Annotated in this window: 43 protein-coding genes (1 of these 43 running past the window's edge); 27 read left to right on the forward strand and 16 right to left on the reverse strand. The window is 45.7% G+C overall.

Annotated elements, in window-relative coordinates; translation table 11 throughout:
* The first annotated feature begins 267 nt into the window (after positions 1–267).
* The 9 genes from QZW82_RS09435 (at position 268) to QZW82_RS09475 (ending at position 18,365) form a co-directional block, all read left to right on the forward strand.
* A complete protein-coding gene (locus tag QZW82_RS09435) occupies positions 268–1,230 on the forward strand; it encodes a glycosyltransferase (protein WP_293147378.1) in 963 nt (320 codons plus the stop codon).
* Positions 1,231–2,059: 829 nt separating this feature from the next.
* Positions 2,060–3,919, forward strand: a complete 1,860-nt coding sequence (locus QZW82_RS09440; RefSeq protein ID WP_293147380.1) for an NAD(P)H-quinone oxidoreductase subunit F — start codon at positions 2,060–2,062, stop codon at positions 3,917–3,919.
* Positions 3,920–4,024: 105 nt separating this feature from the next.
* Complete coding sequence (locus QZW82_RS09445) at positions 4,025–4,744, forward strand: carbonic anhydrase (protein WP_293147382.1); 720 nt, start codon at positions 4,025–4,027, stop codon at positions 4,742–4,744.
* A 106-nt stretch (positions 4,745–4,850) separates the two neighbouring features.
* Entirely contained in the window at positions 4,851–6,371 is a 1,521-nt protein-coding gene (locus QZW82_RS09450) for an NADH-quinone oxidoreductase subunit M (protein ID WP_293147384.1), read from the forward strand.
* 221 nt (positions 6,372–6,592) lie between these two features.
* Positions 6,593–7,084, forward strand: coding sequence for a CDP-alcohol phosphatidyltransferase family protein (locus QZW82_RS09455; RefSeq protein WP_366664994.1), 492 nt, complete (start codon positions 6,593–6,595; stop codon positions 7,082–7,084).
* A gap of 102 nt (positions 7,085–7,186) precedes the next feature.
* The gene (locus tag QZW82_RS09460; RefSeq protein WP_293147387.1) at positions 7,187–8,509 is read left to right on the forward strand and encodes a CO2 hydration protein; all 1,323 of its coding nucleotides are present in this window, start codon (positions 7,187–7,189) and stop codon (positions 8,507–8,509) included.
* A 228-nt stretch (positions 8,510–8,737) separates the two neighbouring features.
* Positions 8,738–8,950, forward strand: coding sequence for a hypothetical protein (locus QZW82_RS09465; protein ID WP_293147389.1), 213 nt, complete (start codon positions 8,738–8,740; stop codon positions 8,948–8,950).
* Between the two features lie 413 nt (positions 8,951–9,363).
* Positions 9,364–16,518 (forward strand): Ig-like domain-containing protein, encoded by a 7,155-nt coding sequence (locus QZW82_RS09470; RefSeq protein ID WP_293147391.1) that lies wholly within the window; start codon positions 9,364–9,366, stop codon positions 16,516–16,518.
* 272 nt (positions 16,519–16,790) lie between these two features.
* Positions 16,791–18,365, forward strand: coding sequence for an AAA-like domain-containing protein (locus tag QZW82_RS09475; protein ID WP_293147392.1), 1,575 nt, complete (start codon positions 16,791–16,793; stop codon positions 18,363–18,365).
* 538 nt (positions 18,366–18,903) lie between these two features.
* Here QZW82_RS09475 and QZW82_RS09480 read toward each other — a convergent pair.
* On the reverse strand, positions 18,904–21,408 hold the full coding sequence (locus QZW82_RS09480; RefSeq protein WP_293147393.1) for a GH116 family glycosyl hydrolase: 2,505 nt from the start codon (positions 21,406–21,408) through the stop codon (positions 18,904–18,906).
* A gap of 246 nt (positions 21,409–21,654) precedes the next feature.
* Between QZW82_RS09480 and QZW82_RS09485 the strand changes: the two genes are divergently transcribed.
* The 4 genes from QZW82_RS09485 (at position 21,655) to QZW82_RS09500 (ending at position 26,456) form a co-directional block, all read left to right on the forward strand.
* Positions 21,655–21,939: a type II toxin-antitoxin system Phd/YefM family antitoxin gene (locus tag QZW82_RS09485; RefSeq protein WP_293147394.1), complete on the forward strand. Its 285-nt coding sequence runs from the start codon at positions 21,655–21,657 to the stop codon at positions 21,937–21,939.
* Positions 21,940–21,941: 2 nt separating this feature from the next.
* Positions 21,942–22,280, forward strand: a complete 339-nt coding sequence (locus QZW82_RS09490; protein ID WP_293147396.1) for a type II toxin-antitoxin system RelE/ParE family toxin — start codon at positions 21,942–21,944, stop codon at positions 22,278–22,280.
* A 62-nt stretch (positions 22,281–22,342) separates the two neighbouring features.
* Positions 22,343–22,723 (forward strand): Imm30 family immunity protein, encoded by a 381-nt coding sequence (locus QZW82_RS09495; RefSeq protein WP_293147398.1) that lies wholly within the window; start codon positions 22,343–22,345, stop codon positions 22,721–22,723.
* Between the two features lie 157 nt (positions 22,724–22,880).
* Positions 22,881–26,456: a CHAT domain-containing tetratricopeptide repeat protein gene (locus QZW82_RS09500; RefSeq protein ID WP_293147400.1), complete on the forward strand. Its 3,576-nt coding sequence runs from the start codon at positions 22,881–22,883 to the stop codon at positions 26,454–26,456.
* Here QZW82_RS09500 and QZW82_RS09505 read toward each other — a convergent pair.
* The 3 genes from QZW82_RS09505 to QZW82_RS09515 form a co-directional block, all read right to left on the reverse strand.
* On the reverse strand, positions 26,453–26,821 hold the full coding sequence (locus tag QZW82_RS09505; RefSeq protein ID WP_293147402.1) for a hypothetical protein: 369 nt from the start codon (positions 26,819–26,821) through the stop codon (positions 26,453–26,455). The two genes, QZW82_RS09500 and QZW82_RS09505, sit on opposite strands and share 4 nt — an antisense overlap.
* A gap of 239 nt (positions 26,822–27,060) precedes the next feature.
* Positions 27,061–27,666, reverse strand: coding sequence for a Uma2 family endonuclease (locus tag QZW82_RS09510; protein WP_293147404.1), 606 nt, complete (start codon positions 27,664–27,666; stop codon positions 27,061–27,063).
* Between the two features lie 221 nt (positions 27,667–27,887).
* Entirely contained in the window at positions 27,888–28,445 is a 558-nt protein-coding gene (locus QZW82_RS09515; RefSeq protein ID WP_293147406.1) for a gamma carbonic anhydrase family protein, read from the reverse strand.
* 105 nt (positions 28,446–28,550) lie between these two features.
* Between QZW82_RS09515 and QZW82_RS09520 the strand changes: the two genes are divergently transcribed.
* The 3 genes from QZW82_RS09520 (at position 28,551) to QZW82_RS09530 (ending at position 29,738) form a co-directional block, all read left to right on the forward strand.
* Positions 28,551–29,060 carry a TIGR02652 family protein gene (locus QZW82_RS09520; protein ID WP_293147408.1) on the forward strand — a complete coding sequence of 170 codons (510 nt, stop codon included), beginning with the start codon at positions 28,551–28,553 and terminating at the stop codon, positions 29,058–29,060.
* A 113-nt stretch (positions 29,061–29,173) separates the two neighbouring features.
* Positions 29,174–29,314: a hypothetical protein gene (locus QZW82_RS09525; RefSeq protein ID WP_293147410.1), complete on the forward strand. Its 141-nt coding sequence runs from the start codon at positions 29,174–29,176 to the stop codon at positions 29,312–29,314.
* Positions 29,286–29,738 carry a VOC family protein gene (locus QZW82_RS09530; protein ID WP_293147412.1) on the forward strand — a complete coding sequence of 151 codons (453 nt, stop codon included), beginning with the start codon at positions 29,286–29,288 and terminating at the stop codon, positions 29,736–29,738. The genes QZW82_RS09525 and QZW82_RS09530 overlap by 29 nt, the downstream gene beginning before the upstream one ends.
* A 585-nt stretch (positions 29,739–30,323) precedes the next feature.
* On the opposite strand, the gene ctpB is transcribed toward QZW82_RS09530, so the two are convergent.
* Positions 30,324–31,640: a carboxyl-terminal processing protease CtpB gene (gene ctpB / locus QZW82_RS09535; RefSeq protein ID WP_293147414.1), complete on the reverse strand. Its 1,317-nt coding sequence runs from the start codon at positions 31,638–31,640 to the stop codon at positions 30,324–30,326.
* Positions 31,641–31,836: 196 nt separating this feature from the next.
* On the opposite strand from ctpB, the gene QZW82_RS09540 reads away from it, so the two are divergent.
* Positions 31,837–32,676 (forward strand): hypothetical protein, encoded by an 840-nt coding sequence (locus QZW82_RS09540; protein WP_293147416.1) that lies wholly within the window; start codon positions 31,837–31,839, stop codon positions 32,674–32,676.
* A 266-nt stretch (positions 32,677–32,942) separates the two neighbouring features.
* Positions 32,943–34,376, forward strand: a complete 1,434-nt coding sequence (locus QZW82_RS09545) for a transposase (protein ID WP_293147418.1) — start codon at positions 32,943–32,945, stop codon at positions 34,374–34,376.
* A 13-nt stretch (positions 34,377–34,389) separates the two neighbouring features.
* Here the strand turns inward: QZW82_RS09545 and QZW82_RS09550 are convergent, their stop codons facing one another.
* The gene (locus tag QZW82_RS09550) at positions 34,390–34,962 is read right to left on the reverse strand and encodes a pseudouridine synthase (protein WP_293147419.1); all 573 of its coding nucleotides are present in this window, start codon (positions 34,960–34,962) and stop codon (positions 34,390–34,392) included.
* A 203-nt stretch (positions 34,963–35,165) separates the two neighbouring features.
* On the opposite strand from QZW82_RS09550, the gene wecB reads away from it, so the two are divergent.
* The gene (gene wecB / locus QZW82_RS09555; protein WP_293147421.1) at positions 35,166–36,281 is read left to right on the forward strand and encodes a UDP-N-acetylglucosamine 2-epimerase (non-hydrolyzing); all 1,116 of its coding nucleotides are present in this window, start codon (positions 35,166–35,168) and stop codon (positions 36,279–36,281) included.
* Positions 36,282–36,617: 336 nt separating this feature from the next.
* Here wecB and QZW82_RS09560 read toward each other — a convergent pair whose 3' ends face one another.
* Both QZW82_RS09560 and QZW82_RS09565 read right to left on the reverse strand, forming a co-directional pair.
* Positions 36,618–37,148 (reverse strand): hypothetical protein, encoded by a 531-nt coding sequence (locus QZW82_RS09560; RefSeq protein ID WP_293147423.1) that lies wholly within the window; start codon positions 37,146–37,148, stop codon positions 36,618–36,620.
* An 8-nt stretch (positions 37,149–37,156) separates the two neighbouring features.
* Entirely contained in the window at positions 37,157–37,654 is a 498-nt protein-coding gene (locus QZW82_RS09565) for a TIGR00725 family protein (RefSeq protein ID WP_293147425.1), read from the reverse strand.
* A gap of 156 nt (positions 37,655–37,810) precedes the next feature.
* Here QZW82_RS09565 and QZW82_RS09570 point away from each other — a divergent pair, with 156 nt between their 5' ends.
* From QZW82_RS09570 to QZW82_RS09580, 3 genes are all read left to right on the forward strand, one after another.
* A complete protein-coding gene (locus QZW82_RS09570; protein WP_293147426.1) occupies positions 37,811–38,068 on the forward strand; it encodes a type II toxin-antitoxin system ParD family antitoxin in 258 nt (85 codons plus the stop codon).
* Positions 38,069–38,174: 106 nt separating this feature from the next.
* A complete protein-coding gene (locus QZW82_RS09575) occupies positions 38,175–38,384 on the forward strand; it encodes a toxin-antitoxin system, antitoxin component, Xre family protein (protein WP_293147427.1) in 210 nt (69 codons plus the stop codon).
* Positions 38,371–38,715, forward strand: a complete 345-nt coding sequence (locus QZW82_RS09580; protein WP_293147429.1) for a type II toxin-antitoxin system PemK/MazF family toxin — start codon at positions 38,371–38,373, stop codon at positions 38,713–38,715. The genes QZW82_RS09575 and QZW82_RS09580 overlap by 14 nt, the downstream gene beginning before the upstream one ends.
* A 92-nt stretch (positions 38,716–38,807) precedes the next feature.
* On the opposite strand, the gene QZW82_RS09585 is transcribed toward QZW82_RS09580, so the two are convergent.
* Together QZW82_RS09585 and QZW82_RS09590 are read right to left on the reverse strand one after the other, a co-directional pair.
* Positions 38,808–39,167: a DUF5615 family PIN-like protein gene (locus QZW82_RS09585; RefSeq protein WP_293147430.1), complete on the reverse strand. Its 360-nt coding sequence runs from the start codon at positions 39,165–39,167 to the stop codon at positions 38,808–38,810.
* A complete protein-coding gene (locus QZW82_RS09590; RefSeq protein ID WP_293147432.1) occupies positions 39,151–39,402 on the reverse strand; it encodes a DUF433 domain-containing protein in 252 nt (83 codons plus the stop codon). Before QZW82_RS09590 ends, QZW82_RS09585 begins: the two co-directional genes overlap by 17 nt.
* A 233-nt stretch (positions 39,403–39,635) precedes the next feature.
* On the opposite strand from QZW82_RS09590, the gene QZW82_RS09595 reads away from it, so the two are divergent.
* Together QZW82_RS09595 and QZW82_RS09600 are read left to right on the forward strand one after the other, a co-directional pair.
* A complete protein-coding gene (locus QZW82_RS09595; protein WP_293147434.1) occupies positions 39,636–39,959 on the forward strand; it encodes an addiction module toxin RelE in 324 nt (107 codons plus the stop codon).
* Positions 39,956–40,213, forward strand: coding sequence for a type II toxin-antitoxin system Phd/YefM family antitoxin (locus tag QZW82_RS09600; RefSeq protein WP_293147436.1), 258 nt, complete (start codon positions 39,956–39,958; stop codon positions 40,211–40,213). Before QZW82_RS09595 ends, QZW82_RS09600 begins: the two co-directional genes overlap by 4 nt.
* A gap of 361 nt (positions 40,214–40,574) precedes the next feature.
* Here the strand turns inward: QZW82_RS09600 and QZW82_RS09605 are convergent, their stop codons facing one another.
* The 3 genes from QZW82_RS09605 to QZW82_RS09615 all read right to left on the reverse strand — a co-directional run bounded on the left by QZW82_RS09605 (position 40,575) and on the right by QZW82_RS09615 (position 47,396).
* Positions 40,575–41,969: an Ig-like domain-containing protein gene (locus QZW82_RS09605; RefSeq protein ID WP_293147438.1), complete on the reverse strand. Its 1,395-nt coding sequence runs from the start codon at positions 41,967–41,969 to the stop codon at positions 40,575–40,577.
* Positions 41,896–45,885, reverse strand: a complete 3,990-nt coding sequence (locus tag QZW82_RS09610; protein ID WP_293147440.1) for a S8 family serine peptidase — start codon at positions 45,883–45,885, stop codon at positions 41,896–41,898. Before QZW82_RS09610 ends, QZW82_RS09605 begins: the two co-directional genes overlap by 74 nt.
* A gap of 626 nt (positions 45,886–46,511) precedes the next feature.
* The gene (locus QZW82_RS09615; RefSeq protein WP_293147442.1) at positions 46,512–47,396 is read right to left on the reverse strand and encodes a 4-hydroxybenzoate solanesyltransferase; all 885 of its coding nucleotides are present in this window, start codon (positions 47,394–47,396) and stop codon (positions 46,512–46,514) included.
* A 226-nt stretch (positions 47,397–47,622) separates the two neighbouring features.
* Between QZW82_RS09615 and QZW82_RS09620 the strand changes: the two genes are divergently transcribed.
* Together QZW82_RS09620 and QZW82_RS09625 are read left to right on the forward strand one after the other, a co-directional pair.
* The gene (locus QZW82_RS09620) at positions 47,623–49,239 is read left to right on the forward strand and encodes a Ppx/GppA phosphatase family protein (protein WP_293147444.1); all 1,617 of its coding nucleotides are present in this window, start codon (positions 47,623–47,625) and stop codon (positions 49,237–49,239) included.
* A 197-nt stretch (positions 49,240–49,436) separates the two neighbouring features.
* Positions 49,437–50,870 carry a YdiU family protein gene (locus tag QZW82_RS09625; protein ID WP_293147446.1) on the forward strand — a complete coding sequence of 478 codons (1,434 nt, stop codon included), beginning with the start codon at positions 49,437–49,439 and terminating at the stop codon, positions 50,868–50,870.
* A gap of 211 nt (positions 50,871–51,081) precedes the next feature.
* Here QZW82_RS09625 and QZW82_RS09630 read toward each other — a convergent pair whose 3' ends face one another.
* The 3 genes from QZW82_RS09630 to QZW82_RS09640 form a co-directional block, all read right to left on the reverse strand.
* Positions 51,082–53,412, reverse strand: a complete 2,331-nt coding sequence (locus QZW82_RS09630) for a serine/threonine-protein kinase (RefSeq protein WP_293147448.1) — start codon at positions 53,410–53,412, stop codon at positions 51,082–51,084.
* Between the two features lie 5 nt (positions 53,413–53,417).
* The gene (locus tag QZW82_RS09635; RefSeq protein ID WP_293147450.1) at positions 53,418–53,582 is read right to left on the reverse strand and encodes a hypothetical protein; all 165 of its coding nucleotides are present in this window, start codon (positions 53,580–53,582) and stop codon (positions 53,418–53,420) included.
* A 224-nt stretch (positions 53,583–53,806) separates the two neighbouring features.
* Positions 53,807–56,005 carry a tetratricopeptide repeat protein gene (locus QZW82_RS09640; protein WP_293147452.1) on the reverse strand — a complete coding sequence of 733 codons (2,199 nt, stop codon included), beginning with the start codon at positions 56,003–56,005 and terminating at the stop codon, positions 53,807–53,809.
* Positions 56,006–56,763: 758 nt separating this feature from the next.
* Between QZW82_RS09640 and mnmE the strand changes: the two genes are divergently transcribed.
* Positions 56,764–57,671: the 5' portion of a tRNA uridine-5-carboxymethylaminomethyl(34) synthesis GTPase MnmE gene (gene mnmE, locus QZW82_RS09645; protein WP_293147454.1), read on the forward strand. It continues 478 nt past the right edge of the window; 908 of the gene's 1,386 nt are visible here — the first part of the coding sequence; its start codon is at positions 56,764–56,766; the stop codon falls past the right edge of the window.

Consider the following 57,671-nt stretch of genomic DNA (forward strand, 5'->3'; position numbering starts at 1 on the left):
CCTGAACGTTCGGAGCCCAGAGTTTTGAAACTCCGACCGAAACCGTATCGTCGAATGCAGGAACCTCGCTCTGTCTTGAAAGCTAGACTACGAAGGTGATTAAGCCTTTTTCAGTGCCATTGGACTGAAGTCCGAACGATCAAACTGGTAAGAGAGGACTGAAGTCCTCACTACAAACTGGTAAGAGAGGACTGAAGTCCTCACTACAAACTGGTTCGTAGTAAGGACTTCAGTCCTGATTGACTCAACAACCAGCAGAGAGGATTAATGAACAGCGAGCAGTTTTCACCCCTTGTTTCGGTTGTGGTACCTGTTTACAACGGGGAGACGGATTTACCTGATTTAATTGAGTGTTTGCGATCGCAAACTTATCCCACAAACAGAGTAGAATATCTCTTAGTAGACAACAAAAGTCGCGATTGCACTTCAACTATCCTCCAAGCAGCAGCCAAATCCCCCAAGCAAGAGGGATTCAATCAAATCACCATTCGCAATCTCACCGAAAATACGATTCAAAGTTCCTACGCCGCCAGAAACAAAGGAATTCGCGCCTCCACAGGCGAAATCATCGCCTTTACCGACGCAGACTGTCGCCCCGAACCTCAATGGTTGCAAAATTTAGTCGAACCATTCGCTAACTTAGAAATAGGAATTGCCTGCGGGGAAATCCTCGCCCTCCCTGGTAACACTCTCTTAGAAAAACACGCCGCCCGCGAAAATACTTTATCTCAACAACATACTCTCGCTCACCCTTTTTGTCCCTACGGTCAAACGGCTAACTTAGCTGTGCGCCGCCAGATTTTAGCACAAGTGGGTTTGTTTCGCCCCTACCTTACGAGCGGTGGCGATGCGGATTTGTGCTGGCGGATTTTGCGGGAAACATCCTATAAAATGTATTTTGCCGAAAATGCGATCGCCCGACACCGCCACCGCAGTACAATAAAACAGTTACAAAGTCAATGGCATCGTTACGGCGAGTCGAATAAATATTTGCACGAACTCCACGGTGTCGATTTGATGCGAGAATTCACCTCCAGGGAATATTTGTACCGGCTGGCTAGATGGCTGTTAAAGGAATTGCCGGTTGCTACTGCTAAATGTGCGATCGCCCGTGCCGATCTGGTAGATTTGTTCAATACGCCGATCGGTCTAATAAATGTCAGGGCAAGGGCGATCGGACAGCGACAAGCCAAACTCCCAGAACTAGCTCGGGAAATTGAGCGACTTTAATCTTTTAGGTACGTTGTTGCGCTTGAGCGCTCTCTTGAATTTTAATCGGGTTTCTGCCAGCGCGATCGTAGCATCCGAACTTCTTTGATACACGAGCGTTGCTGAGTAATTTTCCCTCCGTTCAAGCCTATCTATATAAAAAGTAGGATTGACAAATCTTCCTTAGTATAATGTGACACCTCTAAATCTTCAATAACACTAATACTGATAATCCCAGCTTGACATCCGATAAGTACAATTTATCTGTATATTAAGTATGCTGAATTAGGAAATGTCAGGAACTCAGGGAATCAACGCCACTGAGCTTGCAAGAAATTGCAAGCTGTTCTGACCAGACCCCTTGATGGCGAGGAGACGTTATTTAGGTCATGACACCGGCGAATGCGACGCCAGTTTGCCGCTCTGTCACCTGCGATTAAACAGTTTTAAAGTCACTGAAACAGTGTCGTAGGTCTAACAAGCCTTCATAACCAGGTCGAGGCAAACATTACCCCGGAAGGGAGACTGAGGCAACTATGCCTCGAAAGGGAGGGGCAACCATACCCCTCCAACCCCGTAAGGGGATTGACGGGGACTCTCATTCCCCCGCGTCGTTTCCCTCTCAGGTCTAAAGACTCTGAGTTTCCCACTTACCGAGCTTTTTTATGAAAATTTCAGGCAATCCTTAATATAAAATTAATAAGTGTATTTTGCCACGGGCGGTTTCAGAACGACGAAAAACTCGCATTTACCGCCAAAATATCTTTACTTCTGGCGAATGAGCTCAGCCTTCTGGCGTCGAGATTATTCTCAGATTTTTAAATTTTTGTAACAATTACAGGTAGTGCCAATGGCTCAAATCCTACTCCAGACCGTTTGGTTTATACCTTGCTATCCACTTATCGGCGCATTTCTGTCGATATTGTGGTTTCCAGCAGTAACTCGCCGCACGGGGCCTAGACCCTCCGGTTACGTGAACGCCATCTTAACTCTCTTCGCTTTCGCCCACGGCGTCATCGCCCTGACAGCCATCTGGAACCAACCGGCACAACACCAGTTCATTCCCTGGCTGAATGTGGCAGGTTTAGACTTAACCATTCCCGTAGACATTTCTGCTGTCACCGTCGGGGCGACAGTTTTGATTACGGGACTGAATTTTCTGGCGCAGATTTATGCAGTCGGCTACATGGAAATGGACTGGGGCTGGGCTAGGTTCTTTTCCCTGATGGGGCTGTTTGAAGCGGGGATGTGCGGCTTGGTATTGTCCAACTCTCTGTTTTTCAGCTACATGATTCTGGAAGTCCTGACTCTGGGAACTTACCTGCTAATCGGGCTGTGGTTCAACCAGTCTTTGGTGGTGACGGGCGCCCGCGATGCTTTCTTGACTAAGCGGGTAGGAGACTTATTCCTGTTGATGGGAGTAGTCGCAATTCTGCCGCTGGCTGGAACTTGGAATTTTGACGAGTTGGCAGTTTGGGCTAAGACTGCAAACATTGACCCCACAGTGGCGACGCTGTTGAGTTTAACTTTGATTGCTGGGCCGATGGGCAAATGCGCTCAGTTTCCCCTGCACCTGTGGCTGGATGAGGCGATGGAAGGCCCTTTGCCGGCAACGATTTTGCGGAACACGGTGGTTGTGGAAACCGGCGCTTGGATTTTGATTAAATTGCAGCCCGTGATTGCTTTGTCGCCCGTGGGGCTGAAGACAACTATTATTGTGGGTGCTGCAACGGCGGTGGGTGCGTCTTTAATTGCGATCGCCCAAATCGACATCAAGCGCACGCTTTCCTATATAGTCAGCTCTTACATGGGCTTAGTCTTTATCGCCGTCGGTACCGGACAAACCCACACAGCTTTGACATTAATCTTTGCCTACACCTTAGCAATGGGTTTGTTGGTAATGAGCATCGGTTCAGTAGTTTGGAACAGCATCACTCAGGATGTCCGATATCTCGGCGGTTTGTGGGCGAAGCGGCCGATATCGGGAATATCGTTTCTTGTTGGCGCCGCTGGAGTGATGGGCCTGCCACCCTTCGGCTGCTTCTGGGCTTTATCAGAATTAGCAGGCGGGCTTGCTAAAACTCATCCTTCACTGTTAGTAGTAGTGCTGTTTGTGAACGGCGTAACTGCTTTTGGCTTAGTCCGCGTTTTCGGTTTAGTTTTCGGTGGCAAACCCAAGCAAATGACCGAACGTTCGCCCGAAGTTGCCTGGCCTTTTGTCTTGCCGATGACAGTGTTAATGGGATTTACCTTGCACGTCCCACACTTGCTCGCCGCCTGGAAATTGCTGCCTTTGGCAACTTTAAATTATACTGCGGCCGGGCTGTTAGCTTTGTCAAGTGCGATCGGCATTGGTGCCGGAGCATTTATTTACCTGAACGAAAAGTGGGAAAAACCAGTGCGAATTGGTTCTCAAGCCGTGCAAGACTTCTTTGCCTACGACTTTTACACCGCCCAACTTTACCGCGTGACAGTAATATTTGCAGTCGGTCTGGTTTCCCAAATCATATCCTGGTTCGATCGTAATATTGTTGACGGATTCGTTAACTTAATCGGTTTTGCCACAGTTTTCGGCGGGCAAAGCCTCAAATACAACGTTAGCGGTCAAACTCAGTTTTATGCCCTGACAATTCTGTTCGGAGTGGCACTTTTGGGATTGCTCGTAAGCTGGCCTCTGTTGGCTCGCCTGTCGCTGATTGTGGGCGGGTAAAGAGATATAAAGTTGAAGATTTTAGGTGACACTTTCACCCTAAAATCTTAAATTAATGAAGTCTTAAATCAAGATTTCAAACTCAATCCAACAAGGCAGAATATCATGAAAGACGATCGCAGACAAGTAAATCTTTCCCGGCGCAACTCCCTAAAATTTGTCGCAGGAGCAATCGGTACAGGAATACTGGCAGCACGAGTAGGAGCTGATGTCGCTGCACCCGAACCAGCAATTGCTCAAAATGAGATGACTCCCGATGCAGCTTTGGCAAAATTGATGGAGGGGAACAAGCGGTTTGTGAACAGAAAACGTCAAAGTCCGAACCAAGACTTACCTCGCCTTGCCGAAGTTGCCAAAGCTCAAAAACCATTTGCTGCTGTTCTCGGCTGTGCAGATTCCCGCTTTCCTTCTGAGATTATCTTCGATCAAGGATTGGGAGATTTATTTGTCTGTCGGGTAGCCGGAAATGTTACTACTCCAGAAGAAATTGGCAGCCTGGAATTTGGCACGCTGGTGTTGGGAGCCAAAGTGCTGGTAGTAATCGGCCACAAACGTTGCGGTGCGGTAGATGCAACCATCAAAGGCGCTCAAGTTCCCGGTCAAATTGGCAGTTTGCTCGAAGCAATTAAACCTGCTGTAGAAAGCTCAAAAGACCAAGCAGGCGATCGTCTAGAAAATGCCTCAAAAGCCAATGTGGTGCTGCAAACTAAAAGGTTGAAAGCATCTCCAGTTATCTCAAAGTTAATTGAAGAGAATAAGCTGAAGGTTGTTGGTGGATATTACGATTTAGACACGGGTGCAGTCAATATTTTGATTGAGTCCTGATGTAATTTGCGATCGATAATTAGGGTGAAAATTTACAGCTCATTCTCAACTTATTAAACGCAAAAGCGTACAAAATTGATTCTTTACTCTTCACTATTCACACATTATGCTTAGTGCATTGCTCTGGTTGCCTGCGTTGGGCGCTGCGGTAGTCGGGTTCCTGCCCGGAAAAATGAATGCGATGCGGGTGCGCTCCGTCGCTTCAGTCTTTGCTGCTGCCGTTTTCCTGTTGAATCTCTGGCTGCTTACTCAATTTGACACGACAAATTCAGGGCTACAATTTCAAGAATATTTGCCTTGGATTCCGCAATTGGGTTTGAGCTACAACTTGGGAATTGATGGCTTATCTTTGCCACTGCTAGTTTTAACCGGATTGCTGACGCTATTAGTGATTTACGGTACTGGTGAAGGCATTGCTCGCCCCCAGCTTTACTACGCTTTGATTTTGCTGATCAATGCGGGGGTGGCGGGAGCTTTGATGTCTCAAAATTTGCTGCTGTTCGTTTTATTTTACGAACTAGAATTACTTCCTTTTTACCTGTTGATTGCGATTTGGGGTGGCAAGCAGCGCGAATACGCTGCGATGAAGTTTCTGATTTACACGGCAGTTTCGGGACTTTTAGTTTTAGCAGGATTTTTGGGTGTAGCTTGGCTGAGTGGGTCTTTAAACTTCGATTACAGTGCAATTACTACTCAAGATTTGCCCTTAAACACGCAATTAATCTTGCTAACAATTGTCCTATTTGGGTTGGCAATTAAAATTCCTTTAGTGCCCCTGCACACTTGGCTACCGGATGCCTACGTCGAAGCTTCGCCAGCAACAGCAATTCTGTTGGGAGGAGTTTTGGCGAAATTGGGAACTTACGGCTTAGTGCGGTTTGGTTTGCAGATGTTCCCCGAAACTTGGTCGATTGTCGCTCCTGGTTTAGCGATAATCGGTACGGTGAGCGTGATGTACGGTGCTTTAAGCGCGATCGCCCAAAAAGATATCAAGCGCATGGTAGCCTATAGTTCGATCGGGCATATGGGCTACATCCTCGTCGCCTGCGCCGCCGGCACCAAACTCGCCTTAATCGGTGCTGTCGGGCAAATGGTAAGCCACGGCTTGATTTTAGCCTTGCTGTTTTATCTCGTAGGCATCATCGAAGCCAAAGCCGGTACCCGGGATTTGGACGTGCTCAACGGCTTAATGAATCCGATGCGCGGTTTACCCACAGCAAGTTCGCTGTTAGTTTTGGGCGGCATGGCAAGCGCCGGAATTCCCGGTTTAGTCGGTTTTATCGCCGAATTTTTAGTATTTCAAGGCAGTTTTTCAACATTTCCAATTCCGACTTTACTGTGCATTTTAGCCTCCGGGTTAACAGCAGTTTACTTTGTAATTCTGCTCAACCGCACTTGTTTTGGCAAGTTGGACAATGCCACGGCTTACTATCCTCCAGTGAAGTTTGCCGAAAATCTGCCAGCCCTAGTTTTAGCGGCGATCATTTTCTTCTTGGGAGTGCAACCGGTGTGGCTGCTGAAGTGGAGCGAATCCACTACAAATGCAATGGCAGTAACTCTATCAACGGGCAGATATTCTCAAGTAGCTGTCAAGTATCAGCAGCAGAAATCAGTTATTAGTCATTAGTCATTGGTCATTAGTCATTAGTGCTGTCCCCGCTCGCGAACAGCATTAGTGCTGTCCCCGCTCGCGAACAGCAGTCATCAGTCATTGGGCATTGGGCATTGGGCATTGGGCATTGGGCATTGGGCATTAGTCATTAATCATTAGTCATTAGTCATTAGTCATTAGTCATTGGTAATTTCAACCAACTGTCAACTGTCAACTGTCAACTGTCAACTGTCAACATCGGTTACTTAGTTGGGTTTTTCTCAGATATCTTCGATGGCATTATTGCCAGACGCATCGGCGTCAGTAATCAACAATTACGTCAAGCCGATAGTTGGGCTGATGTCTGCTTCTATATCTGCGTATTTGCCAGTGCGTGGCTGGTGCATAAAGATTTGGTAATAGCCTTTCGAGTACCGCTGCTGGCTGTAGTTTTTGTACAGTTGGTATGGTGGATTGTTAATTTGCTAAAATATGGTAAACCAGCCAGCTACCACACCTACTCCGCTAAATTTTGGGGAATAACCCTGTTCATTGCTACTATTGCTCTTTTCGGCTTTAACTACGCTGGAATTCCCCTGTGGCTAGCTATTATTTCTGGCATCATTCATACTGTAGAAGAGATTGCGATGACACTTGTATTGCCAGAGTGGAAGCATGATGTTTTGAGTATCTTTCATGCTCTGCGATTGCGTCAAAAATTGATTTCTGATCCCCTCAGTAACGACTAAAGTCGGGTTGAGAATAAAAGGCAGCTTTTAAGGGACAGAAAAATAAGAATTCAGGGTTCAAATTGTCCAAATAATATTGCTATTCATTAGGAGAAACTAAAAATGGTACAAACCCCTAGTAAACCAGCAACTAAACTGCCTCCTTCCAAGCACGAATTTGCCGAAATCATTCACAGACTGGAAGCTGGCGGCGCGATGATTCCAGATACGCCGGAAAATCTGATGCAAATCATCGCGATTTGGAAGGCCTACGCGGTACCGATGGATTTCTATTGGCGGGATTTACTTTACATCGCGGAACGGGTATTTTTAAACCCGCTTCCTTTCTTTAAATACTTCTTACCCCAGGAGTATTTAGACTTGCAAAATCACTATTCAGGTGACGGTGCAGATTTACGGATTTGGCGGGGGACTGGCAGCGCACACCCGGAACTTTTGGAGTTCATGGAAAATGGAGAAACTGGCAAAAAGCCACGTTTGTTTCACCATTTGTGGCACGATCGCATTAACATGGAATTTGCCGAAGAGTGCATGAGGTCAATGCTGTGGCACCGGGGGATGTACGTTCCTGTCAACCAGTTTGACCCCTATCTCGACAGCGACGAATACAAAGCAAATGCCGATCGCGCTATTAAAGCTTACTTCAAAAAAGACCCGTTCATGCTAGCCCTGCACAAAGCATTCCCCGAAATGTTTTTGGAACAGTGCCGCCAGATGTCTTATTACAGCAACCTCGGTTTATTCTGGGAAGTAATGGCACCCGTGTTTTTTGAAGTTTCCGACTTGTACGACGAAGGCAAAGTTACTACAGTCCCGCAGGCGATGGATTTCCTGGTAAATGGTATATTTGCGATCGCCGGTCGTCCGATTTACCACCACGTTCTCATCGACGGCGAAACCTACGAAATCATCCCGAAATCAAAAGGTTTCACTTGGCTGTACGAAGCAGCGCTACCCTACGTAGAATCGGTATTTTACCGCACTTCGCCGTTCCGGGGAACCAAATCTTACAACGCGCAAGCCAAGGAAGTTCCCGACGACCAAAAAGACTTCCACTACGGTATTTTGTATGCAGATAAATTCCCTGTAGGAACTGCGGGGATTCCGCCGACGCTGCTAGCCCAAGATATGCTGCACTTCCTGCCGCCTTATTTGATGGATTTCTACAAACACCGATGCCGCGGCGAAGATGATATCCTGAATCAGATTGGGGTGACGTTCCAGCGATCGATGTACTGCGTTACTTCGGCGGTAATTCAAGCTTTGCGGACGGCTCTGCTGTATCCTTTGGATGACCCGAATCCGAAACATTTGAAGGCAAATCGGGCGTTTTTCGAGTCTCAGATCGATCGCTTTTGCCGCCCGGAATACGGCATGAAATATGCAGCGAAGTTGAAAAACATTCAGACTTCTGATTACAGATAGTCCGCAAAAGCGGACTTTAGTTCGTTCTCATTCTGCGGACTAAAGTCCGCACTACAAACCTTATTGATGTCCGCAAAAGCGGACTTTAGTCCGTTCTCATGCTGCGGACTAAAGTCCGCACTACAAACCTTATTGATGTCCGCAAAAGCGGACTTTAGTCCGTTCTCATGCTGCGGACTAAAGTCCGCACTACAAACCTTATTGACTAATCACTAATCAATAATTACCATGAACAGCAAAGATCTAGCCAAATATATTGAAGCAACCGATGGCATTTCCAAACCGTGGCTGTTGGTGCAACTCCGGATGAAAAAATTGCAAGAAAGGCGATCGCAGATTTCTACTGAAGAATATCTTAGAGAACTTACCGATCTTCACCAAGATTTAATGAATTTGGGCGAATGGTGGGTGGGAATCGAAGATGAAGTGTTTAAAAGTTAAATCGGGATGGGTAAGGTCAGAAATTTGTCAATAGTCTAATTCGAGCGTTGAGTTGTCTCGGTTTAATAAACAAAGATAGCATCTCAGTTTTGTAAAAAGCATTTTTTTATTGTAGTCCTGTCCCCGCTCGCCTATTGTACAATAGGCGAGCGGGGACAGGACTGTAAATGTAAAACTGAGATGTCCCCTACTGCGTGAATCTCTTAATCATCTAATCCGGCATTCGGGTAGGGTGCGCTAGCTTTTCACATTTTTTGTGATGTGTCAAGCAAATAGTTTGACGCACCCTACGACTGAACTAAAAGGCAGGTTATCGGTAGAGAACAAAATACTCTCCTGCTTGAATTTTGGACGGAGTTGAATGTGCTTGCCACATTCGATTGGATTCTTATATTAAATATAGGCACATCGAAATGGGACAGATAATTATTAATGAATTCCGCCGTGACGGCAATTTTCAGGGCGACGAGTATGTGGAAATTTTACTAACTGAAGACTTAACAGTAGCTCAGCTTCAATCCTATTTTATTGGCGATTCGCAAGATCCGCCAGAATTTAAACTTTCTGCTTATCAATTTGTGAATATGGCGAATATTGCTTCTGTCTTCAAGGCAGGAACAATAATTGTGATAGGTGGCTCAAATGTGATTCCAGTCAATGATATTAGCTACAATCCAGTTCCTGGCGGGAATGATGCTGATTGGAACATTAAATTGTTGATAAATAACGGTGCAGGTGGTACATATCTAAATAATGTTTTAGTCGCCAATAACCGACTAGGAGGAGATTTTGCAGGGTCAGATACTGTTTGGGTAGATACTAGCAGTACGGGAATTACTTCTGTTGATTCGATCGCCTGGCCGACAACTGGTTTGCAAACATTTGGCAATGCAGCTAAGGTAAAAATTGCCGCTCCGAATAACGGTGGTAATAACGGTGGTAATGTCGAATTCATGAGTGCGATCGGCGGTTTGAACAAAACTGCTAATTATGCTGTCAATAGTGTAGGTTCGATCGGCGTACCCAATTTCGGCATTAACACTATTTATATTAACAGCCTCCGCAACCCGCAGATCAACAGCGCTCCAACTTTAACAAATTCTAACGCTAATAGTTTAACTGCAATTAATGAGGACATAGCAAATGTAGCTAACACGGGTTTTAGTATTTTCAATATCACTAGCCAGTTAGGCGCTGATGTTAATGGCGATCCGTTGGGTGTCGCAGTCACAGCAGCAGACAATACTAACGGCAATTGGCAATTTTCAACTAATGGCAATACTTGGACAAATTTCGGCCCATTGTCGCCAATTTCAGCAACAATACTCGGCCCGACGCCTCTTTATAATGGCTTGCTTGGCAGCACTCCCAATTCTCAAAATTGGCTGTCTTTGACAAACTCAAATATTATTGCTCCTACCACTATTGCTTCAGAAATATTAAGCGGTAATGGAGTTAATTTAAACAGTACGGCTGCCAATAATATCTATGCTGGCTATACAAATAATCCCTTAAGTTCGTTATTTCCGCCGCTCGATCGCACGCAGGGATTTAGCCTATCTTTTAATCTGCAAATTATCTCCGAAGCCCGTACTAATGCCAATCGGGCGGGTTTTAGCATTGTTGCCGTTACGAGCGATAAAAAAGCAATTGAAATCGGTTTCCAACAGCTATCTGCAACTACGGGCAATATCTTTGCTCAAGCAGACGGCATTACTCCCAATCCGGGCGGACAAACGAATAGCTTATTTGTGGCTGCTGAAAATGCTGCTTACAATACAAATCTTGCTACTAACTATACTCTGAAAGTTTTAGGCGACAATTACTTTCTTTCGGACGGCAGTAATAATGTTATACTAACGGGGCTGCTGCGAAATTATGCTGCATTTACTGGCGCGATCGACCCCTATGAAACTCCTAATTTTCTATTTCTCGGAGACTACACAAACTCAGCTCAATCTAACATCAACTTAACGCGGGTTTCTCTGCAAACGCCTGCGAAAGTCCGCTTTGTACCCAACCCAAATTATTACAGTATCGCTGGCAGCGAACCAACGATTACGGTGCGGGCGTGGGATGGAACGAATGGAGTTGGTAACGGTACTGTGGGTGTGAACGCTTCAGTTACTGGAGGAACAACGCCGTTTAGCACTAATTCGATCGCACCGACGATTGCAGTTAATCCCGTCAATGATGTACCTTCGTTTGTCAAAGGGGGCGATCGCACTCTCAAGAGTAACTCCAGCCCGCAAACAGTCCCCGGATGGGCGACGGCAATTTCTCCAGGCCCCGCCAACGAGTCGGGACAAACTGTGGCTTTTCAAGTAGTCGGGAATGACAATGCTGCTTTGTTTAGCGTACCGCCTGCGATCGACTCAGCGGGCACGCTAACATTTACACCGGCCGTGGGTGCGATCGGCAGTGCTAAGATCGCTATCAATCTCAAAGATAATGGCGGCGTTGCTAACGGCGGTGTCGATACATCCGCCAATCAAACTTTCGTCATCAACCTCACCAACCAGCCACCTGCCGGACAAACAGACAATTACACGATTCCCCACACCAAGGTATTCAACCAGCAAGCCCCCGGAGTATTAGGCAACGACAGCGACCCCGACGGCGATATTTTGACGGCGAAGCTATTGTCAAATCCAATCAACGGCAAAGTAAACTTCAACGCTGACGGTTCATTCAGCTATACTCCGAATGCGGGTTTTGCCGGGCCAGACAACTTTAGCTACAGCGTCAGCGACGGAGTATCGCCGTCTGGGGCTGTTGCGGTCAACCTCACTGTCACCAACTTGGCGCCTGCTGGACAAACAGACAAATACACAATTCCCCACACCAAGGTATTCAACCAGCAAGCCCCCGGAGTATTAGGCAACGACAGCGACCCCGACGGCGACCCCCTGACTGCCAAATTATTGTTAAGCCCAAACAACGGCCTGGTTAAATTCAACAGTGACGGTTCATTCAGCTATACTCCGAATGCGGGTTTTGCCGGGTCAGACAGCTTCACCTACAGCGCCAGCGACGGAGTATCGCCGTCTGGGGCTGTTGCGGTCAACCTCAATGTCAGCAACCAGCCACCTGTTGGACAAACAGACAATTACACGATTCCCCACACCAAGGTATTCAACCAGCAAGCCCCCGGAGTCTTAGGCAACGACAGCGACCTCGACGGCGACCCCCTGACTGCCAAATTATTGTTAAGCCCCAGCAATGGCAAGGTAAATTTCAACAGTGACGGTTCATTCAGCTATACTCCCAATCCAGGTTTTGCCGGCCCAGACAACTTCACCTACAGCGTCAGCGACGGAGTATCGCCGTCTGGGGCTGTTGCGGTTAACCTCAATGTCGCCAACTTGCCACCTGCGGGACAAACAGACAATTACACGATTCCCCACACCAAGGTATTCAACCAGCAAGCCCCCGGAGTTTTAGGCAACGACAGCGACCTCGACGGCGACATCCTGACAGCCAAGTTATTGTCAAATCCCAGCAACGGCAAGGTCGATTTTAAGGCGGACGGTTCCTTCAGCTATACTCCCAATCCGGGTTTTTCCGGGCCAGACAATTTCACCTACAGCGTCAGCGACGGAGTATCGCCGTCTGGGGCTATTGCGGTTAACCTCAATGTCACCAACCAGCCACCGACTGGACAAACAGACAATTACAGTACCTCACTTGATACCGCCCTCAACATTTCTGCGATCGCAGGCGTCTTAGGCAACGACAGCGACCTCGACGGCGACCCCCTGACGGCAACTTTATCAACTGGCCCCAAAAATGGCAAGGTCGATTTTAAGGCTGATGGTTCCTTCAGCTATACTCCCAATCCGGGTTTTGCCGGTACAGACATTTTCAGCTACAGCATCAGTGACGGCATATTGGCATCTCCTGCCATTTCGGTGAATATCAACGTCACCAAGTTGCTAACCAACCAGCCGCCAGTAGCAAATAGTGACAACTATACAACTCTCCACACCAAGGCACTGAATGTTCCAGCCCCCGGAGTCCTGGCCAATGACATTGACCCCGACGGCGACCCCTTGACTGCCACAGTGGAGTCACTTCCCAACAACGGCAAGGTCAATTTCAAGGCTGACGGTTCCTTCAGCTATATTGCCAATCCAGGTTTTATCGGTACAGACAACTTCAGCTACAGCGTCACTGACGGCATCAACCCACCTGTTTCGGTGCCGGTCAAGATCAATGTCACGAATCAGCAGCCTCAGGCAAATAGCGATCGCTACAACACTCCCCACAACAAGACACTCAATATTCCAGCCCCCGGAGTCTTGGGCAACGACAGCGACCCCAACAGCGACCCGTTAACTGCCAAACTGGTAACATTACCCAAAAACGGCAAGGTCAATTTCAACACTGATGGTTCCTTTAGCTATACTCCGAATCCGGGTTTTGTCGGCTTGGAGGAATTTAGCTACAACATCAGCGATGGGGCATCCACGACTGCGGAGACTCCGGTAAGTATCAATGTCACGAATCAGCAGCCTCAAGCAAATAGCGATCGCTACAACACTCCCCACAACAAGACACTGAATATTCCAGCCCCCGGAGTCTTGGGCAACGACAGCGACCCCAACAGCGACCCCTTGACAGCGAAACTCATAATATTACCCAAAAACGGCAAGGTCAATTTCAACGCTGACGGTTCCTTTAGCTATACTCCGAATCCGGGTTTTGTTGGCCTGGAGGAATTTAGCTACAACATCAGTGACGGGGCATCAACGACTGCGGAGACTCCGGTAAGTATCAATGTCACGAACCAGCAGCCTCAGGCAAATAGCGATCGCTACAACACTCCCCACAACAAGACACTCAATATTCCAGCCCCCGGAGTCTTGGGTAACGACAGCGACCCCGATCGCGACCCGTTAAGTGCCAAACTGATAACATCACCCAAAAACGGTAAGGTCAATTTCAACGCTGACGGTTCCTTTAGCTATACTCCGAATTCGGGTTTTGTCGGCTTGGACGAATTTAGCTACAACATCAGTGACGGAGTCTTAACGACTGCGGAGACTCCGGTAAGTATCAATGTCACGAACCAGCAGCCTCAGGCAAATAGCGACAGCTACACCATTCCCCGCGACAAGACACTGAATATTTTAGCCCCCGGACTTTTGGCTAATGACATAGACTCTGACGGCGACATTCTAACTGCCAAACTTGATGCGGCGCCCAACAACGGTAAAGTAAATTTTAAGGCTGACGGTTCTTTCAGCTATATTCCGAATCCCGGTTTTGTTGGTACAGACAAGTTCAGTTACAACATTTCTGACGGGGTATTAACGTCTGCTTCGGTACCCGTCAATATCACTATCATCAACCGATCGCCGATCGCCAATCCAGACAGTTACAGTACATTGGATAGCAGTGTTCTCAACGTAGATGCGATCGCGGGCGTCTTGGCCAATGACATCGATCCCGACGGCAACCCGCTGACAGCCGCCCCCGTTGCTTTGCCCAACAAAGGCAATCTCATATTAAATAAAAACGGCTCTTTTACCTATACTCCCAATACGGGCTTCTCGGGGACAGACAGCTTTACATACAAGCTTAATGACGGAATCCTTGAGTCTTCGCCGGTTGCAGTAAACATTAGCGTTAAGAGTGCAGGCGCGTTTAACTTCAGTACCGCTAACTACACTGCCAGGGAAAACGGTACTGTTGCCACAATTACTGTCATTCGCACAAATACTGATGTTGCTGCTGATGTGAGTTACAGTACCTCGAACGCCACTGCTAATGCTGGCAACGATTATACTGCTGCATCGGGTAGGCTGAATTTTGCGATCGGCGAAACTCAGAAAAGTTTTACTGTACCAATTCTTGATGACTCCTTATTAGAAGGCGATGAAACTGTTAATCTCAGCTTGAGTTTGCCTGGCAATGGTGCGATTTTGGGAAAGAATTCTACTGCTATTTTGACTATTTTAGACAATACTCCCACGCCAACTCCCATTCCCATTCCAACTCCAACTCCCACTCCCACGCCAAATCCGATCGCAATTCCCACTCCCACACCAGCGGAAACTCCCACTCCCACGCCAAATCCGATCGCAATTCCCACTCCCACTCCCACACCAACTCCAACTCCGATCGCAATTCCCACTCCCACGCCAACGGAAACTCCCACACCAACGCCAAATCCGATCGCAATTCCCACTCCCACGCCAACGGAAACTCCGATCGCAATTCCCACTCCCACGCCAACGGAAACTCCCACACCAACGCCAACTCCGATCGCAACACCCACTCCAACTCCGACGCCGATCGCACCCATTCGCACACCGATCGCAATTCCCACTCCGACGCCAGCGGAAACTCCCACGCCGACACCAACGCCTGGAGAAATGCCGATCGTTCCCATCGCACCTTTACCAACCGAAACCTCAATACCTGCGGTAATTCCTACTGCTGTTGAAGACTGTGCGTGCGATCGCATCAATTTACCCGATCGCACAGCCATTCCCGGCCCGAATATCGCTGCAAACACCCTCAACGGTACTGATGGTAAAGATACTCTCACCGGCAGCGATATTAATGACAGCATCAACGGTTTTAGTGGCAACGACTTGCTAATAGGCTTATTCGGCAGAGACAATATTTACGGCGGCCTTCTCAGCCCTGTTCCTGTAGGCGCGGATGCAGACAGCGACACAATATTTGGCAACGAAGATAACGACTACATTGTCGGGGACGCTGGGAATGATGTTATTTATGCGGGCAAAGATGACGATTTGGCGATCGCAGGCAAAGATGATGACATAGTGTGGGGAGACAAAGGCAACGATACCTTGTTTGGCGATCGAGGTAATGACAGTTTATTTGGTGGCACTTCTGACTCGTCTGATGGTGATTTAACAGGAAAAGATTTGCTGTTTGGGGATGATGGCAACGACCTTTTATACGGGCAAGAAAGCGAAGATACTCTTGTTGGTGGCGATGGCAATGACACCATCCACGGCGGCAAAGATAACGATCTAATTTGTGGCGAATCCGGCAATGATTTGCTGTTAGGAGATTTGGGAAGTGACACCATCTGCGGTGGCGACAGCGACGATACAATTTTCGGAGATATTAACAAGATTCCGACGGATGGTAGCAGTCAAAAAGATTATTTGTGTGGCGGTAGTGGCAACGATCTAATTTTTGGTGATGAAGATGCAGATAAATTGTGTGGCGGTGACGGTAACGATACTCTTTACGGTGGCAAGGGTAATGATACTTTGATGGGGGGAAGTGGTGACGACTGGTTGATTGGAGATTTAGGACAAGATACGCTGCAAGGGGGAAGCGGGCGCGATTACTTTTTGTTGACTGCGGGAGAAAGTGGCGATGTAATAGCTGATTTTAGGCAAGGTGAGGATTTATTGGTTTTGACGGGAGGCTTAAAGGTCGATCGACTCAGCATAGTTCAAAATGGCGGTGCGACTTTAATCAAAATTGCCAACACAGATAAAATCTTAGCTACTCTCAACGGCGTGCAAGCTAATTTCATCACCCAACAAGATTTTAGAGTAATTGAGTTGGGTTTGTAGATTGAAGATAGCGGTTGAAACCGCTTCGAGGGTGCAAAATCGCAATTGCTGGCGCTGGGGTGCGATCGTCCTTCTGACAACCGCAAGCTAAACTAAAAGTATCCCCTCCTTACCAGAAAGAATTGGTTGAAAGCCCAAATCGCGATCGGGATAAATTAAAATCAGACTATTCATTACTCCAATCCTCGGACTTAAACGTAGAGGTCGCTTTTAAACGGTCAACTGTCAACTATCAACTGTCAACTGTCAACTGTTGAAACCCCAATTTACCTATGCCTAGATGGTTCAATACCGCCGGCCCCTGCCGCGCTGACATCCACTATATGCTGTCTGCAACCAGTCGCATCCCCAACCTTGAACGACTGATAGCCCAGGAAAACTATTTCGTCATCCACGCACCCCGACAAATCGGCAAAACCACTGCCATGTTGTCTTTAGCCAAAAAACTCACCGAAAGCGGACAATATACCGCTGTCATGTTGTCAGTTGAAGTGGGCGCACCTTTCAGTCAAGACATTGCTGGTGCTGAAGATGCTATTCTGGGTGCTTGGCGGGATAATATTGCTTTTCGCCTTGCGAGTGAACTTCAACCTCCAGATTGGACAGGCATCAAGTCGGGACAAAAAATTAGGGCAGCTTTACAACTGTGGGCACAGTCTTCCCCCCGTCCTTTAGTTATTTTGATTGACGAAATTGACGCATTACAAGACCAAGCTTTAATTTCTATTCTACGTCAATTACGCGATGGTTATCCCAATCGTCCAAACGCTTTTCCTCAATCAGTTGGTTTAATTGGTTTGCGAGATGTCAGAGATTATAAAGTGGCCGCAGGTGGCAGTGACAGGCTTAATACTTCTAGTCCATTTAATATTAAAGTTCGTTCCCTCACTATGCGGAATTTCAATGCTGCGGAAGTGGTTGAACTCTACAATCAACATACAGAAGATACCGGACAAGTTTTTACTCCAGAAGCCGCAGCTTTAGCCTTTGAACTCACTCAGGGACAACCTTGGTTAGTCAATGCGTTAGCTAAAGAAATCGTCGAAGAGTTAGTCACTGATGAATCAATAGCAATTACAGCCGAGGATATTTTAACAGCTAAAGAGATTCTGATTAAACGACAAGATACGCATTTAGATAGCTTAGCAGAAAAACTCCGAGAAAACCGAGTCAAAGCCATTATCGAGCCGATTTTAGCCGGACGAGAATTGCCAGAGTCTTCCAATGACGATCGCCAATACTTGGTAGACTTGGGTTTACTCAGACGCGATCCGGCTGGGGGGCTAGTCATTGCCAATCCGATTTATCGAGAAGTGCTACCGCGAGTTTTAGCCCAAGGCCCCCAAGATAGTTTACCGATTATCAGTCCCAGTTGGTTGGGTGCCAACGGAGAATTAAACACAGATGCCCTTCTCAAGGCCTTTCTCGCTTTTTGGCTGCAACATGGCGAACCGTTGCTCAAAAGTGCATCTTATCCCGAAATCGCGCCACATTTGGTGTTGATGGCGTTTTTGCATCGGGTGATTAATGGTGGGGGAACCTTAGAGAGAGAATATGCCATTGGGCGCGATCGCATGGATCTGTGTTTGCGTTATGGTGAAGTCACATTGGGAATTGAATTGAAGGTTTGGCGGAATAGGAAAGTCGTTAGCGCAGCGACTCCGCAGGAGTATCCTTTGAGTAAAGGATTGGAACAGTTGGATGGATATTTAGCGAGATTGGGACAAGATGAGGGTTGGTTGGTGATTTTCGATCGCAGAGACAATGCACTAGAATTGGAAGAACGGCTGAAAACTGAAATTCATCTTAGTCCATTAGGCCGAGAGATTACAGTCATTCGGGCATGATGATTTATTCTGCAAGTTTAGATAGTTATAAAATGTTCAAAAAACTTTATGGTAACAGAAAATTGTCTAAGCTTGCGAAAGGTATGTTGTTGGGCTTTAGCCCTCTTAGAGTAGTGATTATAGTGATTATATAGCAATACAGTTGACTTAGGAATGAGAATTAAATAACTTACAATTTGATGGTTTTTGTGGGATGGGCGGGAGAACCCGTCCTTTATGAACGGGCTCTCCCGCCCATTCCACTTTGCTTGTATAAATTATTTAATTTGCGATCCTTAAGAAAAATCTGACTTGCCAAAAATGCCTGTATTGCCAGAAAATCGTCATATAAAATTATTCAAAAAGCGTTAAATAAACCGTATTAGATTATATAGTAAGCGAGGTCGCATCAAAAACTCCATTTACAATCATACCTCATGTTTATGATAAATGCTATAGCCTTTATCATAAAGGTGAGGCATGACTGATAGCTTATAGAACCTCTTAAATCCCGAGGGCTAAAGCCCAACAACGTACCTAATTTTATCGAACCAATGGCCTATTTAAAATTAGTCAACACCCCATAAATTGCCCAAATCGCCATCGCCCGCAAATAGTGACTCGCCCGAAAAGTCCCCCCCGCCGTAATCGCTTCCGGCGTGCGAAACTGCAACCCATTCTCATAAATCTGCTTCACCACCGCATCCGTCAACTTAAATGCCTTCTCCTCCATTCCCATCTGCACCAAAAAAGCCGCCAACCCAAAATTAATTCCTGTCCAAACTTCCAAGGGATGAGTCGCATTCGGATTTTCCGGCGAACCGTTCAGCATCACCCCATTCGCCGCACCGAACTCACCATCATTGAACTTTAAGAAACAAGATTCATACACAGTTTCTAAAGCGCTGACTGCACATTCAGACGGCACAATATCCGGCAATCCCAACAGTTTTGCGTAAAATTGACCGCACAATTGGTCGGCCATCACCACTTCCGAATTACTCTCGCTGTCCAAACGGTAATATTTACCGTTCCACAGTTTTTCTTGATAGCTAGGTCTTGCTTGTAAGAGCCAACTGTGATATAATGCAATCTTCTCTTGCGGATTCGGAAGTATATCAGGTGCTGCATCTTCTAAGATTTCCCCGATCGCGATCGCACTTTCCAACGCAGCCAACCACAAGCCCCCGCAATAGGCGCTAATTCCCCGCATTTGCCAATCATCAAACGTCTGATCCGGCGCACCCGAATTCTCAGGAATGCCGTCTCCATCCTCATCAAAGGTTTTCAGATAAGCCAAAGCCTCAACAATTGCCGGCCAACACTCTTGCAAAAACTCACAATCCTTGCTACCCGTCAAGAGGAAATCCCGATAAACTTGCAATACAAAATCGCAAGGTAAATCCTTCCACAAATTGCAATCTTGATAGCTAGTATAATTCGTTTTTTCCCAAGGATGTTCGTTGGGAGCACCCAAATCGTGCGGCGTCGCACCGATAGATTTTCTAATCGCCGCAGCTTGATTCCAGCCAATAACTCGCGGCGTATCGTCACCCGCCGAAATTGCCCTAGCAAAGGCAATCATGACCGACTTTTCTAATTCAGGCCACAGCATCAATAAAGCAAAAGAACCGTAAAGCCGCACGTCCAAACTTTCGTACCAGCGGTAATCAATACACTCCAAAACCCCAAATTGACCTTTCGGATCGCGTTCATCCGCTGCACTCCAGAGACTACCGCCCTGAGTTAAAATATACAACTCATTAAACAGCGCCATTTTAAAACTATCTGACAAATCAGTTCGTTCTAAAATCGGTTTTTGCCAAGCTTCAATATTTTCGCGCCAAGTATCCGAATGCTTCATCGCCGTGCGAATAATCGGCCAGACATTTTTGCCATTGCGCCCGAAGAAATCGGTATAACGGCGGTAGTAAGAAATTCCCGATGCAAATTCAGTAATTGGCAAATCCCAAGCTATGATAAAGGGGATTTTGCGAGTTTTCCCCGGTCGAATGGTAAACCGAACTGCGATCGCACAAGCTAACTGTTCCCCTGGGGCGGCGGCTGTCTCGTCTCTGTCATCCAACAAGAAGCCTTGTTGAGAAAAGTGCCGCCAAATATCCTCGCCGTTTCCCGCCGGGTTCCAGCGAGTTTGATAGAATACTTCTACCGCCGGATTGGTAATAGTTGCGATCGCCCATTGTCCATCTCCTTCTTGCGGCCTATCGTCAGCAGTCAACCGCGTCATCACGCAACCGAAACGGTGAAAATCTTCCACCAACAAATTCATATTTCCGCCACTTTCTCCCCACCGGGGTTTATAGTCATAAAAAGGACTGCCATCATCTCGCACCTTCACTTCTGGCGACTTGTTAGCATTGGTAAACCAGCCGACAATATTCTCCCAAGTTAGCATGATGCTGAGAGTAATCGGCGCATCTGTCGGATTGTGCGCTACCCATTCAAACATGGCAACTGGGTAACTGCTTTCTTGATAATTGTTTGGCAAAATTGGCGAAAATTGCTCGCAGCTTAATTGAGCCTCAAACACATTTTCGTAAACATACCAACTGCGCGGATACAAAGCATGATAAGTCCCCGAATTAGACTTTCCTCCTCTCCCTTCAGCCTGCTGTCTCCCATCCGTTACATCCGTTACATCCGTTACATCCCGTACATTGCTCGTTGCCGAACTTCCTTCTTCCTTCTTCCTTCTTCCTTCAGAAGGATACCATTGCCAACTAGATAAACTGCCATCTGTAGGCGGTTCGGTGGACAGTGCAAAGGCTTGTTTTTTGCCTTTTGTTTCTTCAAATATGCTGAATTGACAAGCTGGTAAACTGCGAAAAATGTGCTCGCCGCCGTCGATGTGCCAAAGGTTGAAGTCGCCTCTGGACGATCGCCCGATGCAGCCTGCACCGAACCCGCCTAGGGGCATTCCGTGCCATGGCCCGTCGTCGAGATTGCTTGCGTAGCGGACTGTATAGGGATTATCCCAACCGAGGCCGATGGGACGTTTCCAGGTGTGCGGGGGGATGTTTGGGTTAAATGTGCGATCGTTCATGGTTTAATTTTGGTGGCAAGGGCGATCGGGCAAATTCCGGCAGAGCCTTAATAGTATATAACAGTTAGTTCTGTAGATATCGTAGGGTGCGTCGCCATCAGTCATCTACTTGAGAACCTGAAAAATCTGATAGCGACGCACCCTACAAGGATTCTCGTTACCGACAATATATCACCCAAGCTTAGATTGACAAACTCCGCAGGTATCGTTTAACATTTAATTAGATGCTAATTTAATGTTATCATTATGATTAACCTTTCAAAAGACATACATTCTCTCACCGATTTTAAACGTAATACGACTGAGTTTGTGCAGCGGCTCAAGCAAACAAAACATCCTTTAGTTCTAACTGTCAATGGGAAAGCAGAGTTAGTGATTCAGGATGCTGAATCCTATCAAAAACTTTTAGATGCGGTTGAGTTATTAGAGACTTTAAAGGGAATTAAACTGGGTTTGGAACAAATGGATCGAGGGGAAGGGCAAAAAGCGGAGGTTTTTTTCAATCAACTGTTTGATAAGTTAGATAGTTAGGCATGAATCAGAAATATCAAGTCATTATCCAACCCGCAGCACAAAAAGGAATCGAGGAAGCCTATTTTTGGTTAAGTAATCATTCTTCTCTGAAGGCTAGAACTTGGTTAGAAGGATTATATAAAGCTACCTTATCGCTAGAAAATATGCCTTCTCGTTGTTCTTTCGCCTTTGAGAATAATTTTTTTGATGAAGAAATCAGACAACTGGTTTACGGCAAGGGACGAAATGCCTATCGGATTCTGTTTACGATTGTTGATGATATGGTTCATATAATTTTCGTGCGACACGCTTCTCAAAAACCGATGATAGGTGAATCAGATGAGGAAGGTAATAGCTGATGCAAGAAAATATCTGGATTAGCATTTTAAAAGCCAATAAATTGATGCGATAGCCTGATGAAGTGACAGCTTTTGAAAATGCTTTAGCCTCACTTGCCGATCGTCCTCAAGATGAAGATTTGCCAGATTTGCATCTAATTTTAGACGATCGCTGCGAACAACCAGAAGTCATGTTTGGTTTGATTCATTTTCTGGAATCTTTTGATGTGTCAGCCCAGATTCAAGCATTTGTTACAGTTGTACCGCAATTAATGCTCGTTGCTTCGGAATGGACGAGAATCCTCCACCATCGCATTTTAAATGATGGTGATGCTTGTCGTTTGTATCGAGATATTTTGCATTCATCGAACTCCCAAGAACCTAATTTTGTTCGTCAATTGCTCGAAGAAAGCGCTAGTTACCATTTAAACAAGCGGGAGCCAAAATTAGCGTTAGCTAGGTAAGATCGATTATACAGGATTCCTGATAAACTCGACTTTTGCCCGAAGTCAGGTGTTTGAATGCCTAGTGCCAGTATCTAATTCCACCTGTACCGACTGCCCGGAATCAGTGGGATTGCTGATGAAGAAAGTAACATCACTACTCCGAATATCGCCGAAAATGAATGAAAGCCGCCGCGAAGCCTATCTGGATCTGATTAATCAGCTACTCAATTGTCAGAGTGGGGAAGCAGAAGAGATTTTGAATAATAACTTAGAGTTGGTCGATGCTGGGTTGGCGCAGATAATGCTACAAGAGTCGGAGGAACTTGAACAGAGGGGAAACAGTAATTTTGCCAATTTTTTAACCGATATTGCCTATCAGCTAGAGGAGGGACTGGGATTGAGAAGATCAACACCAACACCAAAATCTCAACGTGACTTCTTGGAGGAAGTATTACAGGAAATCCACAACACCGACGGCAATCGGCAAATAGTGTACTCATTGCTGCGGAAAAACTTAGATAAACTTGATGAGAACTTTGCTACTGTCTTGCAAAATTGGGCAACGGTAAGACTACCACATGCGCCAGCCGAAACACAATGGATTGCGTTAGATATTGGCGAATTCAGTAACCTGATGAGCAATTTTTCTTCAGGCAACCAGGCAGATAATTTAGAAATTGCTATAGTTGGTTATAAAGTATCACTGTCAGTTTTTACTCGTGAAGCCTTTCGTCTACAGTGGGCAACTCTCCAAAATAATCTTGGTAAAGCTTATCTATACCGCATAAGGGAGGATAAAGCTGAAAATTTGGAACTTTCAATTGAGTGCTATTGTGCGGCACTAGAAGTTCGTACCCGTGAAGCTTTTCCTGTGAATTGGGCAACTCTCCAAAACAATCTTGGTGCTGTCTATAGCGAACGCATCGAAGGGGATAAAGCTGACAATATGGAATTAGCGATTGCCTGTTATCGTGCAGCATTAGAAGTCCGCACTCGTGAGAATTACGAGGTAGATTGGTCGGCCACTCAAAATAATCTTGGCACAGCTTACAGTGAGCGCATCCAGGGAAAGAAATACGAAAATTTAGAACTTTCAATTGAGTGTTATCGTGCAGCACTGGAAGTCCGCACTCGTGACAATTACGAGGTAGACTGGGCCGCTACTCAAAATAATCTTGGTTTAGCCTACACTAATCGGATCGAAGGGGATAAAGCTGATAATTTAGAACTTTCAATTGAGTGTTACCGTGCAGCATTAGAAGTTCGTACTCGTGAGAATTATAAGGTAGACTGGGCAGCTACTCAAAATAATCTTGGTTTGGCCTATACTAATCGGATTGAAGGGGATAAAGCTGATAATTTAGAACTTTCAATTGAGTGCTATTGTGCAGCATTAGAAGTTCGTACTTTTGAAAACTTTCCTCTACAATGGGCAACTTTACAAAGCAATCTTGCTGCAGCCTATAGCGATCGCATTCTGGGAGATAGAGCCGAGAATTTGGAAGAAGCGATCACCTCATATAAGCGTGCATTAACAGCCTATACCCATAAAAGCTCACGTATAGAGTGGGCAAGGATTAATAATAATCTTGGTACAGCCTATACTGTACGAATCAGAGAGGATAAAGCCACGAATATAGAAGAAGCAATAAAATGCTATGGTTATGCGCTAGATGTCTACAGTCCACAACACTCACCCCAAGATTGGGCAATGACGCAAAATAATCTTGGTACAACCTACAGACACCGTATCCTAGCAGATAAATCCACAAGCTTAGAAGACGCGATCGCGTGTTATCGGGCTGCCCTAATAGTTTACAAGCGTCGAGCTTTTCCTGTGGAGTGGGCAAATACCCAAAATAATCTTGGGAATGTCTATGGCGATCGGATCGAAGGGGATAAAGCTAAAAATTTAGAAGCAGCTATCAAATTCTATCAGAATGCACTATCAGTATCCTCCCGTGAAAAGTTTCGTGTGGACTGGGCAATGCTCCAAGATAATCTTGGCATAGCTTACATCAAGCGCATTAGAGGGGACAGATCTAAAAATTTAGAAGCAGCAATTAGATACTATCAAGATGCACGAGAAGTCCGCACCCGTGAAGATTTTCCTCAAGGCTACATCGCTACTTCATTTGGCTTAGGTTTTGCTTATAAACAAGCTCAAAAATTCCAAGATGCCTATGATGTTTTTTACGCTGCCATTGATACTGTAGAATCTCTCCGAGAGGAAATCATTTCAGGGAATGAGACCAAACAGAAACTAGCTGAAGAATGGCATCGCATATATCTGAATATGGTAGAGATTTGTCTTGCTTTGGGCAAAGTAACTACCGCGATTGAATACGCTGAACGGAGCAAAACTCGTAACTTGACAGAAAATATCCTCACCCGTGACCTCAAAAGCCTATTTCCCGAAAAAGTAGTCATTTCATTAGAAAAACTGCGAGATGAAATCTCTTACTACCAATATAAAATCCAAAGGGGTAAAGCAGAAAATTATAGAGACGTAACGCAACATCTGAAACAATTACGACAGCATAAAAATGAATTACAAGATAAATATATGCCAGTTGGTTATGGCTTCAAGTTTAGAGAATTTCAAGCAACGTTAGATAATAATACAGCCATTATAGAGTGGTACATTACCAATATAGGATTAGAAACATTTGTTATTACTAGTAGTTCTATCCAACGGCTTACTTTAAAGACTTCCGCTGAGAGCTTGCAAGTTTTAGAAGATTGGGGGAATGAGTATCTAAAAAAATATTATGGCGACAAAGAAGATTGGGGAAAGAGCCTAGCTTCTAGCCTCAAAAATTTGGCTGATATCCTACATATTGAGGAGATTATAGATCGTGAGGAGATTAAAAAGTGTTTACGCCTCATCCTCATTCCCCATCGCGCTTTGCATCTATTTCCCCTCCACGCACTCCCTTTAGCCGATGGTGAATTCTTATGCGACAAATTCCCCAAAGGTGTCAGCTATGCACCCAGTTGTCAGCTATTATTACAAGCACAGAAACGAAAACGCCCCGACTTTACCCACCTGTTTGCCATCCAAAATCCTACTAAAGACCGTCCCTATGTCGATTTGGGAGTTGAAGCTATCCGTCCTTATTTTCAGCCTAATGACTATGTTCTCCCTGGAGAGCAAGCAATCAAAGCTAACCTCATTCAATCAGAAAAACTACGCTCTGCCCATTGCTTCCACTTCTTCGGTCATGCTACATTTAACTTTGAAAAATCAGCTCTAATTTTGGCGGATGGACACCTGACGCTGGGAGAAATCTTTGCTCTAGACTTAAATCAATGTCGCCTAGTTATCCTCTCGGCTTGTGAAACTGGGATGACAGATTTTAACAGCATCAGCGATGAGTATATCGGTTTGCCAAGTGGTTTCCTGTTTGCAGGTAGTCCCAGCGTCGTCAGTACCCTTTGGGAGGTAGATCAACTGTCTGCTGCTTTTCTGATGATTGAGTTTTATGAAAACCTCAGAAAATATAAACAGTTAGAAGAGGGAGATATTGCGATCGCCCTCAATCTATCACAGAAGCGGCTGCGAGATTTAACTGTTGACGAATTTAAAAAACGCCTGGTTCAATACAAGCCTCTAATTGATGAAATCCTTAGTAAACTACCAAAAGTAGAGCGTAGGAAAGCTGAGGCATCAATAACATATCGCCTATCTCAAGCATATCCTTTTGCTCACCCTTCCGATTGGGCAGCCTTCACAGCTACAGGAATCTAAGCTTCAGACTCAGACGACTCGCAAAACTTATCAACAGCTATTTTAGTCACGTTGATAGCAACTAACGTTGCTAAATTACCAGGAAACGGCATAAAATCTCTCAAATCCTTGAATAATTCCAGTACATCACCTGTGTATTTGCTACAGATAACTTCCCGCGCTTTCTCGGTTAACTCGTCTAAATAACTTTGGCCTGACTTTGCCAGAGTGGATTTTGTGTCTCCAGACTCAAGTGCTAACACTTCTGCTGCATCTTCTAAACTGTTATCGCAAGCTTCTACTTCGTCAAGCGCAGCTAGAGCATCTGGATAATCGGCTAATTGAGAGCGATATTGTGCAATTTCTTCTGATGTAAGTACGGTCATTTAAGCCTGACTCCGTAAAATGTGATTAATGCTTTTTACTTTCACTCATCCGACAGCCTCAGCCGGATGTTTTCCAGTTTATCATATTCCCAAAGACATATTCATTCCCAGGACTTACCCACTCATACCAAAGAAACCGGGTTTTTATGAGTTTCTGCGTGTTGTGACGAAGTTTTATCGAAAAAACCCGGTTTCTGAATACCCGCACGTCAATCCTATATATAGTTTGACACCCCACTTTATCGGGGCAGAATATCATCTAAGCGAAGTTGCAAGCTTTTTAACAGAGGAGAAATAACTGGTTCACCTAGGCGAAACTGTTGCTGAACATAATCTTGGTCAATCAGTTGACAAACGGTGATAGTAGGTTGTTTTGGTTTACCGATAAAAGCCACGCCTCCTAATCCACGATAATCAACTATCCAATATTCTGGAATTCCTAAAAGAGCGTATTCTTCAACTTTTCGAGCATAATCTGTTTCCCAGTTAGTGCTGACGACTTCTACTGCCAATTTAATGGTTCGCCCGAGCGTGATTACAGGTTCTCTTTCCCAGAGGGGTTCGCTGACAAGGGCGGCTTCATCTAACACTACAATATCGGGACGGCGGGCAGTAGCTGCGTCGGAAAATGGACGGATTAAACAAGTCCGGGGAATAAACCAAGGTAGTTTTTCTGCTGCGATCGCAATTACTATTTGAGCTACCAATTTGCCGCTGACGGTTTCGTGGGGGCCTGTGGGTGACCTGTCAACTAATTCTCCGTCAGCAAGTTCGTAGCGGGGGTTGTTACAGTATCGATCGACAAATGTTTCAAAGGTGAGGATTTTTTGCGCGGTGTAAGTCATTATAAATCAATACTTTTTTGCTTGATTTTAATTACAATAGTTTAGCATTCTTCTCGAATAAAACTAACCCGGAGATCCCCCCTAGCCCCCCTTAATAAGGGGGGGACAAGAAATATTCTCAAAGTCCCCCTTCTTAAGGGGGATTTAGGGGGATCTAGACTTCGATAAAAACGAGAGAGACAGAGGGTTTCAGTTTTAAGTTGACATGAATGTTGAAAATCTCATTCATTCACCTCAGCAAATCCCAAATCAGAACCTTTTCCCGCGTGCACCAAAGCCAACTTTTCGTAACGCTTGGCGTGTTCCACCAACTCCGCAGATTCTTCTTCAGACAAGTCTCGCAGCCGCTTGGCAGGCACTCCCGCAACCAGCGTGTGAGGGGGAACGTCCTTCGTGACAACCGCCCCTGCACCGACGATCGCGCCTGTACCCACTCTCACTCCGTCCAGGACGATCGCCCCAATCCCGATCAAACAGCCCCGTTCAATGTAAGCTGAATGAATCACCGCTCGGTGTCCGACTGTCACGAAATCTTCTAAAACAGTCGGTTTCCCCGGATCGCCGTGTAGAATTGCTCCATCTTGGATATTGGTACTTTTGCCGATCGCAATTCGTTCTACATCCCCCCGCACCACTGCCCCGTACCAGATACTCGCGCCCGCAGCCACCTCTACCCTGCCGATGACAACAGCGCCTTTCGCTACAAAAGCAGCTTGGGAGAGATCCGGTGCAGGCCAATAGGCAGGAAGTGCAGGCAGAGGTTCGTTGAGATTGCTCATCTTTTTGGTCGATCGTGATACTTCTAGCAGATTAGCTGGTTGTTGATACGGGATATAATAAGACTATTTGCCACTTTTGCAGATAAATATGTTGGGACGCCATAAATGATTGAAGTTGCCTTGCAATACCCGATGTTTGGCCCGGAAATTCAGTGTCCCCACTGTCGCCAAACAATTCCGGCTTTAACACTCACGGATACCTATTTGTGTCCGCGTCACGGGGCATTTGAGGCAGATCCAAAAACGGGGGAACTCGTTCACCTTCAGTCTGGGCGACACTGGCGCCGCTGGGAGGATGAATGGTATCGCCAGCACACTCACCCTGACGGAATTCGGTTTGAAATTCACGAAGCGCTCGATCGACTTTATACTCAAGGGTACCGAGCAACTCGCGTCATTGTTGCCCAACGTTATCGAGACTTAATCAGCGCTTATTTGGAACGCAGCACCCCTTGGCGGGGCCAGCCGGACTCGCCACGCCCCCGACTGTACGGTTTACCTGTGGATTTTAGCCCCGATCCTGAAGAGGAACCTTGTTGGGAAGTGATTAATTTTGATTTGGAAAAAGAACCGGGAGTTCCAATTAGATATCCCTATTTTCGGTTGTTTGAATAGTCATCGGTCATCGGGCATCGGGCATTGGGCATCGGGCATCGGTCATTAGTGCTGTCCCCGAAGAGGTAACGTTATTAGTTATTAGTCATTAGTTGATTAGTAGTAGGTAAAAATTGACAACTATCAACTGTCAACTATCAACTGTCAACTATCAACTGCCAACTATCAACTGTCAACTGCCAACTATCAACTGTCAACTGTCAACTGTCAACTGTCAACTGCCAAATGCACCACGCCTCTATTCGCACTGCTAACATTCATCGGGCGATCGCCTTTTACGAACAGTTGGGATTTACTGTGAGCGATCGCTTTACCACAGGTTACACCCTAGCCTGCTGGATGGAAGGTCTCAACGGACGCATCGAACTAATCCAAATCCCCGAACCAAAACCCGCACCGGATGCTTTCGGTGACGAGCATTATGTTGGATATTATCATTTATCTTTCGATTTAACTGAGGCGACAACTGATTTGCCGAGTTGGTTGGAGTCTCTCAAACAGCGGTTTGAGGAAGCAGCCTCTGAACAACCAAACCAGTTTCAAGCTTTGAAAGTTTTATTAGAACCGACTCAACAGGCGATCGGGCAAAATGTTTATGAAGTAGCTTTTATTGCCGATACCGATGGTTTGCCCTTAGAGTTTATCCGGCGTCTTAATTCTATCAATTCTGAAAATTAGGAAAACGGCATTGCCGCGTCCGGGCCAGGATTTAGGACTTTTAACTTTGTTTGATAGCGCCAGTCAATCGTAGATATTAGATGCAACACAGCACGAGCCAATAAGATCGTGTCCTGTCAATTAGCATAAAAAAAACCGTTCGTAGTGCGGACTTCAGTCCGCTCTTAGGAATTAAAAGAAATAACTTGTACAATTAAATCCCAGAAGCCTTGATTCTAGCTAAACTATTCCGACCTTAGCCACCTTATTTATTTTTCATTCCTTAGGCTGCGGACTGAAGTCCGCACTACGAACCAATCTTGCTGCATAGCGGACTGAAGTCCTCACTACGAACCAATCTTGCTGCATAGCGGACTGAAGTCCTCACTACGAACCAATCTTGCTGCAATAATATCAATTCCTGTCAATTAGCATAACAAAAACCGTTCGTAGTGCGGACTTCAGTCCGCAGCCGTATAGCGGACTGAAGTCCGCACTACGAACCAATCTTGCTGCGATTAATTGATGCAATCAATTCTTGACAAAACAAAACCCGCTGGTGCGGGTTTCATCTTAAAGCTGATTGTTATTGTCTGACGGTTTCAACTACTTTTTAGGAACAAGAGCTTCATTACCAGTAGGGCGAGTTGACGCAGCGGTAGTTTTCAAAAGTGCGATCGCCTGCGCGTAGCAAGGATCGTCCTTCGTCGCAACCAACGTCGGTTTATTAGCTAATTTCAGTTTTTGTTCGTCGCTAACTTCCACCTTGACATCGGGAGTAACGCCCTTGTGGCTGATATCCGTACCGTTGGGGGTATAGTAGTGAGCGATCGTCACCGCCAATCCCGAACCGTCAGACAAAGGATGCGTAGACTGCACCAAAGCTTTGCCAAAAGTTTGGCCGCCCATCACAGTGGCCCGCTTGTTGTCCTTCAGCGCACCGGCCAAAATCTCGCTGGCGCTGGCCGAGTTGTTGTCTACCAGCACCACCAAAGGCTTGTTAGTGATTGCAGTGCGGTTGGCCCGCATTTCCTGAGAATCTCCCGCACGATAGACTGTACGGACGATCGCCCCAGAATCCATCCACATCTGCGCGATATCAATGCTCACCGACAGCAACCCGCCGGGATTACCCCGCAAATCCAACACAAAAGCGTCAGCTTTCTGCTCCGAGAGGTTTTTAATCGCCCGCTGCATTTGTTCGCCCGCGTGGGAGCTAAACTCTTGCAAGCGGATATAACCGACATTCTTGTCAGCTTCCTTCTTGAGACTGTAGCGAACCGCTGCTACCTCAATTTTCGCCCTAGTCAGAGTAATATCAAACTCGCTTTTGCCCTGACGAGCAATCCGCAGGGTGACTTTCGTGCCTTCGGCGCCCCGAATTACCTGAGCCGCATCCGCGACAGTCATACCTTTGGTAAGTTTGCCATCAATCACCAAAATCCTATCGCCAGCTTGAATCCCCGCCTTCATGGCTGGGGAATTTTCCATCGGCTCAACTACCGTGATCGCTTTCGTTTTCTCGTCTTCTTCGAGCCTCATCCCCACCCCTGTCAGTTCACCAGAGATTTGACTCTTCAGCGCTTCGTACTGTTTCGGATCCATGAAGCGCGTGTAGGGGTCTTTTAATTTCTCTAGGGCATTGCGGAGGGCAGTGTAGGCCGCTTCGCGAGAAGTATAATTTTTGCTGAGCAATTCTTGGCGGGTGACTTGCCAGTCAGTCTTGTTAAAGGTTGGATCGACATAATCTCGGTTCACAATTTGCCAAGCTTCGTCTAAGACAGCTTTGGGGCTATCTTGAAGTTCGGCGCGGACTGACTGACTCAGACTGGGAACGAGTAAAGATATCGAAGCGGTTGTCGCCATCGCCCCAGTGAACAGGGCTGCCTGTAACTTAGAAAAGCGTCTGCGGGCTTGATTCATTGAATTTTGGCTCAATTCGATTTTTGATTTTTGATTGGAGATTTAAAATTGCTAAAAAATCTCAAACTACCACTTAAACTATGTTGTGGAGGCCATAGCATCCCTTTTGACAGTTTAACCAGCTTTACAGTCGATCGCCAACCAATCATTACTGTATTTTAATAAACTTAATTTAAAACTTGGATTTTAATGTCTCATGGAAACTAAAATCGAAAATTTTTCCCGTAAGTGGTTGAGCCTGCTCGTTAATGGAGTTATCGGTGCAGCAGCGCTGGCTGGAGTCATTACCATGCAGTCGATCGGGCAATTAGGCGGAATGACCTCAGTTGGCGTTGAGGAGCAAAAGCCACTCTCTGCAATATCTGCTGCTAGTTTCAAGCAAGCCGCCCAGCAAGAAGCCCAGCAAGAAGCCCTGCGGCTGAAAATGCTCAAAAATCTCCCTAGTTTTGGGTTTGACAATTTAATTGCAGATTGGACATTTCTCAAATTTTTGCAGTATTTTGGCGATGACGAAGCCCGAAATGTGACCGGCTACAATCTCAGCCAAGATTATTTTGACATAGTTACCCAGCGCGACCCCAGGTGGGCTGACATCTACCTATTTCTCTCCACAGCCGTTTCTTTTTATCAAGGAAAACCTGAAACTGCTGTTAAGTTCATCGAGCGGGGTACTAACGCCTTGTCGCCGCAAATTCATCCCCAAGCGTGGATAGTGTGGCGAACCAAAGGTATTGATGAGTTACTGCTGTTGGGAGACATTCCCGAGTCAATTCGCTCTCACGAAATGGCTGCTGATTGGGTGGAAAAAACCCCGAATGAGTCAAAATTGGCGCCTGTTTTTCGAGCAACTGCTGAGTTTTTGCGCCGAGATCCAGATAGCGTGCCGGTGCGGTTTAATGCTTGGAGTACGGTTTATTATCAAACAACTGATAAGTTGGTTCGTCAAAGAGCAAAACAAGCTCTTGTCAAGTTGGGAGCTCGGGTGCAAAAAGATCGGGATGGAAAGGAAAGTTTTATTTTACCTCCGAGAAATTAGGGTGCGCGATGCACGCTCCTGATGCTGTTCTGTGCAAATTTTAACTACCAGCCGGGAAGTCTAAGGGTATATTCAGAGGGGATAAATCTCAATTGCTGCGCTCAGTACCCCGTCGGGAATTACCGCGCTTGATGAAAGGCTCGTCGAATGGAGGAACGGAAGCCGACAATTAGACATTGCGAGTACCTTTAATTTTGATGTACTTTCTCAACATTAAATCAAAAGAAATGGTACATTAAGGTAGGTCGAAAAAAAACAAGTTAAAAATGCAACTCACTTACAAATACCGCCTTAAACCCACCAAAGCCCAACTAATGACGATTGTGGCTCACTTAGAACTCTGTCGCCGACAATATAACTACCGACTCGGCGAAAGATTCAGATGGTGGGAATCTACGAGAACGCCCATTAATTCCTGTCCATTAGTTGTTTCAATAGTCCCTCTTGAGGAGATTTACAGAAGTATTCCTTTAACCAGAGTGCAGACTAGAGATGGCAGGAAGAAGGATGAATCAGGAAATCCTTTGACAAAAAAAGGTGATGTTTTCTCGAACATTGAAGGCGGATATGTACAGTGGCAGGCAATACAACTTGCTGACTTGAAAAACACTAAAAAACTGTTTTCCGACTACAAAGCGTTGGATTCACAGGTTTTGCAAGATGTCGTCAACAGAGTTGAAACTGCTTTTTCAAACTTTACCACGCCCGACAAAAACGGCAATCGTAGAGGCAAGCCCAAATTCAAGGGATTCCACTACTACAAGTCCTTCACTTATCCTCAATTAGACAACTTAGATATCATCAAGGATGAGCAAGATAGGATTTGTATTAGCCTTGCTAAAATAGGTCAAGTACCTATGGTTTTCCACCGACCAATACCAACAGGATTCAAGGTCAAGACGGGTACAGTCATCAGAAAAGCGGATGGGTGGTACATTTCCCTGACGCTAGAAGATAAGAGAGTCCCCATAACGGTTGCAGCAATTCAACCGACCGAAGAAAATACCGTGGGTATCGACCTGGGAATTACTAATTACGTTTACCTTTCCAAGGTTGAAAGGATTGAAAATCCTAGATTATTGAGAAAATCGGCTCAGAAGTTAGCAAGACTTCAAGCGAAGTTAGCGAATAAAGTTAAGGGTTTTAAGCCTTGGAGAATCATCAAGGACAAGATTTCCAAGCTCCATCAGTTTGTAGCTAGAGCTAGATTAGATTTTCAATTTAAAACGGCACATGAGCTATTCAGCAAGTGTGATGTTTTAGTTGTTGAAGACTTGAGCGTCAAAAATCTCACTAGACGTGCCAAGCCCAAGGCTGATGTTGAAAATGGTAATTTGGTTTATTTGCCGAACGGTCAGTCAGCCAAAAGTGGTTTGAATAAATCCATGCTTGATGCTGCTCATGGGCAATTCGCTAGCGTCCTGAAATATGTCGCCTGGAAATTAGGTAAAAACGTTTTGTTTGTTGACCCAAAGGGAACTTCTCAACATTGTTGGAACTGTCTCAACAAAGTTCCAAAAGAATTATCGGAGCGGTGGCATTCTTGTCAGTGCGGAGAATTTTTGGCTCGGGATGAAAACTCAGCTAAACTTATCAAGAAGATTGGTCTGAGTTGCGAAAGTGGCGGGGGAACTCCGTCACTCAAAAAAGCCTTTGCAAAAAAGGAAAAAGAAGCCTGCGGTCTAACGGTACTCCGTTGACCGTCAGGTTAGTTCACAATAGTTTGATTTCTGTTGGAGTTATTTCGCGCCATTCACCGGGTTTGAGCCCTTCTAGACGCAAATGCCCGATCGCACTTCTCACCAGCCGCAGCGTCGGAAACCCCACTGCTGCCGTCATCCGGCGCACTTGGCGGTTGCGCCCTTCTGTAAGAGTCATTTCCAGCCAAGCTGTGGGAATGTGTTTGCGAAATCGAATCGGGGGTTCGCGGGGCGGTAATTGAGGTTCTGCGGACAATAATTGCACTTTTGCCGATCGAGTCCGATAATCTTGAATTGTGACACCAGTTTCTAAACGGGCGATCGCGCCTGCATCAGGAATCCCTTCCACCTGCACCAAGTAAGTGCGGGGATGAGCGAATTTTGGATCGCTGAGGCGGTGCTGCATTTGTCCGTCATCGGTTAACAGTAGCAAACCTTCACTATCGCGATCGAGCCTCCCGACCGCATAAACATCAGGAATCGGAATATAATCTTTCAGGGTTCTGCGCTTAGCTTCCCCTGAATTATCAGTGAATTGAGTTAAAACATCGTAAGGTTTGTAAAATAAAATGTAACGATAAGGCATAACCACTTAAAAAATAAAAATGTACCAACTGAAACAATATAACTCCCCCAAAAAATACACTTTTTCTTTCTCCTTTCTCCCTCTGCGCCCTCTGTGGCCTCTGCGGTTCATAAAAAAATAAATATTGTCAACCAACGATTCAAACCTGCCATAAAATCTTCAGCCTGTAAGAGCCTCACCAATCTAAACTACCCAATTTTACCATGCCCAAAACCATTCACCGCATTTGCATCGTTCTAGGAACGCGCCCCGAAGCAATCAAACTAGCCCCAGTAATTCAACTGTTCAAAAAATCGCCCAACTTTGACACCCAAGTAATTTTAACCGGTCAGCACCGAGAAATGGTCGAGCAAGTGATGCAAATGTTCGACCTAAAAGCCGATCGAGATTTAGCAATTATGCAGCACCAGCAAAGCTTGACGGATATCACTTCCCGGAGTTTGCATGGTTTGGAAGCGTTGTTTAAAGAGTTGCAGCCCGACATCGTCTTAGTACAGGGCGACACAACGACAGCCTTTGCCGCAGCCTTGGCTGCATTCTACCAAAAAATACCAGTAGGTCACGTAGAAGCCGGATTGCGGACTGACGATATGTTCAATCCCTATCCCGAAGAAGCTAACCGGCGGTTGATTTCGCAGCTCACACGGCTGCATTTTGCCCCAACAGCGCTGGCTGCGGAGAATTTAGTGCGATCGGGCGTTTTGGGAGAAATTCACCGTACAGGCAACACAGTAATCGACGCCTTGCTATCAGTCGCCAAACGCGAACCCGAATGCAACATTCCCAACTTAGATTGGAGCCAACATCGCACCATTTTAGCAACAGTCCACCGCCGCGAAAATTGGGGCAAACCATTAGCAGGAATTGCGCGGGCATTCATCCAAATTTTAGATAAATTTCCCGACACAGCCTTGCTCTTACCACTACACCGAAATCCCACAGTGAGGGAACCATTAAAAGCACTTTTAGGCGACCATTCGAGAATCTTTTTAACAGAACCATTAGATTACGCAGAATTAGTAGGAGCGATGCAGAGAAGTCATTTAATCTTGACAGATTCAGGCGGATTGCAAGAAGAAGCACCGAGTTTGGGCAAGCCTGTTTTAGTATTGCGAGAAACCACAGAAAGGCCAGAAGCAGTTTCCGCAGGCACTGCTAAACTTGTCGGTACAAATTCTGATACAATTACAGCAGAAGCCGCAGAATTGCTGAGTGATTCTAAAGCTTACGACGCGATGGCAATGGCAATCAATCCCTTTGGCGACGGTTTAGCCTCCTCTAGAATTTTGAAAATAGTTGCAGACTACTTTTCTGAGTAAAGATTAATCCTAAAATAGGTTTGTAGTGAGGACTTTAGTCCGCATCAGGTTTGTAGTGAGGACTTTAGTCCGCATCAGGTTTGTAGTGAGGACTTTAGTCCGCATCAGGTTTGTAGTGAGGACTTTAGTCCGCATCAGGTTTGTAGTGAGGACTTTAGTCCGCATCCATAACTAGGACTAAAGTCCTTACTACAAACCAATATGATTGCGTTCATTCTATGGAAAATGAGATAATTTGCGATCGAATAGGGTGCGCCAAAGAGCACCTTACAACTATCAGTTCAAAAACCCGGTTTTTTAGTGAGCGAGTGCGATCGCAAACTAATTTAGATATATTTAAGGAGAGGGAACTTGTGGCCTAAAATTGCTACTGCCTTTATAACCGGATAGAATAGCAAGTTTTTCCAAAGATAGCCTACCGGTGTAATATTTACCGCGAATTTCCCAAGTGGGATAAGCTTTAATATTAGCTGCCTTACACAAATCTGGTTGAGCATCTTTACCTCTGGGATCGCACTCAATGTAAGTAATCGCGGTAAATGCTGGTAAGCCGAAAAGTTCTTGTTGCGTGTGACAGTGCGGACACCAGTAAGCACCGAACATTCTAGCTTTGATAGTCTGCAAATGGGCTGCTAAAGCTATTTGATCCGGCACGGATTCGCTAGTAATCGGCGGGCCTTCTTGTTCGATGACAGGTAATTTGGCAGGAGCAGGAGGCGGAGGAGGAGGGAGGGTTTGTGCTAAAGTTTGAGTAGATTTGTTGCTGAAACTGAACTGTGCAATTCCTCCGTCTGCTTTGGTACTGCCGAAAATGCCCAAAGTTAGGAAAATTGCGATCGCACAAAAGTTAAATTTGCTTAGTCTCATCTGGGATTTCATCTGGGATTTGCTAGGATTTTGCGAGCTTGATTCATAGCCTCTACAGCATTGTTTACCACAAAAATGTTAAAATTGCCTAAGCTTTTAAAGAAAAGTTGACTTTCGGCGTTCTCATTTAACAAGATAACTTGCTTGTGAGCTTTGAGGGCGAGGGCAATTTCCGAAGCAGTACCCGTGCCCATACCGCAGGCAATTATGACATCTGAAGAAAGAATGTTAATGTTATTTCTGGCATTTCCCATATCGGTGACAATGGCAATATCAACTGCTTCAGAAATGCCGCGAGTATCGTTTCCCGGAAGGATACCGACTGTTAAACCGTTACCAGCTTTTGCTCCTTTGTTGGCCGCCTCCATGACGCCGACATTTCTGCCACCAGTTAGCAATATCCATCCAGCTTCGGCGATGAGTTGTCCGAGTTGATAGGCATTTTCTAAGTCAGTTGATGTGGCACTTTCGCCTGGGCCCATGATACCGATGATAATTTTTTTCATAGTTTATGGGTGAGTATATTGCATTTTTGAAATGGCCAGATCCTTTTTTCATTTTATTATTAAAAGATTACTGGCTGTAAGAATTGACAAAAAATGGCAAAATCTGCCATAATTAAGATAACGAGTTAAATGAGGTAAGTAATACCCGTGACAAGCATGAATATTTCTCTGCCTGACTCTATGCGAACTTATATAGAAGAACAGGTAGCCCAAGGTGGTTACAGTACAGCTAGCGAGTATTTCCGCGAGTTAATTCGCCAAGACCAAAAACGCAAAGCTTCAGAACGTTTGGAAGCGATGTTATTAGAGGGTTTGGAATCTGGAAATCCTACGGCGATGACGGAGGAAAATTGGATGGAGATTCGTCAAGCTGTGCGATCGCGCATTTCCCAGAATCAGGGGTTGCAGGAATAAAAATGACCTCGTTCCAAAAACGTCCGCAAGTTATCCGCGAGTTGATTGAATTAGCTACTTACCTTAAAGTATATGCTATGTTGTCATTAAAAAAGTGAAAAATAACATGAGTGTCGCCCAAAATCCTGAAACAAAGCTGATGGAAAAAATCCGCAGTTTACCGCCAGATAAAATCACGGTATTAGAAGATTTTATCGACTTCCTATTAACGCGAAGTGAAGCTCGTCTTCTCGTTTATACAGCGACTAAACTCTCAGAAGCAGCTTTTGCTAAAATTTGGGATAACCCAGAGGATGCGGAATATGACGAGTTATAATTTTGGTGATGTGGTTTTAGTTCCGTTTCCTTTTACCGATCAAACTACAAATAAAAAACGTCCAGCAGTTGTGATTAGTTCTGACGTTTATAATGTAGAATATCCCGATCGCATTCTGATGGGTATAACGAGTCAAGTTAGCAGTAGCCCGAAAGTCGGTGATATCACGATCGCAGATTGGCGAGGGGCTGGGCTTCTAAAAGCGTCTATGATTAAGCCTGTTATTACGACAATTGAGGTGCAACTGATTATCAAAAAACTGGGAAGGCTTCAAGATGTAGATATCCAGTCTTTGAAAGAGGGATTGATTGGAATTATAGGTAATAATTGAGCGATCGCCCTTCTGAATTGTTAGAAAGGGCGATCGATCTTTTTTAACCGCAGATGGACGCAGATTAACGGGGATGTCAGAAGGGCGATCGATCAAGGACTAATGGAAACAACATCCCCAGCATCATTAATGCGAACTGCGGAACCTGCTGGCAGCGACGATATCATAGTGCTAACTTGTCTCATTAAAGGTACAAGATGGTCGGGTCTCGTACTGCTAGAATCTAACACCACAATTGTAATAGCACGATTTGCTAAATTTTGTTGATAGGGAAGATTTTTATCAGCCGTGATAAAAACATCAAAAGGATGATTCTCCGATCGATCCAGAATTTCCCTGTCTTTTAGCCCTCTCCACCCCATATCATAAACATTGCTGATTGAATGACCCTCGTCTAAGAAAGGCTGCTTGAGTTTTTGACTCAAAAGATTTTCATCAAGCAATATAAGCATTTGAATCACTTTCTAGCGAGAGCATCATCTTAGTGAGATTTTCTAGCACTTTAATTGCTTGACTTTCTAGGTAAGGAAAATCATTAATAAATTCTGTGAAACCGCTTTCACCTTCTAGGTAATCGAAAAAAGTTTTTAAGGGAACGCGAGTTCCGACAAATACGGGGACACCGCTCATAATTTCTGGATCGCGGTGAATAATTCCTTTTCTTTGCAGTAATTCTTCTATTTTCACGGGCTTTACTCCTTTATATCAAAAGAAGTGGGCAAGTCTAGCTGTAACTGATCGGTAATTATATCATAATTTAGAAAAAGAGATCGCCATTCTGAATTATTAGAAAGGGCGATCGATCTTTTTTGACCGCAGATTAACGCGGATTAACGCTGAGGTAAGAAGGGCGATCATTCATTTTATGAATGACGATCGCCCTTTTGGTCTAATATGAATGATCATGACCTTAACTAAGCATGACACCTCAGCAGAAGTTTGAAATTATCTTTACACGGCCAGTATTCCAGCATCTCGCAGCGATCGATCGCAAGTATTATTCATTAATCCGCAGTACAATAGAAGAGCAGTTAAGCTACGAACCAGAGGTAGAAACGCGCAACCGCAAACCTTTACTGGAACCTTCTGAACTAGGTGCTACTTGGGAGTTACGATTTGGGCCGAGTAATCGGTTCCGGGTGTTTTACGAGACTAACCTTGATACCTATGAGGTTTATATCTTGGGAATTGGGGTAAAAGTTGGCAATCAGTTATTCATAGGAACAGAGCAGACTGAATCATGAAAATAGTTTCTTTAGCTGAAATTATAGCAAAATTTGCTGATTACTTGAATGCCGATCGCGGAGAGCCAATTTTAATTACTGAAAACGGTCAACCAGTAGCGGCAATGACTTTAATTAGAGATCCCGAAGCTCTAGAGCGTTTCTTGTTGGCTAACAATCCAAAATTCAATCAAATTTTGGATAAATCTCGGCAAAGTTTGAAAGAAGAGGGAGGATTGAAGTCGGAGGATTTCTGGAATTTAGTGGATGAATGAGCTTTGTTGGAGACTCAATAGGAGTAAATTTAAGAGATGGCGATCGCCCTTTTGGATTGTTAGAAAGGGCGATCGTTCTTTTTTGACCGCAGATAGACGCTGATTAACGCGGATGCAAGAAGGGCGATCGATAGTTTGATGAATTATGGGCGATCGCCCTTCTGAATCTAGCTGAGAAAGGACGATCGCCTTTGTCTGCCATATTCCGCACCCTCAACAGTCAGAATAGCTATACAAATAAAGTCCGACAGGAAATTAATTCCCTGTCGGACTTTATCAAAACCGGATTTCTTAGCTACTTTTTCCCGTTTGGATTGACAGATCGTACTTATAAATGCAGCGCCAATCCTTCAGGTTATTGTTAGATAAAGAAATTGGTGACGGGAATACTGCCCAAAGCGGGTAACGTCCCGGTATATCCGGTTAAGTTGATAACTAAATCGTTACCAGCCTGAAAACCAGCAGTACCATCATTAATCACAAGGTAAGTACCGGCGATCGAAGCCGTTGTGACTACAACTAAAGCAGCGCTATTAATTCCGAGAGCTTGGTTTCCGGCTAATGCTCCATTAGCATCAGTAAACACTTGAGTTACAACATTTTCTAAGGTAGTAGCAGCGCTGTTAGCAGCACGGCTAAAGCTACTGGGGGCATTCATAGCTGCTCCACCTTGAGTCAGCAAGTCGATTTTATCACTGCCGATCGCCAAATCGGTAATGCGATCGCTCCCGGATACAGGGGATTGTCCAAACTGGAAGAGGAAGGTATCCGCACCCGTACCACCCGTTAGAGTATCTTGACCGGCCCCCCCGTTGAGCGTATTATTGGCCGCGTTACCTGCAATAGTGTTGCCTAAGCCGTTGCCCGTGCCGTTAATCGCCGTAGTGCCAGTTAAGGTAAGGTTTTCCACTTCTGCCGGTAAGGTGTAGGTGACAGAAGATTGCACCAAGTCGGTTCCTTGAGCTGCAAGTTCAGTGACGATATCTCCGACACTATCGACAACATAAATATCGTTCCCCAATCCGCCTTTAAGTTGGTCGTTTCCGAGCCCTCCATCTAAACGATCGTTATCATTGCCACCATCCAAAATGTCGTTTCCTGCACCCCCGTTGAGGGTATCGTTGCCGGCTAATCCATTGATGATATCTGCATTGGCAGTTCCGGTTAAGTTATCAGCGCCAGCAGTGCCATTAATAGCCGCGGTTCCCTGAGTTTTGAAATTCCAAGTGCTATTTCCGGTAATGCCAGCATAATTGTTGCCAGCAATATCTTTAATTGCACCGCTGGCAATTTCCACGTAATAATCAGTGCCTTGCCCTAAATCTGCTGTGGGGTTAATCGTGAGTTGAGTACCACTAACTGTGACATTAGCAGCAGTTACCGCGATGGTTTCTACAACTGAATTATCAGACAGTTTCTTGATAACAAGATTGCCAGTGCCTTTTTTAATGGCTTCGCTGAAGTTGACAACTAAGTTAGCACCAACGGCAACGCCTGTGGCATTATCGACGGGAGTGAAACTGCTGGCTGTGGGTGCGATGGTATCGGCTGGTGCAACAGTTTTGAAATTCCAAGTGCTATTTCCGGTAATACCAGCATAATTGTTGCCAGCAATATCTTTAATTGCACCGTTGGCAATTTCCACGTAGTAATCAGTGCCTTGCCCTAAATCTGCTGTGGGATTAATCGTTGAAATTCCAAGTGCTATTTCCGGTAATACCAGCATAATTGTTGCCAGCAATATCTTTAATTGCACCGTTGGCAATTTCCACGTAGTAATCAGTGCCTTGCCCTAAATCTGCTGTGGGATTAATCGTGATTTGAGTACCGCTAACTGTGACATTAGCAGCAGTTGCCGCGATGGTTTCTACAACTGAATTATCAGACAGTTTCTTGATGACCAGATTGCCAGTGCCTTTTTGGATGGCTTCGCTGAAATTGACAACTAAGTTAGCACCAACGGCAACTCCTGTGGCATTATCGACGGGAGTGAAACTGCTGGCTGTCGGTGCGGTTGTATCGGCAGTAATAACTGTTCCTGTTCCTTGGAAGGTATAACCAGGAGAAGTATTTTTACTACTAAAGTTGACCTTGGCATTACCTGTAGTAAAAGTAGGTAACGCGGTGAAGTTGGCTTTGTATAGGGTGGTCGGTGAAGCCACGTTTGGCCAAGCTGCACCAGAGAAATTCAGCCAAGCCACATTAATCACTTTATCAGTGGAGGCGTCGTTATCTTCATCCAGGGTGTCTGTTTCTGGAGTACCGATAGTAGGTGCTACGGGAGTTGACAATACCCCTGGATTCGCAAAATTGACAAAATTAAGCTTAGAAGAGTCGTAGTGCAGTTTAAATCCGAAGGAGGATGCCAGGGTGCTGTTGTTATCCGATGTAGAATACCTGGCATCAATTGCAACGGAACTACCCGGAGCTACATTCTGAGTGGTGGCGATCGCGGTAATATTTTGGGTAGCGCCACTATTAGTAATTACGCTATTACTAGATGCAGGGGCTGTGGGCAGATAGGAGCTTAAGAATTGCTGAATCTGAGTCGCAGTAGTGCGAGTAGCACCAGTACCAATGACTCCATTAGTTAGGGTAGTACCAGTAAAACCAAACAGATATCGAGCAATCAAAACCCCGTCCGTGGCTCCCTGTGCAGTACCGTTGCCATCGGCATCTAGCATCGTCGTCCGACCATTTTCTAGGTAAGTTTGTATGTCTGTAGCAGTAGTGCGAGTAGCACCAGTACCAATCGCCCCATTCGTGAGGGTAGTACCAGTAAAACCAAACAAATGGCGTGCAATCAAAACCCCGTCGCTGGCTCCCTGGGCTGCATTATTACCATCAGCATCTAAACTGACCGGTGGTGCCAGAGTCAAGACTGCGGATGTGGGTGAAAAGCTATATCCAGGGGAGGCGTTATTACTGCTAAAGTTAATGTTTGTGCCTGTGTAAGTGGATGATGCCGTGAAGTTAGCTTTGTATAAGTTAGCGGGTAGAGGAGTATTCGGCCAAGCCGTACCAGAGAAATTCAGCCAAGCCACATTAATTACTTTATCGGTGGCGGGGTCATTATCTTCGTTCCCGGTGTCTGTCTCGGTCGTACCGATAGTCGGCGTTACGGGAGATGACAGCGGATTCGTAAAATTGACAAAGTTGAGTTGTGAGGAGTTGTAGTGCAGCTTAAATCCGAAGGAGGATGCTAGGGTGCTGTTGTTATCGGATGTCGAATATTTGACATCGACTCCAACGGAGTTATTTGGCCTGAAGCCTTTGGTAGTTTGATTTCCGGCGGTAGCACTATCAAAATCAGGTGTAATTGTCTGTAGTAGCCCGCCGACGGTTTTGAAATTCCAGGTGCTATTGCCAGTAATACCAGCATAATTGTTGCCAGCAATATCTTTAATTGCACCGCTGGCAATTTCCACGTAGTAATCAGTGCCTTGCCCTAAATCTGCTGTGGGATTAATCGTAAGTTGAGAGCCACTAACTGTGACATTAGCAGCAGTTGCCGCGATGGTTTCTACAACCGAATTATCAGACAGTTTCTTGATGACCAGATTGCCAGTGCCTTTTTGGATAGCTTCGCTGAAATTGACAACTAAGTTAGCGCCAACGGCAACTCCTGTGGCATTATCGGCGGGGCTGAAACTGCTAGCTGTGGGTGGGGTGATATCGGCAGCGGTGGCAGTTGTGAAATTCCAAGTGCTATTTCCGGTAATACCAGCATAATTGTTGCCAGCAATATCTTTAATTGCACCGTTGGCAATTTCCACGTAGTAATCAGTGCCTTGCCCTAAATCTGCTGTGGGATTAATCGTGAGTTGAGTACCACTAACTGTGACATTAGCAGCCGTTACCGCGATGGTTTCTACAACCGAATTATCAGACAGTTTCTTGATGACCAGATTGCCAGTGCCTTTTTGGATAGCTTCGCTGAAATTGACAACTAAGTTAGCACCAACGGCAACTCCTGTGGCATTATCAGCGGGAATGAAACTGCTCGCTGTCGGTGCGGTTGTATCACCAGTTGTAGCGATATTAAGTTGAATCGAACCGGTATTACTGGTATAACCATCAACAGCAATTTGATAGGTGGTTCCGGCTGTAGCATTCAAGTCGATCAGGCTAGTGAAATTTCCTCCCCCATCATCATTAGAGGCAATCCAATTGAGGTTATTAACCGCCGAGCCTGTAAAAATGGACAAGTAAGTATCAAAATTACTGCCCTTTGTGTCTACAACAAAAGTTCCGCTACTGGGTGCAGTCCAAGACCACCATACCGAGTTTATTGTCCCATGTTGGCTGGGTTCACCTACTTCTGAGGTTGCTCCAGTATTTGAGCCTGTTCTACTCGCAGGTACGCCACTTAGCAGAATCCGGTTAGCAAAGTTATCATTCGATGGTGCTGGGGTAGATGCCGCCAAAGCATTGTTAATGTTCAACCTACCTCCTGAAACAGTCTTACCATTCAAAGCGGAGATAGGATCGGTTGTTTGCAGCAGCTTGTCTTTAACTTGCTGTGCTGTCCAAGTGGGATTTTGAGACCATAGCAAAGCCGCCGCCCCGGTGACATGGGGAGATGCCATTGATGTCCCAGAATAAGTGGCATAATTTCCTCCGGGTGTGGTGCTATAAATATCAGATCCAGGCGCTCCTAAATCTACAGTGGTGGCTCCATAGTTGGAGAAATAGGAGAGTCCATCGGTGCGGGTGGTTGAGGCAACAGAGATAATATTAGATAGGTTGTAGCTGGCAGGATAAGCAGGCGTTATGTCGGTATTCTGTGCACTATTACCCGCTGCTGCAATAAATAAAGCTCCCTGTTGTCCGGCAGTATTGATGGCATCGGATAGGGCTTGACTATAGCCCCCGCCTCCCCAAGAGTTGTTAGTAAGTTTGACTCCCTTCGCCGTTGCATAGTTAATGGCGAGAATTGCATTGGATGTATCGCCCGAACCACTATCATTTAAAAACTTAAGTGGCATAATCTTGGCATTCCAGGCAACGCCGGTCACACCAACACTGTTGTTGCCTTTTCCGGCAATGGTTCCCGAAACATGGGTACCGTGTCCCTGCACATCCATCGGGTTATTGTCGTTATAGGCAAAGTCCCAGCCGCGAGTGTCATCTATATATCCGTTATTGTCGTTATCGATGCCATCTCCGGCGATTTCCCCTGGATTTGTCCAGATATTGCCCACTAAATCGGGGTGGTTGTAATCAACTCCCGTATCAATAACGCCGATAACTAAGTTGGGGTTTCCTTTTTGAATATCCCAGGCTTCCGGGGCGTCGATGTCTGCATCGGCTGTTCCCCCACTTTGACCTGTGTTGTTTAGTCCCCATAATTGGGAATAGCCTGGGTCATTGGGAGTTGTGGCTTGGGGTGTAATTGTTGCTAATTTTTCTTGAGCAGGACTGGTTTTTTGGATATCTTCAAGGGTGATAATATAATCCGGCTCTATGTATTCAATGCGAGGATCGTTCTTATAAGCGGATATTGTTTGTTCAACCTTTCCTGAAGGAATCTGCCAAATGTCAATCCCAAGTTGTGAAGCTTTGGCGACGTTGGTCACTCCGATTTCTGCCTGCAAGCTGGTAATTTCACTTGAATTCGCGGTGGGCTTCAGTTTGACTATTACACGATTGGGGTTAAAATTTGTAGCCATGATATCGTATTTTTTCCTTTTTTTCTGGGTGGTGTTTGCTTTTGTCTCGCGTTTACAAATGCACGCAAATTCAACTGAAGAGCCAAAGTTTAGAAAGTCGTTAAACTCGCTTCACTTTCGGTCGCTATGTATCTATGAGCACTGCCCCGGAGTCTTGACATTTAGTTGCAAAACTTTACACAGGGTGTGCGATCGCCCGTAGAACATGACACTGTGAGAATTTTATTTTGTAAATATAAAATTTATACCGCTCAATTTTCTAGAACCACCGCACATTGGCGTAGTTTTTCATACTCATGTATGTAGTTAAGTTTTGCTTACTTCACAAGAATAATATTCGTTATTAGAAGCCACCACATCAGCAATATGTCTAAAGAGTCTAGGCCAATTGGCTTAGTAGGTAAGTATATTTACGTAGCTGAAGCGTAAAAAAGGAGGAAGAAGCGATCGCTCCTCCCCCCGGGATGTACGCAGGGCTGTTTCATTCTCAGGTAAATCATCGTTTTGTAGGGGCGGTGGATGGTGCGTGCCCGCCCTCATGGCTTAAATCGATGTGAATCTCTTCTGTCAAGCTTCAATCATTCGAGTTTCACATCAATTACCTGCGGAACAAGCCCAACAATCAACTAAAAAATCTCCCCAACAATCATTCCCGCCAATATCACAAATCCCACCCAAACATTTTGGCGAAAGATTTCACCGTAAACAGGCTTGGGAATATCGGCTTTTCGCAGTTGACTGTACTGCAAAAACCACAAAATTGCCGCCACACAAATTGCTATCCAAAAACCGACGTGCAAGTGCAGATTGATTCCCATTGCTGCCAATAAACCTACAGTACCAACAAAGAAAAAACCCACAGCATTAGTTACGTTATCCCCGAAAAAGATAGCGCTGGAATTGACGCCCACACGCAAGTCATCTTCTTTGTCGCTCATGGCGTAAACTGTATCAAATCCCATCGTCCACAACACTACAGCGCCCCACAGCAACCAAGTTGCTAATTCTAATTTATTAACGGCGGCACTCCAACTAATTAAAACTGCAAATCCCCAGGCAATTGATAACACTAATTGCGGCACTGGGAAAAATCTTTTTGCTAGCGGGTAGCAAATAATTACTGGTACGGCGCCAACGCATAGCCAGAAGCTTAAAGGATTGAGATAAAATGCGAGAATCGCGGCGCAAGCAAAGGAGATTAAGGCAACTCCTATTCCAGTTTGCACTGTTAGGGCGCGGGATGCTAGGGGGCGCGATCGCGTTCTTTCTACTTCAGGATCGATATCGCGATCCCACAAGTCGTTGATCACGCATCCCGCCGCACTTGTTGCTAAGGTGCCCAACACTATCACACCTACCAATGCTGCGGGCGGCTTTCCCTCTGCTGCTAAAAAGACGGCCCACAGGGCTGGAAGCATTAAAATTAGCCGCCCTGCTGGCTTGTCCCACCTCAAAAGCTTCACGACGGTTAGTAATGTGGATTCGGTTTGGCGATCGGGCTCTTGAAGCATTTTAATTTTAGGTTTTAGATTTTTAACATTAAATGTTATCAAATTTTAGGCAAAATCACCTACTATAGCGGTTCTCAAAAAAGTGATGTATGTCCCGATGCCCTCTTTGCCCCATGCCCGATGCCCGATGCCCGATGCCCTAATTCCCGATTTTTGCTGATTTAATATCCTGCTTAACTGGATTCGTGAAATAATTATAAATATCTGTCAACCCCGATACACTCCAATGGTTAATTCACTTGCTGCTGCGGAGTCAAATCGCATTATTGCCGCTATTGATATGGGTACTAACTCGTTTCACATGGTGGTGGCGCGGATCGATCCGAAATTGCCTGCGTTTGCGATTATTGCTAGAGAAAAAGATACGGTTCGGTTGGGCGATTGCGAGGCTAAAACAGGGTGTTTGAAGTCAGAGGTTATGCAAAGGGCGATCGCAACTTTGCGCCGTTTTCAAGGTATTGCTAAAACTTTTAATGCAGAACAAGTTATAGCTGTGGCTACGAGTGCGGTTCGAGAAGCGCCTAATGGGCGGGATTTTCTCAAACAAGTTGCTGACGAATTAGACTTGAATGTGAGCTTAATTTCCGGACAAGAAGAAGCCCGGAGAATTTATCTCGGCGTACTTTCGGGTATGGAATTTAACAATCAATCGCAGGTGATTATTGATATTGGTGGCGGTTCTACGGAGTTAATTTTAGGAGATAGTTCTGAACCGCGCTGTCTCACGAGTACCAAAATTGGTGCTGTGCGTTTAACAGGAGAATTTGTCAAAACTGACCCGATTAGCCGGGAGGAGTTTTCCTATTTGCAAGCTTATATTCGGATTTCGCTGGAAAGACCGATCGACGAATTGCGATCGCAATTCAAGATAGGCGAAGATCTGCGCTTGATCGGCACTGCTGGAACCATCGAAACTTTGGCTGCAATTAACGCTCGCGAAAAGTTTGGAACCGTTCCCAGTCCGCTGGCTGGATATCAGCTAAGTTTAAAAGATTTGCGCGAGCTAGTCAATCGTTTCCGCAAACTTTCCTACTCCGAAAGGCTGGCCATTCCCGGAATGTCGGATAAGCGGGCGGAAATTATTCTCGCCGGAGCGTTGATTTTGCAGGAAGCGATGGCGTTATTAGGTATGGAATCGCTCACTGTGTGCGATCGATCTTTAAGAGAAGGCGTCATTGTTGACTGGATGCTAAGTCGGGGTTTGATTGAAAACCGCTTGCGCTATCAAGGCTCAATCCGCCAGCGCAGTGTTCTGCACATGGCCCAAAAATATCAAGTTAACTTACAACAAAGTCAAAGAATCGCAGAATTTGCCCTAAATTTGTTCGACCAAACCCAAGGAATTCTGCACAATTGGGGAAGTGAAGAACGCGAGTTGCTGTGGGCGGCATCGATTCTGCACAACAGCGGTTTGTACGTCAGCCATTCGGCGCACCACAAGCATTCTTACTATTTAATTCGCAATGGTGAATTATTGGGATACACTGAAACTGAGATTGAAGTAATTGCCAATATAGCTCGCTATCACCGAAAAAATCCTCCGAAAAAGAAACACGAAAATTTTGTCATTCTCCCGAAAAAATACCGAGAAGTCGTTAGTAAATTGCATCCATTCTTGCGGTTAGCTGTGGCTTTGGATAGGCGGCAGATTGGGGCGATTACTGATTTTAAATGCGAACACCGCCCGGAAGTTCGAGAATTTCACTTGCGGCTGCAACCGCTCAATCCCCATGACGATTGTGCTTTGGAACTGTGGAGTTTGGATTATAAAAAACCGTGTTTTGAGGATGAGTACAATCTCAAATTAGTTGCAACTTTAGAGCCTACTCTCGTTCCTATTTAAATACAAGGTAGAGCAACTGTAGGGTGCGTCAGGCGAAAATAATCTGTCTCTTGTCAAAAAAATCAGTCCTGACGCACCCTGCAATAACTAACCGTAGGGTGCGTCAGTCGCAGATTCTCTGTCTCTCCTTCCAATTTTTACAACTGACGCACCATACAATAATTGCCAATTTGAACATTTTAATATAAAATAGACAAATGTCAAATCCCTTGCTTTCCCTCAACTACGAACCCGCCCTCGAATCCCTCGGTGGCGACTACTTTGATGAAGTCCCGGCGGCAGATTTTCCGCAGCACATCCTCCGTTTCCGCAACGATCGATTATTGCCGACATTGGGCTTAGATCCCGCACAAGTAACCGACGATGATTTCATTCAAGCATTCGGCAAATTTCACTGCGTGCGTCCCTTTCTCGCACTCCGCTACCACGGCTATCAATTCAACGAATACAACCCTAATTTAGGCGACGGTAGAGGCTTTTTGTACGGCCAAGTTCGCGGCACTGATGGTAGGCTTTACGACTTCGGCACTAAAGGTTCCGGCCGCACTCCCTACTCGCGCAGCGCTGATGGTAGACTCACTCTCAAGGGGGGAGTTCGCGAAGTTTTGGCGGCTGAAGCTTTGCACCGATTGGGAGTTCGCACGTCTCGCTGTTTTAGTTTAGTTGAAACGGGTGATGCTTTGTGGCGGGGCGATGAACCTTCTCCGACGCGATCGTCCGTGATGGTGCGTTTTAGCCACTCTCACATCCGCTTTGGCACTTTTGAAAGGCTAAATTATATCCGTCGCCCGGACTTAATTAAAAAACTTTTAGATTTTGTCATTGAATATTATTATCCTGAACTTCATCTAGAAGCTAGCAATTCTGCTATTTCACCGGAAGAAAAATATGCACTTTTTTATGCGGATTTAGTTAAGCGTGTAGCAGAATTGGTCGCTCAGTGGATGGCGGCAGGTTTTTGTCATGCGGTGCTGAATACTGATAATATGTCGATTACTGGTGAAAGTTTTGATTACGGGCCTTTTGCGTTTATTCCGACTTATAATCCGAAGTTTACAGCAGCTTATTTTGACTATTATGGTCTTTATGCTTACGGCAATCAACCGTTTATTTGTCACGGGAATTTGGAGAAGCTTCAGCAACCGCTAGCTGCGGCGATTCCTCAAGTTGATATGGATGCTGCTTTGGCTAAGTTTGGTGGGTATTATAATGCTACTTACCGACAGTTGATGCTCAATAGGTTGGGATTTGAGGATTTGTCTGAGGCTGATGGTGATGAGCTTTTGAAGCTGACAATTAAGATGCTGGCGGAGTCTCAAGTTGATTATCATGATTTCTTTTGTCAATTGCGAAGACAGTTCAATCGCACTTGGCGAGATGATGTCAATCAAATCTTTAGCGAGGCGGAACCCGCGGAGTTGTTAGCACCTTGGCGGGAGTTTTATTGTCACGTTTTGCAAGGTTTGTCGGCGGATGATATGGATAAGATGGCGGATAGGTTGCGGAAGCAAAATCCGGAACAATCGCTGTTGAGGCCGACGATTGAGGCTGTTTGGGAACCGATCGCTCTTGAGGATAATTGGCAACCTTTTTATGATTTGGTTGAGCGAATTCAAAATCCAGAAGGTTAGTAAGGTACGTTGTTGCGATGAAAGCGCTCTTTGCATATATCTATGAAAGAGCGGATTAAAATCTTCACAAGGTACGTAGTTGCGCTTTAGCGCTCTTTTGGATATATACAAGAAAGAGCCGACTAAAGTCTTCACAAAATATGTTATTGCGATAAAAGCGCTATTTGCATATATAAGAAAGAGCGCTGAAGCGCAACTACGTACCTAAGAATTATTTGAGTTTGTCAATCTCAAATTGTGCGTCTTTGTAACCACCGGTAAGTCCTTGATCGAGAAAGATTTTGCCTGCTTTTTCTAAGTCGCTAATTGCTCCTGCTTTGTCTCCTAAGGAGCGGCGTACCATGCCTCTACCGTAGTAAGCACCAGCATAATTCGGATTGATCCGAATGGCTTGCACGTAATCGCCGATCGCACTATTGGAATTATTTAACTGCTGGTAAACCTTGGCCCGATTGGCGTAAGCTTCAGCATCGTTGGGATTGAGCCCGATTGCTGCGGTAAAATCTGCGATCGCCCCCTGTGTATCCCCCCCGGCACTGCGAGCTAAACCGCGATTGCTGAAAGCATTATAATCCTTGGGATTTAGTGTTGTCGCTTGAGTGCAATCGGCAATTGCTTTCGGGTAATCCTTCAAATTTAAATAAGCAATACAGCGATTGTTATAGGGAACCCCATCTTCCTCGCTTAGCGAAATTGCCTGAGTGCAATCGTCAATTGCCGCTTGATGAGCTCCCAAATTCAACTGCGTGCTGCAACGATTCGCGTAAGCATCTCCACTCTTGGGATCGATCGCAATTACCTGACTGTAATCCGCCAATGCTCCCTGATAATCTCCTAGGTGAAAGCGCGCTCTCCCCCGACTGTAGAAAGCATCCACATTCTGAGCATCGAGCTTAATTGCCTCAGTATAATCTCCAATCGCCCCCTGCAAATCGCTGCTCCCAGCCCGAGCCAACCCCCGTGAATGATAAGCTTTAACCAAGTTCGGCTGCAACCGAATTACTTCGCTTAAATCCCCAATTGCCGTCTTGTAATCTTGCATTTCTAAATAAGTCACTCCTCTTTCATAGTAAGCATCAACATCGTTGGGCTGGATCTTCAAAACCTGAGTGTAATCCTCAATCGCTCCGCGCTTGTCGTTGAAATCGCGACGGGCCAGCCCCCGGTTAAAATAAGCCTTAAAATATTGAGGATTGAGAGCGATCGTCTGAGAATAATCGGCAATTGCTTCTTGATATTTTTTTAAATCATAATTAGCATTACCCCGCTGATAAAAACTCTCACCATTGTTAGGATTTAATTGGATTGATTTGTCAAAAGCCTGCAAAGCTGCTGCCGCATCTTGATTGCGAGACTTTGCTACTCCCTTTTCGTAATATTCCTTGGCTTTGATCGGATTTGGGCGGCTGCAATAATTAAACAGAAATACCATAGCAATCGCCCCGCAGCCAGCGAATATCAGCCACCAAAACCGACTTCCCAAACCTGAAGAAAAAGTATTGGAAGACAGTAAGCTCGACGGAGAAATATTTTTATTTTGAGCCGTATTTCCAGGCTCTTGGCGGTGTTTCAGCTTGCTGAGAGCGGCCAAAACTTCCTCAGCCGATGGATAGCGTTTGCTAAATTGGTGGCAGACCATTTTGTCAATTATATTTGCCAGTGCCGGAGAACATTGAGTTCGGTTTCGCCAAACAATTTCCCCAGTGTGAGAAGGACTCGGATCTTGCAATTTTGGCAAATCCGTACCGGGCAAACCAGTGATAGCTTGGATCGCCATCATCCCGACGGCATAGAGGTCGCTGCTAAATTGCGGGTTGCCTTGAAATTGTTCGATCGGCATATAAGCCGGAGTTCCCGTCGCAATTGTGCGCGGAAATTCTGTATCGTACTCGCTGACGTGATTGGCAACTTCTTTAACCGAGCCGAAGTCAATTAAAACTAATTTGCCGTCTGGTTTGCGGCGGATTAAGTTGGACGGGTTAACATCGCGGTGAATCACTCCCTGAGAGTGTACGAAGGCGAGAACTTTTAACACTTCTTCCAACAGATCCAGCACTCTTTCTTCCCGCCAAGGTTGACCGGCCACAATTTCCCGATTGAGGGCGTGACCGGGTACAAATTCTTCTACGAGGTAGAATTGATTGCCTTCTTCAAAATAAGCGAGTAAAAATGGAATTTGATCGTGTTTTCCCAGTTTTTCTAATATTTCTGCTTCTTGTTTAAATAATCGGTAAGCTGTTTTGAGAACTGTGGAAGTGTTGCTGGGAGGGCGCAGTTGTTTGACTACACATTGAGGGTGACCGGGGCGGCGAGTATCGACTGCTAAATAAGTTTGTCCGAAGGCTCCCGAGCTGAGGATTTGGACTACGCGATAACGCCTGTCTAAAAGTTGACCAACCATGTTCATATCGGAATTTGAGAAGTGGTAATTGGTAATTGGTAATTGGTAATTGCGAATTGGTAACTGGGAAGGAGGAGTTGGTAATGGATAATTCGTAGTTGGTGATTTTGCCTGTTTCCTTTTTTGTTCTTGATTTTTCATTTTTGCTAATGACAGTTGGCAGTTGGCAGTTGGCAGTTGGCAGTTGGCAGTTGACGGTTGACGGTTGACGGTTGACGGTTGACGGTTGACTGATAACGGTTGACGGTTGACGGTTGACGGTTGACGGTTGACGGTTGACTGATAACGTTCGCGAGCTGGGACGCTCGCACTACTGACTAATGACTGATTACTAATGACTGATAACGTTCGCGAGCGGGGACAGCACTACTGACTAATGACTGATTACTAATGACTGATAACGTTCGCGAGCGGGGACAGCACTAATGACTAATGACTAATGACTAATGACTAATGACTAATGACTAATAACCAATAACCAATAACCAATAACCAATAACCAATGACTAATGACTAATGACTAATGACTAATAGTTTATTTAGAATCTTTGATCTGTGCTTGTGCGTTTTGAAAACCATCGGCTCTTCCTTGTTCTAGAAACAGTGTTGCAGCTTTCTGAAAATCCTCGATCGCCCCAGCCCGATCTTTGAGTTGGCGGCGGACGAGACCTCGGCTGTAAAAAGCGCTAGCATTGTTGGGGTTGAGCCGTAGCGACTGAGCGAAATCCTCAACCGCTAAAGGGTAATTTTTGAGATCTGAGTAAATAGTACCGCGATTGCTGTAAGCTACGGCATCGCTGGGGTTGAGCTTAATTGCTTGAGTGAAATCTTCGACAGCCCCCTGCTTGTCTCCCGAAGCCTCGCGAGCTAATCCTCGATTGCTGTATGCTTTGGGATTGTTGCTGTTGAGTCCGATCGTCAAACTGCAATCTTCGCTGGCCTTTTGAAATTGCTTTAAATTCAGATGAGCAATGCAGCGGTTGTTGTAAGCTGCTTCATCTTTGGGATCGAGGCGAATTGCTCGGCTGCAATCTTCAATCGCTTTGTCGTAGGTTGCTAAATTTAAGTAAGCGCTGCACCGATTGGTATAAGCATCAACTTGGTTTGGTTCCAATTCGATCGCCCTACTGTAATCTTCCATCGCTCCTTGATAATCTGCTAGATTAAAGCGCGATCGACCGCGACTGTAGTAAACCCCAGCTTCCTTGGGGCTAATTTGAATCGCTTGGGTAAAATCCGCCATTGCTCCGGTTTTGTCGCCGTCGGCCGATCGAGCTAAACCCCGATTGCTGTATGCTGTAGCATCGTTGGGATTGAGCCGAATTGCTTGGGTGTAGTCTTCAATTGCCGCGCGGTAGTCGGCCAAATCGTAATAGGCTAAACCCCGCTGATAATATATGTCACCGTTGTTAGGATTGAGCCGCAATACTTGGGTAAAATCTTCCACAGCCCCCCGCTTGTCGCCGGTGTCGCGGCGGGCCAGAGCTCGATTGTAGATGGCTTTGGTGTGGCTGGGATTAACTTTAAGTGCTTGGGTGTAATCGGCAATTGCTTGCTCGGTGGCGCCCATGTCGTAGCGAACGTTAGCCCGCTTGTAGAAAGTTTCGGCATCGCTGGAATTGAGGGCGATCGCTTGAGTATAATCGGCGATCGCGCCTGTTTTGTCACCTTGCTGGGCCTTGGCAACACCGCGGGCGAACAATTCTTTGGCCCTCGCCGGACTTTGACTGTGCCAAAAGTAAATTATCAGTGCTGTCAATATCGAAGCTGCGGCTATGGCTGCAAACAGCAACAGTTTGGTTGGGCGCTGTCTCGGCTGAAATTGATTTATCGTGTCGGTGATGATGGTGGCTGGCGATCGCCCAGACTCGGATTTTACCGTGATTTGTTGGAGGTCTGCCAAAACTTCGGTGGCTTCGTGATAGCGTTCCTCGCAGTCGGAGCGCACCATTCGATCGATAATATCTGCTAGAGCCGCCGAACAAGTCGCCCGATCGCGCCAGGAAATTTTGCCTTGGCTTTTCAAGGCACTCAGTTCCTCGGGCGATAGTCCCGTTACCGCAAGCTGGGCGATCGTACCTAGAGCGTAAATGTCGCTATTGTAGCGGGGGTTGCCTTGCGATTGCTCGATCGGCACATATAATGTTTCAGCAGCCAACTCCGGTTTTTTTCCCAAAGGCTTTTTAACAGAGTTTGGGGATGTTGGCGCCAACAAATGAGAATTAACGAGCTCCGGGTTAATTTCTTTGTCTAAGCTAAAGTCAACCAACACAAATTTGCCGTCTGACTCGCGTCGAATTGTTCTGTCTGGTTGAATTCGGCGGTGAATGAAACCGTTGGAGTGTATAAACACCAAAACTTCTAATATGGATGATAGCAAAGCAATTACTTGGTCTTGTGCCCAAGGTTCACCAGGTATTAGTTCTTGGCTTAAAGGTTGACCGGCAATAAATTCTTCTATTAAGTATAAACTTTGGTTTTCCTCAAAATACGCCAATAATTCGGGAATTTTGTCGTGTTTGCCCAATTTTTCTATTATTTCTGCATTTCTTTGAAATATAATTTTGACTAATTCTGGAGTTTGCGAATTTGTGCCGAGGAGCCGCATTTCTCTAACCGTGCATTGCGGATAACCGGGACGGTGAGTATCTGCTGCTATATAAGTTTTTCCCACTTCACTTGAGTCTGTGACTTTAATGATGCGGTAACGTCTGTCGAGAAGTTGACCAATCATGCTCTGCCCTCTACCCTGTTAATGTTCGATTATCGCATGAAACCAGGATAGCAAAAAGATTTGGCGGACTAATTTTTTAAGTTCGATCGCGTCGTCACTCGCGCCCAAAAACGGAAGGAGCATCTCATTTTTGTAAAAAGCATTTTTTCTTTGAGCGCAAGCGTCCCCGCTCGCGTATTGTACAATACGCGAGCTCCCGACAGCACTATAAATACAAAAAATACAAAACTGAGATGCTCCCAAAAACGGATACTTGCTTTCGGACACTCGTCGCCCGCTGCTCAAAATTTCCGACTTTTGTTCAATCTGTAGATTCACTGCGCCGCAAGTCAATCTAAAATCTTAAATCTACAATCTAAAATCGACTGAATGGGACTTTCTGGGCGCTCCAGATGGAGGGGTTCGCTAACGGATTGGCGATCGCACTCAAGCGCGGCGGCCACCCTGTTTTAAGATCTTGGAAAAACCTCTCTGAAATTGTTTATCCTGTCTAATGAGATGAGATATAGCCTTTCTCAAAAAAGTGAGGTATAGCCTTTCTCAAAAAGATGAGGTATGACTGACAGCTTACATAACCTCCCAGACAAAGAGGGCTAAAGCCCAACAACGTCCGCGAATCTTTCTGAGAACCGCTATATGCGTGCGATGCCTATGCCCTATGCCCTATGCCCGGTTTGGCCTATGCCCTATGCCCTATGCGTACTTCATCTTAGTGAGAAAGGCTATATATATAACTTTTGAGGCTGTGAATCGTAAAAATGTCTGAATCACTAACAAAAGGAGGAACGATCGCAGCAATTGCCACTGCGATCGTTCCCCAACAAGGCAGCGTCGGCATTGTAAGAGTTTCCGGTGCCGCAGCCTTAAAAATTGCCGAAACCCTGTTTCGCGCTCCAGGAGGGCAAATTTGGGAATCTCACCGCATTCTTTACGGGCACATCCGCCGTCCCAAAACTCAAGAATTAGTCGATGAAGCTTTGTTGTTAATCATGAAAGCGCCACGTTCTTTCACCCGCGAAGATGTGGTGGAGTTTCACTGTCACGGTGGGATTATCGCGGTGCAGCAAGTGTTGCAGTTGTGTTTGGAAAATGGTGCAAGATTGGCGCAGCCGGGAGAGTTTTCGCTCAGGGCTTTTTTGAATGGTAGGTTAGATTTAACTCAAGCTGAAAGCATTGCTGATTTGGTGGGAGCCAAATCGCCCGCAGCCGCGCAAAGTGCTTTAGCTGGTTTGCAGGGAAAATTAGCCCAGCCGATTCGCAAATTAAGAGCAACTTGTTTGGATGTGTTGGCAGAAATTGAGGCGAGAATTGATTTTGAGGAAGATTTGCCGCCCTTAGATGAAGCTAAAACTTGTTTGGAAATCAATCGGATTTTGAACGAATTGTCAAGGATTTTGGCGACGGCAGATCGCGGTGAATTGTTGAGAACCGGTTTGAAAGTGGCGATTGTCGGACGCCCGAATGTGGGAAAGTCGAGTTTGTTGAATTCGTGGAGTAAGAGCGATCGGGCGATCGTCACAGATTTGCCCGGAACGACGCGGGATGTGGTAGAGTCGCAGCTAGTTGTGGGCGGGATTCCGGTGCAGGTGCTCGATACAGCGGGCATTCGGGAAACCGAGGATCGGGTAGAAAAAATCGGTGTAGAGCGATCGCGCGCCGCAGCCAA

Source organism: Microcoleus sp. bin48.metabat.b7b8b9.023 (genome assembly GCF_013299185.1).
Taxonomy (GTDB): domain Bacteria; phylum Cyanobacteriota; class Cyanobacteriia; order Cyanobacteriales; family Microcoleaceae; genus Microcoleus.

Coding starts and splice junctions, on each gene's coding strand:
- QZW82_RS09435 (WP_293147378.1), top strand. CDS start 268: ATGAACAGCGAGCAGTTTTCACCCCTTGTTTCGGTTGTGGTACCTGTT.
- QZW82_RS09440 (WP_293147380.1), top strand. CDS start 2,060: ATGGCTCAAATCCTACTCCAGACCGTTTGGTTTATACCTTGCTATCCA.
- QZW82_RS09445 (WP_293147382.1), top strand. CDS start 4,025: ATGAAAGACGATCGCAGACAAGTAAATCTTTCCCGGCGCAACTCCCTA.
- QZW82_RS09450 (WP_293147384.1), top strand. CDS start 4,851: ATGCTTAGTGCATTGCTCTGGTTGCCTGCGTTGGGCGCTGCGGTAGTC.
- QZW82_RS09460 (WP_293147387.1), top strand. CDS start 7,187: ATGGTACAAACCCCTAGTAAACCAGCAACTAAACTGCCTCCTTCCAAG.
- QZW82_RS09465 (WP_293147389.1), top strand. CDS start 8,738: ATGAACAGCAAAGATCTAGCCAAATATATTGAAGCAACCGATGGCATT.
- QZW82_RS09470 (WP_293147391.1), top strand. CDS start 9,364: ATGGGACAGATAATTATTAATGAATTCCGCCGTGACGGCAATTTTCAG.
- QZW82_RS09475 (WP_293147392.1), top strand. CDS start 16,791: ATGCCTAGATGGTTCAATACCGCCGGCCCCTGCCGCGCTGACATCCAC.
- QZW82_RS09480 (WP_293147393.1), bottom strand. CDS start 21,408: ATGAACGATCGCACATTTAACCCAAACATCCCCCCGCACACCTGGAAA.
- QZW82_RS09485 (WP_293147394.1), top strand. CDS start 21,655: ATGATTAACCTTTCAAAAGACATACATTCTCTCACCGATTTTAAACGT.
- QZW82_RS09490 (WP_293147396.1), top strand. CDS start 21,942: ATGAATCAGAAATATCAAGTCATTATCCAACCCGCAGCACAAAAAGGA.
- QZW82_RS09500 (WP_293147400.1), top strand. CDS start 22,881: ATGAATGAAAGCCGCCGCGAAGCCTATCTGGATCTGATTAATCAGCTA.
- QZW82_RS09505 (WP_293147402.1), bottom strand. CDS start 26,821: ATGACCGTACTTACATCAGAAGAAATTGCACAATATCGCTCTCAATTA.
- QZW82_RS09510 (WP_293147404.1), bottom strand. CDS start 27,666: ATGACTTACACCGCGCAAAAAATCCTCACCTTTGAAACATTTGTCGAT.
- QZW82_RS09515 (WP_293147406.1), bottom strand. CDS start 28,445: ATGAGCAATCTCAACGAACCTCTGCCTGCACTTCCTGCCTATTGGCCT.
- QZW82_RS09520 (WP_293147408.1), top strand. CDS start 28,551: ATGATTGAAGTTGCCTTGCAATACCCGATGTTTGGCCCGGAAATTCAG.
- QZW82_RS09530 (WP_293147412.1), top strand. CDS start 29,286: ATGCACCACGCCTCTATTCGCACTGCTAACATTCATCGGGCGATCGCC.
- ctpB (WP_293147414.1), bottom strand. CDS start 31,640: ATGAATCAAGCCCGCAGACGCTTTTCTAAGTTACAGGCAGCCCTGTTC.
- QZW82_RS09540 (WP_293147416.1), top strand. CDS start 31,837: ATGGAAACTAAAATCGAAAATTTTTCCCGTAAGTGGTTGAGCCTGCTC.
- QZW82_RS09545 (WP_293147418.1), top strand. CDS start 32,943: ATGCAACTCACTTACAAATACCGCCTTAAACCCACCAAAGCCCAACTA.
- QZW82_RS09550 (WP_293147419.1), bottom strand. CDS start 34,962: ATGCCTTATCGTTACATTTTATTTTACAAACCTTACGATGTTTTAACT.
- wecB (WP_293147421.1), top strand. CDS start 35,166: ATGCCCAAAACCATTCACCGCATTTGCATCGTTCTAGGAACGCGCCCC.
- QZW82_RS09560 (WP_293147423.1), bottom strand. CDS start 37,148: ATGAGACTAAGCAAATTTAACTTTTGTGCGATCGCAATTTTCCTAACT.
- QZW82_RS09565 (WP_293147425.1), bottom strand. CDS start 37,654: ATGAAAAAAATTATCATCGGTATCATGGGCCCAGGCGAAAGTGCCACA.
- QZW82_RS09570 (WP_293147426.1), top strand. CDS start 37,811: ATGAATATTTCTCTGCCTGACTCTATGCGAACTTATATAGAAGAACAG.
- QZW82_RS09575 (WP_293147427.1), top strand. CDS start 38,175: ATGAGTGTCGCCCAAAATCCTGAAACAAAGCTGATGGAAAAAATCCGC.
- QZW82_RS09580 (WP_293147429.1), top strand. CDS start 38,371: ATGACGAGTTATAATTTTGGTGATGTGGTTTTAGTTCCGTTTCCTTTT.
- QZW82_RS09585 (WP_293147430.1), bottom strand. CDS start 39,167: ATGCTTATATTGCTTGATGAAAATCTTTTGAGTCAAAAACTCAAGCAG.
- QZW82_RS09595 (WP_293147434.1), top strand. CDS start 39,636: ATGACACCTCAGCAGAAGTTTGAAATTATCTTTACACGGCCAGTATTC.
- QZW82_RS09600 (WP_293147436.1), top strand. CDS start 39,956: ATGAAAATAGTTTCTTTAGCTGAAATTATAGCAAAATTTGCTGATTAC.
- QZW82_RS09610 (WP_293147440.1), bottom strand. CDS start 45,885: ATGGCTACAAATTTTAACCCCAATCGTGTAATAGTCAAACTGAAGCCC.
- QZW82_RS09615 (WP_293147442.1), bottom strand. CDS start 47,396: ATGCTTCAAGAGCCCGATCGCCAAACCGAATCCACATTACTAACCGTC.
- QZW82_RS09620 (WP_293147444.1), top strand. CDS start 47,623: ATGGTTAATTCACTTGCTGCTGCGGAGTCAAATCGCATTATTGCCGCT.
- QZW82_RS09625 (WP_293147446.1), top strand. CDS start 49,437: ATGTCAAATCCCTTGCTTTCCCTCAACTACGAACCCGCCCTCGAATCC.
- QZW82_RS09630 (WP_293147448.1), bottom strand. CDS start 53,412: ATGAAAAATCAAGAACAAAAAAGGAAACAGGCAAAATCACCAACTACG.
- QZW82_RS09640 (WP_293147452.1), bottom strand. CDS start 56,005: ATGATTGGTCAACTTCTCGACAGACGTTACCGCATCATTAAAGTCACA.